63 protein-coding genes, 1 pseudogene and 2 other annotated features (2 of these 66 cut by a window edge) are annotated in these 56729 nt (G+C 36.5%); of the genes and pseudogenes, 51 read left to right on the forward strand and 13 right to left on the reverse strand.

Annotation, left to right across the window (positions count from 1 at the left end; translation table 11 throughout):
* The 7 genes from Q3V31_RS14560 to Q3V31_RS14590 form a co-directional block, all read left to right on the forward strand.
* On the forward strand, positions 1 to 398 hold the end of the coding sequence (locus Q3V31_RS14560; RefSeq protein ID WP_000748447.1) for a helical backbone metal receptor. It extends 550 nt beyond the left edge of the window; 398 of the gene's 948 nt are visible here — the last part of the coding sequence; the start codon falls outside the window, past its left edge; its stop codon occupies positions 396 to 398.
* A gap of 5 nt (positions 399 to 403) precedes the next feature.
* Complete coding sequence (locus Q3V31_RS14565; RefSeq protein WP_002094405.1) at positions 404 to 1432, forward strand: FecCD family ABC transporter permease; 1029 nt, start codon at positions 404 to 406, stop codon at positions 1430 to 1432.
* On the forward strand, positions 1419 to 2237 hold the full coding sequence (locus Q3V31_RS14570) for an ABC transporter ATP-binding protein (RefSeq protein ID WP_000626523.1): 819 nt from the start codon (positions 1419 to 1421) through the stop codon (positions 2235 to 2237). The genes Q3V31_RS14565 and Q3V31_RS14570 overlap by 14 nt, the downstream gene beginning before the upstream one ends.
* Entirely contained in the window at positions 2204 to 2599 is a 396-nt protein-coding gene (locus tag Q3V31_RS14575) for an ankyrin repeat domain-containing protein (protein WP_001192768.1), read from the forward strand. The genes Q3V31_RS14570 and Q3V31_RS14575 overlap by 34 nt, the downstream gene beginning before the upstream one ends.
* 260 nt (positions 2600 to 2859) lie before the next feature.
* Positions 2860 to 3408 carry a GNAT family N-acetyltransferase gene (locus Q3V31_RS14580; protein ID WP_002077284.1) on the forward strand — a complete coding sequence of 183 codons (549 nt, stop codon included), beginning with the start codon at positions 2860 to 2862 and terminating at the stop codon, positions 3406 to 3408.
* Positions 3409 to 3479: 71 nt separating this feature from the next.
* Positions 3480 to 3938 carry a GNAT family N-acetyltransferase gene (locus tag Q3V31_RS14585; protein ID WP_000276110.1) on the forward strand — a complete coding sequence of 153 codons (459 nt, stop codon included), beginning with the start codon at positions 3480 to 3482 and terminating at the stop codon, positions 3936 to 3938.
* A 111-nt stretch (positions 3939 to 4049) separates the two neighbouring features.
* Positions 4050 to 4427: a hotdog family protein gene (locus tag Q3V31_RS14590; RefSeq protein WP_000025016.1), complete on the forward strand. Its 378-nt coding sequence runs from the start codon at positions 4050 to 4052 to the stop codon at positions 4425 to 4427.
* 39 nt (positions 4428 to 4466) lie between these two features.
* On the opposite strand, the gene Q3V31_RS14595 is transcribed toward Q3V31_RS14590, so the two are convergent.
* Positions 4467 to 5012 (reverse strand): helix-turn-helix domain-containing protein, encoded by a 546-nt coding sequence (locus Q3V31_RS14595; protein ID WP_001020690.1) that lies wholly within the window; start codon positions 5010 to 5012, stop codon positions 4467 to 4469.
* A gap of 156 nt (positions 5013 to 5168) precedes the next feature.
* Between Q3V31_RS14595 and Q3V31_RS14600 the strand changes: the two genes are divergently transcribed.
* Together Q3V31_RS14600 and Q3V31_RS14605 are read left to right on the forward strand one after the other, a co-directional pair.
* Positions 5169 to 5573, forward strand: coding sequence for a DoxX family protein (locus Q3V31_RS14600; protein WP_001071557.1), 405 nt, complete (start codon positions 5169 to 5171; stop codon positions 5571 to 5573).
* A gap of 21 nt (positions 5574 to 5594) precedes the next feature.
* Positions 5595 to 6452: a VOC family protein gene (locus Q3V31_RS14605; RefSeq protein ID WP_097808910.1), complete on the forward strand. Its 858-nt coding sequence runs from the start codon at positions 5595 to 5597 to the stop codon at positions 6450 to 6452.
* A gap of 16 nt (positions 6453 to 6468) precedes the next feature.
* On the opposite strand, the gene Q3V31_RS14610 is transcribed toward Q3V31_RS14605, so the two are convergent.
* The 3 genes from Q3V31_RS14610 to Q3V31_RS14620 form a co-directional block, all read right to left on the reverse strand.
* On the reverse strand, positions 6469 to 6783 hold the full coding sequence (locus Q3V31_RS14610; RefSeq protein ID WP_000979550.1) for a 4a-hydroxytetrahydrobiopterin dehydratase: 315 nt from the start codon (positions 6781 to 6783) through the stop codon (positions 6469 to 6471).
* On the reverse strand, positions 6764 to 8518 hold the full coding sequence (locus tag Q3V31_RS14615; protein WP_329765555.1) for an aromatic amino acid hydroxylase: 1755 nt from the start codon (positions 8516 to 8518) through the stop codon (positions 6764 to 6766). The genes Q3V31_RS14610 and Q3V31_RS14615 overlap by 20 nt, the downstream gene beginning before the upstream one ends.
* A gap of 161 nt (positions 8519 to 8679) precedes the next feature.
* Positions 8680 to 8907, reverse strand: a binding site (T-box leader).
* Positions 8908 to 8958: 51 nt separating this feature from the next.
* Positions 8959 to 9188: a binding site (T-box leader), on the reverse strand.
* A 70-nt stretch (positions 9189 to 9258) separates the two neighbouring features.
* A complete protein-coding gene (locus Q3V31_RS14620; protein ID WP_329765556.1) occupies positions 9259 to 12006 on the reverse strand; it encodes a S8 family peptidase in 2748 nt (915 codons plus the stop codon).
* A gap of 230 nt (positions 12007 to 12236) precedes the next feature.
* On the opposite strand from Q3V31_RS14620, the gene Q3V31_RS14625 reads away from it, so the two are divergent.
* Positions 12237 to 13475: a TolB family protein gene (locus tag Q3V31_RS14625; protein WP_071734838.1), complete on the forward strand. Its 1239-nt coding sequence runs from the start codon at positions 12237 to 12239 to the stop codon at positions 13473 to 13475.
* Between the two features lie 42 nt (positions 13476 to 13517).
* Here Q3V31_RS14625 and Q3V31_RS14630 read toward each other — a convergent pair whose 3' ends face one another.
* Both Q3V31_RS14630 and Q3V31_RS14635 read right to left on the reverse strand, forming a co-directional pair.
* Entirely contained in the window at positions 13518 to 13640 is a 123-nt protein-coding gene (locus tag Q3V31_RS14630; RefSeq protein WP_000071861.1) for a DUF4023 domain-containing protein, read from the reverse strand.
* 72 nt (positions 13641 to 13712) lie between these two features.
* Entirely contained in the window at positions 13713 to 14051 is a 339-nt protein-coding gene (locus Q3V31_RS14635) for a hypothetical protein (protein ID WP_000871134.1), read from the reverse strand.
* 169 nt (positions 14052 to 14220) lie between these two features.
* Between Q3V31_RS14635 and Q3V31_RS14640 the strand changes: the two genes are divergently transcribed.
* From Q3V31_RS14640 to Q3V31_RS14650, 3 genes and pseudogenes are all read left to right on the forward strand, one after another.
* Positions 14221 to 14796 (forward strand): histidine phosphatase family protein, encoded by a 576-nt coding sequence (locus Q3V31_RS14640; RefSeq protein WP_000779730.1) that lies wholly within the window; start codon positions 14221 to 14223, stop codon positions 14794 to 14796.
* Positions 14797 to 15189, forward strand: a pseudogene (locus tag Q3V31_RS14645) (hypothetical protein); the annotation flags it as partial.
* 215 nt (positions 15190 to 15404) lie between these two features.
* On the forward strand, positions 15405 to 15905 hold the full coding sequence (locus Q3V31_RS14650; protein WP_000586624.1) for a DoxX family protein: 501 nt from the start codon (positions 15405 to 15407) through the stop codon (positions 15903 to 15905).
* A gap of 36 nt (positions 15906 to 15941) precedes the next feature.
* On the opposite strand, the gene Q3V31_RS14655 is transcribed toward Q3V31_RS14650, so the two are convergent.
* On the reverse strand, positions 15942 to 16826 hold the full coding sequence (locus Q3V31_RS14655; RefSeq protein ID WP_000819822.1) for an alpha/beta fold hydrolase: 885 nt from the start codon (positions 16824 to 16826) through the stop codon (positions 15942 to 15944).
* Between the two features lie 15 nt (positions 16827 to 16841).
* Positions 16842 to 17681, reverse strand: a complete 840-nt coding sequence (locus Q3V31_RS14660) for a GNAT family N-acetyltransferase (RefSeq protein ID WP_000859602.1) — start codon at positions 17679 to 17681, stop codon at positions 16842 to 16844.
* 269 nt (positions 17682 to 17950) lie between these two features.
* Between Q3V31_RS14660 and Q3V31_RS14665 the strand changes: the two genes are divergently transcribed.
* Together Q3V31_RS14665 and Q3V31_RS14670 are read left to right on the forward strand one after the other, a co-directional pair.
* The gene (locus Q3V31_RS14665; RefSeq protein WP_000714902.1) at positions 17951 to 19336 is read left to right on the forward strand and encodes an alkaline phosphatase; all 1386 of its coding nucleotides are present in this window, start codon (positions 17951 to 17953) and stop codon (positions 19334 to 19336) included.
* 54 nt (positions 19337 to 19390) lie between these two features.
* Positions 19391 to 19855 carry a hypothetical protein gene (locus Q3V31_RS14670; RefSeq protein ID WP_001217966.1) on the forward strand — a complete coding sequence of 155 codons (465 nt, stop codon included), beginning with the start codon at positions 19391 to 19393 and terminating at the stop codon, positions 19853 to 19855.
* Positions 19856 to 19951: 96 nt separating this feature from the next.
* On the opposite strand, the gene Q3V31_RS14675 is transcribed toward Q3V31_RS14670, so the two are convergent.
* Positions 19952 to 20602 carry a GTP pyrophosphokinase gene (locus Q3V31_RS14675; protein WP_000456231.1) on the reverse strand — a complete coding sequence of 217 codons (651 nt, stop codon included), beginning with the start codon at positions 20600 to 20602 and terminating at the stop codon, positions 19952 to 19954.
* Between the two features lie 425 nt (positions 20603 to 21027).
* On the opposite strand from Q3V31_RS14675, the gene sigK reads away from it, so the two are divergent.
* Together sigK and Q3V31_RS14685 are read left to right on the forward strand one after the other, a co-directional pair.
* A complete protein-coding gene (gene sigK, locus Q3V31_RS14680) occupies positions 21028 to 21741 on the forward strand; it encodes an RNA polymerase sporulation sigma factor SigK (RefSeq protein WP_000051382.1) in 714 nt (237 codons plus the stop codon).
* A 291-nt stretch (positions 21742 to 22032) separates the two neighbouring features.
* Positions 22033 to 22821, forward strand: coding sequence for a phosphatidylserine decarboxylase (locus Q3V31_RS14685; protein WP_001254985.1), 789 nt, complete (start codon positions 22033 to 22035; stop codon positions 22819 to 22821).
* A 152-nt stretch (positions 22822 to 22973) separates the two neighbouring features.
* Here the strand turns inward: Q3V31_RS14685 and sda are convergent, their stop codons facing one another.
* A complete protein-coding gene (sda, locus tag Q3V31_RS14690) occupies positions 22974 to 23129 on the reverse strand; it encodes a sporulation histidine kinase inhibitor Sda (protein ID WP_000850095.1) in 156 nt (51 codons plus the stop codon).
* Positions 23130 to 23375: 246 nt separating this feature from the next.
* Between sda and Q3V31_RS14695 the strand changes: the two genes are divergently transcribed.
* From Q3V31_RS14695 to Q3V31_RS14730, 8 genes are all read left to right on the forward strand, one after another.
* Positions 23376 to 23888: a YqeG family HAD IIIA-type phosphatase gene (locus Q3V31_RS14695; protein WP_000765303.1), complete on the forward strand. Its 513-nt coding sequence runs from the start codon at positions 23376 to 23378 to the stop codon at positions 23886 to 23888.
* Between the two features lie 3 nt (positions 23889 to 23891).
* On the forward strand, positions 23892 to 24998 hold the full coding sequence (yqeH, locus tag Q3V31_RS14700) for a ribosome biogenesis GTPase YqeH (protein WP_000140802.1): 1107 nt from the start codon (positions 23892 to 23894) through the stop codon (positions 24996 to 24998).
* Positions 24999 to 25013: 15 nt separating this feature from the next.
* The gene (gene aroE, locus Q3V31_RS14705) at positions 25014 to 25847 is read left to right on the forward strand and encodes a shikimate dehydrogenase (RefSeq protein WP_000812067.1); all 834 of its coding nucleotides are present in this window, start codon (positions 25014 to 25016) and stop codon (positions 25845 to 25847) included.
* Positions 25848 to 25851: 4 nt separating this feature from the next.
* Positions 25852 to 26145, forward strand: a complete 294-nt coding sequence (gene yhbY / locus Q3V31_RS14710) for a ribosome assembly RNA-binding protein YhbY (protein ID WP_000955223.1) — start codon at positions 25852 to 25854, stop codon at positions 26143 to 26145.
* Between the two features lie 135 nt (positions 26146 to 26280).
* The gene (locus Q3V31_RS14715) at positions 26281 to 26850 is read left to right on the forward strand and encodes a nicotinate-nucleotide adenylyltransferase (RefSeq protein ID WP_001226028.1); all 570 of its coding nucleotides are present in this window, start codon (positions 26281 to 26283) and stop codon (positions 26848 to 26850) included.
* Positions 26840 to 27409 carry a bis(5'-nucleosyl)-tetraphosphatase (symmetrical) YqeK gene (gene yqeK / locus Q3V31_RS14720; protein WP_001078256.1) on the forward strand — a complete coding sequence of 190 codons (570 nt, stop codon included), beginning with the start codon at positions 26840 to 26842 and terminating at the stop codon, positions 27407 to 27409. The genes Q3V31_RS14715 and yqeK overlap by 11 nt, the downstream gene beginning before the upstream one ends.
* The gene (gene rsfS, locus Q3V31_RS14725) at positions 27406 to 27762 is read left to right on the forward strand and encodes a ribosome silencing factor (protein WP_000653209.1); all 357 of its coding nucleotides are present in this window, start codon (positions 27406 to 27408) and stop codon (positions 27760 to 27762) included. Before yqeK ends, rsfS begins: the two co-directional genes overlap by 4 nt.
* The gene (locus Q3V31_RS14730) at positions 27759 to 28508 is read left to right on the forward strand and encodes a class I SAM-dependent methyltransferase (protein ID WP_016130264.1); all 750 of its coding nucleotides are present in this window, start codon (positions 27759 to 27761) and stop codon (positions 28506 to 28508) included. The genes rsfS and Q3V31_RS14730 overlap by 4 nt, the downstream gene beginning before the upstream one ends.
* 171 nt (positions 28509 to 28679) lie before the next feature.
* Here the strand turns inward: Q3V31_RS14730 and comER are convergent, their stop codons facing one another.
* Positions 28680 to 29507, reverse strand: a complete 828-nt coding sequence (gene comER / locus Q3V31_RS14735) for a late competence protein ComER (protein ID WP_001020557.1) — start codon at positions 29505 to 29507, stop codon at positions 28680 to 28682.
* Positions 29508 to 29584: 77 nt separating this feature from the next.
* Here comER and Q3V31_RS14740 point away from each other — a divergent pair, with 77 nt between their 5' ends.
* From Q3V31_RS14740 to Q3V31_RS14750, 3 genes are all read left to right on the forward strand, one after another.
* Entirely contained in the window at positions 29585 to 30184 is a 600-nt protein-coding gene (locus tag Q3V31_RS14740) for a helix-hairpin-helix domain-containing protein (protein ID WP_000989945.1), read from the forward strand.
* A gap of 62 nt (positions 30185 to 30246) precedes the next feature.
* Complete coding sequence (locus Q3V31_RS14745) at positions 30247 to 30804, forward strand: ComE operon protein 2 (RefSeq protein ID WP_000439790.1); 558 nt, start codon at positions 30247 to 30249, stop codon at positions 30802 to 30804.
* A gap of 14 nt (positions 30805 to 30818) precedes the next feature.
* A complete protein-coding gene (locus Q3V31_RS14750) occupies positions 30819 to 33140 on the forward strand; it encodes a DNA internalization-related competence protein ComEC/Rec2 (RefSeq protein ID WP_329765564.1) in 2322 nt (773 codons plus the stop codon).
* A 29-nt stretch (positions 33141 to 33169) separates the two neighbouring features.
* On the opposite strand, the gene Q3V31_RS14755 is transcribed toward Q3V31_RS14750, so the two are convergent.
* The gene (locus Q3V31_RS14755; protein ID WP_001058627.1) at positions 33170 to 33304 is read right to left on the reverse strand and encodes a YqzM family protein; all 135 of its coding nucleotides are present in this window, start codon (positions 33302 to 33304) and stop codon (positions 33170 to 33172) included.
* Between the two features lie 346 nt (positions 33305 to 33650).
* Between Q3V31_RS14755 and holA the strand changes: the two genes are divergently transcribed.
* Positions 33651 to 34661 (forward strand): DNA polymerase III subunit delta, encoded by a 1011-nt coding sequence (gene holA, locus Q3V31_RS14760; RefSeq protein ID WP_071734834.1) that lies wholly within the window; start codon positions 33651 to 33653, stop codon positions 34659 to 34661.
* A gap of 84 nt (positions 34662 to 34745) precedes the next feature.
* Here the strand turns inward: holA and rpsT are convergent, their stop codons facing one another.
* The gene (gene rpsT / locus Q3V31_RS14765; RefSeq protein ID WP_001274011.1) at positions 34746 to 35003 is read right to left on the reverse strand and encodes a 30S ribosomal protein S20; all 258 of its coding nucleotides are present in this window, start codon (positions 35001 to 35003) and stop codon (positions 34746 to 34748) included.
* A 180-nt stretch (positions 35004 to 35183) separates the two neighbouring features.
* Between rpsT and gpr the strand changes: the two genes are divergently transcribed.
* The 22 genes from gpr to era form a co-directional block, all read left to right on the forward strand.
* Entirely contained in the window at positions 35184 to 36287 is a 1104-nt protein-coding gene (gene gpr / locus Q3V31_RS14770) for a GPR endopeptidase (RefSeq protein ID WP_000662633.1), read from the forward strand.
* On the forward strand, positions 36287 to 36649 hold the full coding sequence (locus Q3V31_RS14775) for a YqxA family protein (RefSeq protein WP_000373336.1): 363 nt from the start codon (positions 36287 to 36289) through the stop codon (positions 36647 to 36649). The genes gpr and Q3V31_RS14775 overlap by 1 nt, the downstream gene beginning before the upstream one ends.
* Before the next feature lie 210 nt (positions 36650 to 36859).
* A complete protein-coding gene (lepA, locus tag Q3V31_RS14780) occupies positions 36860 to 38683 on the forward strand; it encodes an elongation factor 4 (protein WP_001030965.1) in 1824 nt (607 codons plus the stop codon).
* A 134-nt stretch (positions 38684 to 38817) separates the two neighbouring features.
* Entirely contained in the window at positions 38818 to 39192 is a 375-nt protein-coding gene (locus Q3V31_RS14785; protein WP_001293537.1) for a winged helix-turn-helix transcriptional regulator, read from the forward strand.
* Positions 39193 to 39243: 51 nt separating this feature from the next.
* A complete protein-coding gene (gene hemW / locus Q3V31_RS14790; protein WP_329765565.1) occupies positions 39244 to 40383 on the forward strand; it encodes a radical SAM family heme chaperone HemW in 1140 nt (379 codons plus the stop codon).
* A 133-nt stretch (positions 40384 to 40516) separates the two neighbouring features.
* Positions 40517 to 41533, forward strand: a complete 1017-nt coding sequence (gene hrcA, locus Q3V31_RS14795; protein WP_000954960.1) for a heat-inducible transcriptional repressor HrcA — start codon at positions 40517 to 40519, stop codon at positions 41531 to 41533.
* Positions 41534 to 41647: 114 nt separating this feature from the next.
* The gene (grpE, locus tag Q3V31_RS14800) at positions 41648 to 42214 is read left to right on the forward strand and encodes a nucleotide exchange factor GrpE (protein ID WP_000392708.1); all 567 of its coding nucleotides are present in this window, start codon (positions 41648 to 41650) and stop codon (positions 42212 to 42214) included.
* A 26-nt stretch (positions 42215 to 42240) separates the two neighbouring features.
* A complete protein-coding gene (gene dnaK, locus Q3V31_RS14805; RefSeq protein WP_000034705.1) occupies positions 42241 to 44076 on the forward strand; it encodes a chaperone protein DnaK in 1836 nt (611 codons plus the stop codon).
* Positions 44077 to 44269: 193 nt separating this feature from the next.
* Complete coding sequence (dnaJ, locus tag Q3V31_RS14810) at positions 44270 to 45373, forward strand: chaperone protein DnaJ (RefSeq protein ID WP_000043943.1); 1104 nt, start codon at positions 44270 to 44272, stop codon at positions 45371 to 45373.
* A 28-nt stretch (positions 45374 to 45401) separates the two neighbouring features.
* Positions 45402 to 46340, forward strand: coding sequence for a 50S ribosomal protein L11 methyltransferase (prmA, locus tag Q3V31_RS14815; protein WP_000872116.1), 939 nt, complete (start codon positions 45402 to 45404; stop codon positions 46338 to 46340).
* 144 nt (positions 46341 to 46484) lie between these two features.
* The gene (locus Q3V31_RS14820) at positions 46485 to 47234 is read left to right on the forward strand and encodes a 16S rRNA (uracil(1498)-N(3))-methyltransferase (protein WP_001190146.1); all 750 of its coding nucleotides are present in this window, start codon (positions 46485 to 46487) and stop codon (positions 47232 to 47234) included.
* Positions 47235 to 47240: 6 nt separating this feature from the next.
* The gene (gene mtaB / locus Q3V31_RS14825; protein ID WP_000246646.1) at positions 47241 to 48593 is read left to right on the forward strand and encodes a tRNA (N(6)-L-threonylcarbamoyladenosine(37)-C(2))-methylthiotransferase MtaB; all 1353 of its coding nucleotides are present in this window, start codon (positions 47241 to 47243) and stop codon (positions 48591 to 48593) included.
* 337 nt (positions 48594 to 48930) lie between these two features.
* Positions 48931 to 49104, forward strand: coding sequence for a 30S ribosomal protein S21 (gene rpsU, locus Q3V31_RS14830; RefSeq protein ID WP_000048061.1), 174 nt, complete (start codon positions 48931 to 48933; stop codon positions 49102 to 49104).
* Positions 49105 to 49119: 15 nt separating this feature from the next.
* Positions 49120 to 49563, forward strand: a complete 444-nt coding sequence (locus Q3V31_RS14835; RefSeq protein ID WP_000054578.1) for a GatB/YqeY domain-containing protein — start codon at positions 49120 to 49122, stop codon at positions 49561 to 49563.
* 107 nt (positions 49564 to 49670) lie between these two features.
* Positions 49671 to 49964: a sporulation protein YqfC gene (yqfC, locus tag Q3V31_RS14840; protein ID WP_329765569.1), complete on the forward strand. Its 294-nt coding sequence runs from the start codon at positions 49671 to 49673 to the stop codon at positions 49962 to 49964.
* Positions 49965 to 50242: 278 nt separating this feature from the next.
* Positions 50243 to 51442 (forward strand): sporulation protein YqfD, encoded by a 1200-nt coding sequence (gene yqfD / locus Q3V31_RS14845; protein WP_329765570.1) that lies wholly within the window; start codon positions 50243 to 50245, stop codon positions 51440 to 51442.
* A gap of 3 nt (positions 51443 to 51445) precedes the next feature.
* Positions 51446 to 52405 (forward strand): PhoH family protein, encoded by a 960-nt coding sequence (locus Q3V31_RS14850; protein ID WP_000840505.1) that lies wholly within the window; start codon positions 51446 to 51448, stop codon positions 52403 to 52405.
* A 197-nt stretch (positions 52406 to 52602) separates the two neighbouring features.
* A complete protein-coding gene (locus Q3V31_RS14855) occupies positions 52603 to 54747 on the forward strand; it encodes an HD family phosphohydrolase (protein ID WP_000091502.1) in 2145 nt (714 codons plus the stop codon).
* Positions 54744 to 55214: an rRNA maturation RNase YbeY gene (gene ybeY, locus Q3V31_RS14860; RefSeq protein WP_016130260.1), complete on the forward strand. Its 471-nt coding sequence runs from the start codon at positions 54744 to 54746 to the stop codon at positions 55212 to 55214. The genes Q3V31_RS14855 and ybeY overlap by 4 nt, the downstream gene beginning before the upstream one ends.
* On the forward strand, positions 55211 to 55564 hold the full coding sequence (locus Q3V31_RS14865) for a diacylglycerol kinase family protein (protein WP_000715486.1): 354 nt from the start codon (positions 55211 to 55213) through the stop codon (positions 55562 to 55564). The genes ybeY and Q3V31_RS14865 overlap by 4 nt, the downstream gene beginning before the upstream one ends.
* Positions 55565 to 55663: 99 nt before the next feature.
* Complete coding sequence (locus tag Q3V31_RS14870) at positions 55664 to 56062, forward strand: cytidine deaminase (protein WP_001086292.1); 399 nt, start codon at positions 55664 to 55666, stop codon at positions 56060 to 56062.
* Positions 56055 to 56729 carry the 5' portion of a GTPase Era gene (era, locus tag Q3V31_RS14875; RefSeq protein ID WP_001080239.1) on the forward strand. It continues 231 nt past the right edge of the window, so 675 of the gene's 906 nt are visible here — the first part of the coding sequence; the start codon lies at positions 56055 to 56057; its stop codon lies off the right edge, out of view. The genes Q3V31_RS14870 and era overlap by 8 nt, the downstream gene beginning before the upstream one ends.

Consider the following 56729-nt stretch of genomic DNA (forward strand, 5'->3'; position numbering starts at 1 on the left):
ACGTTAAAGCATTGCTGGTATATGGAGCACCAGGCACTTATTTAGCAGCGTTACCAACATCTCTGTCAGGTGATATTTTAGAAAAAACGGGCGGTAAAAATATTGCAGCTGGTTTTCCAGAAATGAAAGAATATCCGCAATATGCACAGCTAAGTGTAGAACGCATTATTGAGGCGAACCCAGATGTAATTTATTTAATTACACATGGAGATCCAAATAGTGTGAAAAAAGCATTTGAAGGCGAAATGATGAAAAATGAAGCGTGGAAAAATTTAGATGCAGTCAAACAAAATCGTGTTGTTATTTTGCCGCCAGATTTATTTGGATCAAATCCTGGAACAAAAGTAACAGAAGCAATGGACTTTATGTATAAAAGTATACAAGATGTAAGGAAATGATGAGTATGGAGAGTAGTGAAGCAGTAAGAGAAAAGGAACATCCTTTTGCGAAAAAAAGATGGGTAACAGCAGTTACTTTAGTTGTATTAACGATTCTAGGTCTTTTTTATGGTCTTTTCGCAGGAAGTTTATCCTTTTCTTTAGGAGACATTCTAACAGGGATACAAGATGAAGGTTCGACAGTTCATCGAATTGTATGGGATCTTCGTATACCCAGAGTGCTCGTTGGGTTTATTGTAGGAACATGTTTAGCAGCCTCGGGAGCATTACTGCAAGGGGTTATGAGAAACCCTCTTGCAGACCCTGGCATTATCGGGGTTTCATCCGGAGCAGGTCTTGTAGCAATTGTAATTATGATTCTATTTCCTCAGCATATGGCTTTTTTACCGCTAGGAGCATTTTTAGGTGCGTTCATAACAGCGATGGTTATTTATGCTTTATCATGGCAAAAAGGGGCACCACCTTCAAGAATCGTCTTAGTAGGTGTATCAATCAATGCATTAATTGGTGCAGCAACGTCAGCATTAATGTTATTACATAGTGATAAAGTACAATCTGTGTTACCGTGGTTAGCTGGTGGCATTGGTGGTGTAAGTTGGGCGCATTTAAACATGATTATTTATTATGCAATATTCGCTATTATATTGGCTCTCTTTGGCATTAAGCATATTCGAGTATTAATGCTAGGAGATGAAATGGCAAAATTATTAGGGCATAACGTGGAGAGAAGTCGGTTTTATTTAATAGTAGTAAGTACATTGTTAGCTGGAATTGCGGTTAGTGTTTCCGGACTTATTGGATTTGTCGGTCTTGTTGTACCACATATGTTACGTTTATTAGTTGGAAATGACTATAAATATTTACTGCCATTATCATGCCTTGGCGGAGGGATATTACTTGTTTTCGCGGATGCGATAGCTCGAAGTTGGTTCGATCCAATCGAATTGCCTGTTGGTATTTTATTGTCCTTCTTGGGTGGTCCGTTCTTCTTATATTTAATTCATAGAGGAGGAAAACAACGTGATTTCCGTTAACAAAGTGTTTTACGCACATTCTGAAAGATTTCAAATGCAAAATATGAATGTACATATTAAAGCTGGAGAAATCGTTAGTTTAATCGGTCCGAATGGATCGGGGAAATCTACTTTGCTTCGTTTAATAGCAAGGCTACTTAAACAAAGCGAAGGAGATATCATTTTAGATGGGGAAAATATTCATACGATGAAGAGTGTGGATGTAGCGAAGCAATTAGCGATGTTACCACAAATGCATGATCATCAATTAGATTTAACAGTGAAAGAGTTAATACAGTTCGGAAGAGGCCCCCATAAATCATGGAGTGGTCGCTTAAATGAAGAAGATGAAGAAATTGTTGATTGGGCATTGTCTGTTACAAATCTTGCAGGGTATGAATATCGCCTTTTGCAATCTTTATCAGGAGGAGAAAGACAACGTGCTTGGATTGCGATGACGCTAGCACAACGTACAAATGTCTTATTATTAGATGAACCAACAACCTTTTTGGATATCGTTCACCAGTTGGAAGTAATGGAACTTGTGAAACGATTAAACGAGGAGTTTGGTATGACAATTATAATGGTTTTACATGACATTAACCAAGCGGCTCAATATAGTGATCGTTTACTCGTATTAAAGCGAGGGAAGCTTCAGTATGACGGTATACCAGAAGAAGTGTTATGTCATGAAATGTTCCAACATGTATTTGGCATAGAAGTAGATATTTTTCAAGGAAGCGACAAGCCATTTTTTACACCGAAACGAATTTCTAAAAAAGGAGCAGAGCGATGCAAACAGAAGAACGTATTACCACTGAATTAGTAAGAGAATTTGTTATGGCAGCTCATGGAGATCTAGAAAGGGTACAGGAGCTTTTGTTCGAATCACCTAGCTTACTTCATGCTTCTTATAATTGGGGTGGTTCAGATTGGGAAAGTGCGTTAGGAGCAGCAGCACATGTAGGTCGTAAAGACATTGCTCTTTATTTACTAGAAAAGGGTGCTCGGATGGATATTTTCGCAGCGGCTATGCTTGGAGAGTTAGAAGTCGTACAAGCTATTTTAGTGGCACAACCAGAAGCATTACGTGCATCTGGCCCACATGGTATTTCCCTTCTTCAACATGCTCGAATGGGTGGAGAAAAAGCACAGCGTGTATTTGAGTACTTAACGGTGCTCTCTTAATAACCGTTAAAGTTCTTATGTGCGGTAAACTTTTCACTTTCATATAATTGGAAAGTTTACCGCCCGTTAGAACGGGATAAGTATCTAGTATATTTGAAAATCCTACACCCCCCTCAGTTGTAGTTTTCTTTTTGCTAGTTATGATATGGATGCAGTAGGCACTCTTTTGTCTACTGCTTTTTTTTGATATAATACACCTTTATAAGACTGAATTTTCTTTCTTTTATAAATTAGTTAACATTTATATAGTTTGAAATATATTGATATGTAATAAGGTTCAAAATGATGGGAGTGAGTTAAAAGTGTTCCATACAGATCGCTTACAATTTCGTAAATATACAAGGGATGATTTATCGTTTTATGCGTCTTTATGGGGGAATGAGAAGGTAATGCGCTATATTGGAAATGGGACGTTAAAAACATATATGCAATGTAAAAAAAGTTTGGAGGAGTGGGTGCTTCCGAATTATAAAAATGGTCTTGGTTTATTTGTAATGATTGAAAAGGAAACAGGGATACGAATTGGTCATGCAGGGCTTGTCAAGCAGAAGGTAGATGGAAAAGAGGAAATTGAGATTGGCTATTGGCTACTTCCTAAGTACTGGGGGAAAGGGTATGCGAAAGAGGCAGCGGCGGCATTTCGAGACTATGGTTTTCAAGCATTACAAATGAATAAATTAATTTCACTTATTAATCCGAACCACCCAGCTTCAATATTTGTAGCTAGAAAAACAGGACTTAGCTATGAAAAAACAACTGCATTTCATGGGATTGATGTCTTAGTTTATTCTATTAAGAGAGTTGGATGAAAAAGTTCAATTTTTTAAAGGTAAAATATACTTTTTGAAGAATGGTATATAAAAATAAAAGGAGGGATTACGTGTATATTTATCATAATGGACTAATTATTCGTGAAGGAACGAATGGAGTGCCAGCCTATGCAATTAAAACATTATTTGAAGATGCTGGTTGGAGTAATGATAATATCCCTTCTTGGCAAATTGAAAAATTTTCGATAGCATTTGAAAATTCAACATGGGCTTTCACAATTTGGGATGAAGAAGAGATGGTCGCGATGGTTAGAGTGATTTCTGATCAAATCATGGTTGCTAACATAGTAAATTTAGTTGTGAAGTATGAGTATAGAGGGAAAGGATTAGGTAAGAAACTGGTAGCTCTTTGTTTGCAAAAGCTTCCTCATGGTGATTGGTTTGCACATACAGCCGCTACCAATTTTGATTTTTATAGAAGTTGTGGTTTTGAAGTAAGAGAGTTATCAAGAAATGGGACATGTGCGTACTACGGGTATCAAGTAGCAAAAAAGGATGGACACCGATAAACTTATAAGGTAGTGAAGAAAAAGGATTGCTATTTTAATAATATAAACTGAATTGAGACTCATTTTATGATAAAATAAAAGAAAATTCAGTTTATTAAACGGGGGATAAAAATGAGTATAAAAGTTGGGGAAGTATTTAAATACGAAAGAAGATTTACTGAGGAAGAAGTTTTCGAATTTGCAAATATTACAGGTGATAAAGGGAGACATCATATGGAATATGATGAGAATGGACGATTAATGGTTCATGGTTTATTGACTGCTAGCATTGGAACGAAAGTAGGCGAAGAGTTACATTACATAGCAAGAGAATTAGTAAGTGAGTTTATTAGACCAGTTTTTACAGGGGATACGATTACTTGTGAATTAACTTTAACAAATATTGAGCAAATGGAAGGGTATAAAAAAGTTTCAATCGAGTCAGTTTATCGCAACCAACATGAAAAGACTGTGCTAGTTGGGACGAGTTATGGAATTATAAGGGAATGAAAAAAGAAGCCTGTTATGAGACAGGCTTCTTTTTATTTTTTAGTAAACACGTTTTCGATTTTCTGCATGGCTAGAGATAAGTAATAATGCAGTTTCTTCCCCTATATTACGAACAATATGTGGAACGCACGCATTCCAAGAGAAAGAATCACCTTCTTCTACAATTGCAATATCTTCACCATGTTGAACTTCTAGCTTTCCGCGTAATACAAGATGACACTCTTCACCTTCATGGGCGTTTGGTGAGTTTTCTTTCGGAAACCCGGCAGGAATTTCCACGAGATTTAGGCGAAGTCCACCTTGCTCCGCAACATGTTCAATTCTTTGCTCATCTTTGCCGTATACACTGTATTTCCGTTCGTCTTTTTTGACAATTTTCAATCGATCTTTTTGTTCTAACAATAAATAAGGAAGGGGAACGTTTAAAAAATTGGAGATTGTATCTAAAGTTGAGATAGACGGTGATGTTTTATTATTTTCAACCTGACTCATAAAGCCTTTAGAAAGCCCTGTTCCTTCACAAATTTGTGCAATTGTTATGCCTCTACGTTGACGAATTTCACGTATTGCAGAACCAATATTCATAAAATCAAGCTCCTTTTTGTAAACAACTATTTGTATCATAGCAAAAAAAATATATTTTTTCTCATGAAAAATGAATTGACGAATAAAAATAATTAGTGTATGTTTTGTAATGTGAATAAAAGTTTTGTATAAGAAAACTATAAAGGAGAGAAAGAAATGAATCAACATATTGGTAACTTAATTATTCGTATCGTGTTAGGGGTAACGTTCTTTATGCACGGTTTAACAAAATTCCAATCAGGAATTGACAATATTGCAGGGTGGTTTACAAGCATTGGTTTACCAGGAGGACTTGCGTACGGTGTAGCAACAGTTGAATTAGTTGGAGGTCTATTGTTAATTCTAGGTTTAGGTGTAAGATATATTGGATTATTATTTGCACTTGTTATGGTTGGAGCGATTGTAAAAGTGAAATGGTCAGCTGGTTTATTAGGAGATGGAAAAAATCCTGGCTTCGAATTAGAACTTGCATTGTTAGCAATGGGTGCGTACTTATTTGTTGCGAAAGCTGATGGTTTTGTAGATAATTTCTTAAAAGAGAAAATGTCAAAGAAGAACTAATTTAAATGGGGGTATAACAAGATGAGCTTTCAACTTCATCCCGAAACAACACTTGGGGTTGTTCATTTATATGTATCAAATTTAAAGAAATCGCTAGAGTTTTATACAGAAGTATTGCGTATGAAGGTATTGGAAGAAAAAAGTACAATCGTTACGTTTGGTAATGAGGAAAATGAGCCACTTCTCATAATAGAAGAAAAGGAAGACGCTCTTCCGAAGCAAAGAGGTCGAACTGGTTTATATCACTATGCAATTTTATTACCAAACAGACAAGACTTAGCCAATATTCTTCGCCATTTTGTTGAGAGAGTGCACCCATTACATGGTGGGGCTGACCATTACTTTAGTGAAGCTCTTTATTTAGCTGATCCAGATGGAAACGGGATTGAAATTTATCATGATCGCCAAAAAGAAGTTTGGCGTGATGAGAATGGAGAGCTACCATTTGTTAGTAACCCGTTAGACGGCGAAGGATTATTGCAGCAAGGAAGTGCATGGAATGGGTTCCCGGCTGGTACTGTGATGGGGCATATTCATTTACATGTAGCTGACTTAGAAGAAGCGAAACGTTTCTACGTTGATGGTCTTGGCTTTGAAGTAACAATCCCAGCTCGCAATGGAGCGTTGTTCGTATCCGCAGGTGGTTATCATCATCATATCGGTTTAAATACGTGGCAAGGCGAAGGAATACCACCACAAATGCCAAATTCCGTTGGCTTGAAATATTTCACAATTGTACTAGCGGATGAAAAACAAAAAGAGCAAGTATGTGAAAGCTTAAAAAATATTGGCAAAATTGCTACGTACAAAGATGGAATATTACAGGCCAAGGATCCATTTGGACATTGTATATATTTCAAAATAAAAGGAGAAGCCTAAAAAAGGCTTCTCTTTTTTACTTTCTTATAATTGCTTTTTCGTTTTGTAAAAATAGTTGGTCAAATTGCTTTGCAAGGTCAAAATCTAGTTTCGTTAAACCTTTTGCATTCCAAGATGACAAAGTAATAATGACTGCTTTATACTGGATAAGGATAAATGGATGGTGATTATGTTCTTCTGATAGTTTGGCGGCTTCAGAGACAAATTCGACTCCTTTTAAGTAGTCGGAAAACATATATTTTCGTTCAATCCATTTTTCATCTTTTACCATCCATTTATCTACCTTTAATAATTCCCCTTGAACTTCTTCTTCAGTTAATCGTAGCATCATTTTTCACATCCTTTACCTGCAGTAGCGCAAGACCATTGTTAATAAGGCGTGTTACAGCTTCGTCAGTTGTGAAAGTAGAAAGTTGTTGTAATAATGCTGCTGATGTTTCGTGCCCTTTGTTATGCTCTAAAAGTAATTCTAATATTTCAAGGCGAAGCAGCCATTCTTTCGGATAAAATTTATTTAATACCTCTTGAATTGCTGCTAATTGATCAGTGTGAGCATCGTGTAAAATATTTTCATTACGAATATCCCGAACTGTTTGATACATACGTTCAAGCTCAGTCAGTACAAGAGGATCAGGAGTTTCTTGAACTTCTTCATCCATCGGGAAGAATGCGGCTGCATCTGCTGCTCCTGGGAATACCGAAGTGATCTGTGAGCCAACAGCCATATCAAATGCTCCCCACGAAGCATCAAATAATATGCGATCTTTATGAGTAACTGTGCAATCCATAAAGGAGATAAGAGCAATCTTTTTATCATTCTTTATAATGTCTGTTACTGTTCCTTTTACATGTATGCCACTTGCAAAAGTAAGTTCTACATTATTTCCAATTGTAATACCTAAAGATTGTAACTGTTCTTCTGCACAATTTTCTAATGCAATATCTCCATCTAGTAATCCGATCGGTGTCCCGAATCCATCACTATGTACAGATGTAGAATGATTTGCCAACTGTTTATTATGCATTGCTAATGCAGTTGGAGAGCTTGTTCTCATGTAAATGACTTCACCAGCATCATTTTTAATTGTTTCTGTAAAGGTACCTGTAATTTGTAATCCGCTACTTAGCTCAGTTGTAGCATGATTTTCGGAGCGGATTGCTTTTTCTAATCCTTCTGAGCCACCTGTTTTAAACGCCATCGTTGTAGAGAACTGCTCAAGTGCCTCAGTCAACTCTTCAAATGATTCACAAACAAATAGCTGTGGCTGCATTTTTGTTACATCATAAGTTGTCCCTGTACATGCTTCGATGGAAAAAGGAACTTTTTCTACAGCATCTGTTAAGCAATGTTTGCTTTCACCGACAGAAGAAAGAAGGCCAGCACCGTAAATTTTTGGATCTTCAATATTTCCAATTAATCCGTACTCCACTGTCCACCAGAAAAGACGTGAAATTTGTTCAGCTTCTGATAAACCAGAAACTAAGTTTTGTTTTTCAATTACAGCATTTTCAGCAGCTTTAACTTCATCAGGAGTAGAAGTAGGGCTTTCTTTGACAATCGTTAATGTACGAACAGCTTCAAATGCATCATGTTCTTCTTTTGTTGAGAAAGCTTTCGCACCAATTTGGCCAAAACGTTTCACATATTTTGCATATGTAGAATCAAGTAAAATCGGTGCGTGTCCTGCCGCTTCGTGTACAATATCTGGAGCTGGTGTGTACTCGATATTTTCTACTTTACGAATATCTGTTGCAATTGGTAGTAATCCGTGCCCCTGAAAATCGAAGAATGCGACGCCAGGAATAAGTCCGTCAATCGTTACGGCTCCCCATCCGCTTGGTGCTAAACAGTCGTTCATTTCTTCTACCTTTGGAATTGCATCTATATTAATACCAGATGATTGTAGTCCATTCACATAGGCTGGATGGGCAACGTCTTTTAAGAAGCTATGATTTTGTCTCATAATGTAACGCCACACAGCGTGATTCACCGGTGTGTATTGATCATAATGTTGTGTGGATACGAATGGTTTTAAATGCGATGGGATTTCTGTTTTCTTTGTCATTTAGACATCCTCCTTGTTTTCTATAAAATTGAATATGAGTTTTGTATAGTTTATATCACCTCCCTTAAAATTGTAAGCGCTTATAAAATTTTATCATAAGATTCGGAATTATTTAACATTTGTTTCTTTGAGAAATAGAAAAAGCCCCTATCGGAACATCCGATAGGGGCGAAAAAATCGCGGTACCACCCTATTTGTAAGTGAAAATACACTTACATCTCAATTCATGATAACGGAAAAACTCCGTCTTTTCCTTCATGCATAAAAGCACTACGAAAAAGAAGCTCCAGAATTGTAATTCATACTTATATATGTGCTAATTTCCACCGACCACTAGCTCTCTGTAACAGGGATATAATATACTACTGCGATTCTTTCAATGCGTATATATGAAGTTGTATAAAAGGGAAGGACGCAAAAAAGTCCCTATCGGAAAATCCGATAGGGACGATAAAAATCGCGGTACCACCCTAATTGTAAACATAAAAATTGTTTACCACTCACTTTAAGATAACGGAAAGATCCGTCTTCCTCTTCATGCATTATGTGCACTACGGGAAAGAAGCTCCAGAATTGTAATTCACGCTTGTATATGTACTGATTTGCACCAACCATCAGTTCTCTGAGACAGGGATATAAGTCGCTACTAGTATTCCTTCAAAGCCGATATATAATTTGTTCAACTAAACTATGTTTTGTATTATAAAACTATATTTGAAAGCTTGTCAACAAAAAAAATATTATTTTACTTCTAAATCAACATTTAAATTAGATGTATTTCCAGCTGCATCGGTTGCTACAATATGAATGGTATTCTTTCCTTGTTGTAATTGGTTACGATCGAAATAAATGTCGTAACTTTTTTCCCAAGGGTTCAGGAACGCACTTTCCCACACACCATTTCCGTTAATTTCATATTGTATCGTTACTGGATGTCCTGGAGCAACCCATCCGGATTCTGTCATCCAATCTAAAAGTATATCATCTACTTTCCCTCTAATTACGAGGTTTTCTTGATCTACTTCAGACGATAACTTCGGTGCAGTGCGATCGACAAATACAGCTCCTGTTTGCTTTGTTTCTCCACCAGAGTTAGAAGCAACAGCTTCGATTTGGTATAAGCCATCAGGTAGAGGAGATCCGTCAGTTTTCGTACCATTCCATTTGAAAGATTTATAACCAGGTGTTTCATTTTTCCCTTGATGTATCATGCCTTGATATGCTACACGGTCTTTCGTAATTAAATTAGCGTGAAATGTTACATCCTCAACTGGTGTAACTAAATAGTAATTGATCAGGTTGTCATCTAGTATTTTGTCATTATTTGGACTGAAAGTAGAATTAACGATTTCAAGGCCATCAATACGCTTGTATTCTTTCGGATCGATGCTAAATGTAAATGGAATACGCATTTCTTCAGTCTTCCCTTGCTCTTTTACATATAGATTTCCTGTATATATACCTTGTGGTAAGGAGCTATCAACAGTAATTGTAAAAGGCTTTTCGATGTTACTATTAGGTTTCATACTAATCGAAGAAGGGAAAGAAGTCTGGACTTTTGTTTTTGTATCTAGTAATTCAATACGAGTTGAAAAGTTTTTCTTTTTGTTAGAAAGATTTTGTAACGTAATATTTTGTGTTAACTTCACTTTACCGCTATTTGGTTTAATAAGACCGAAACTTACGTTGTTCGGTTTCACTAATGCATCTGTTTGGGCAGCTTTTGGAATGTTAATTAAACCAGATCCTTGTGCCATGACAGGATATGTATTTTCATTGACATCCTTTAATGTTTTTGCAGTGTTGGCAAGAGCAGATTTCAATTGTTCTGTCGTCCAATCAGGATGCATTTGACGTAGCAGGGCAACAGCTCCTGCTACTTGCGGCGCAGCCATACTTGTTCCGTTGTGAGATTCATAGCCACCTCTTGGTACAGTACTAGTAATTTGTACTCCAGGTGCAACAACATCAGGTTTTATGAGCCAACTTCCTTGTGACGGTCCTCTTGAACTAAAGTCACCAATAAGTTCTGTTTGCTTTGGTTGCCCAATTTTTATATTTTTCTTTCGTTTTGTAATTAAATTTTTCAACTCTTCGCCATTTGTATTGGATAGTTGCATAACTGGGAGAGCTATATCTGCACGTCCAAAATATTCGGGCATAAGATCAATTTCTTTTTCGTTAGAAATGAGTAGCACGCCGAGAGCGCCAGCTTGTTTCGCTTGTTCTGCTTTTACTAATGCGCTCGAAGTTCCTTGTAAAACAAGGGCAAACTTCCCTTTCACATCTTGTTTAGCGTAATCGCTTGAATTACCGTAGCCAACATAGACAAGCTGAGCATCGTTTCCTACTTGGAAGTCTGCTTTTGATAACGGTAATCCTTGGTAAGATTTATTGGAACCAGCTACTTGGAATGTTGGAAATGGAATAGAAACAGTGGATGCTCCAACAGAGATGACACTACTTGCGTTACCAGGAGCGTCAACAGACCAAGGTTTTGGTCCATCATTTCCATTTGAGACGACCGCAGTAACACCAAGTTTTGCTGCGCGCTCTAACGTCATTGTTACAGGTTGATCAGGTACATTCAAATCTTGACCGAGAGATAGATTTAAAACATCGGCACCATCTTGAATAGCGCGCTCAATACCTTGAATAATATCTTCGGTCGTACCAGTACCACCATCATTCATGACGCGGTAAGCGAGTATAGAAGCATTAGGAGCAACTCCCTTTATTTTTCCGTTACCAGCAATAATTCCAGCAACATGGGTACCGTGGACGTTTCCATCCATCGGATCATTATCTTCATCAACTGTATCGTAGCCACCAATATAATTTGCTTGTAAATCAGGATGGGTATAGTCTACACCTGAATCGATAATAGCAACTTTCATTCCTTTTCCATCAAGGGGTTTGCCAGTTGGATCTTTTAAATTCCATGCTTCAGGTGCACCAATTGTCGGTCCGCCGATATTTGGTGCTTCTTCGTTAGTAGCGCTTTTTGATGTCTCATGTAATTTATATGTTAGGTTCGGATAAATTGCTTTTACTTCAGGTAAAGAAGCTAAAGCAGCAATTTGATCTCCTGGGATAGAAATAGAAAACCCAGAAAATAATGTACTATATGTTTCTTTTATCGTTGCCTTCGGTGCTTTTTCTTTAATTTTTTTTGTTGTATCCTCTTGTGCCTTTTTTAGTTGTGCATGGTATGATTGCACATTGCTATTTTTTAGGTCCGGAGCATGCTGAATGTTACTTTGTGAAGCGAGTGGAGCATGTTGCAATTCTACAATGACTGAAATTTCTTTTGATGTTTTTGTTTCAACATTTTGCGCGATTTTATTTTCGCCCCATTGTTCAATATTCGCTTTTAACTGTGGACTAAATTGCTTCTCTTGTTGCAGTGACTCAGCATGGGCGCTTAAAGCTCCAAAACTTGAAAAGACGAGCGCCATACTTAATAGTGTAGATGTAGTTTTTCTCATTGAAACTCCCCCTAATAAAAAGTGCCAATATTCCGAAAAGTCATCTTACATTTTTATCATTAAATACAAAGACGAATGTTGGCTAAACTGTATTTTCGACATAATTCATACCAATCCTCTTTGAATTGAAAATTTCTTGGGAAATTTTTTGGGATTATGTCGAATGGGTAAAATTTGTATATAGTAAGCGGAATATGAGGAATGCTAAAGATGGAAAATGGGGGTGCTATATGAAAAGGTTTATAGTAAGTGTAATCATGATCTTGTGCCTTTTTTTCTGTTCCAGTTCGATTAAAGGCGCAGAAAATAATGAAGTGAAAGTTGCCTTTATTCGTAATCATAATCTATGGATTAAAGTCGGTGAGAAAGAAAAACAAATTACAAAAGGAGAGTACATAACAGGGCCGAAATGGTCACATAATGGAGAATGGCTTGCATATGCAAAAGGAAAGAAGCGAAATCATTTTGAACTGTATCGGCTGAAAGATGGAAAGAAAGTTACACCATCTCAATCAGAAGCATCGAATTATCAATGGTCACCAACAGAGAATATAATTGCATTTATATTTACAGGTACATTAAATACATTTGATGCAGAAAAAAAGATTGCCGATTTTGAAAATGTAGCCAATGGTGTAGGGGATTATGCTTGGTACCCAGACGGACAGAGGTTTTTTGTTTCCTCTGAAGCGTACTTGCTTCCAACAGGATGGACAGGTGCTCAGTTATATGAAATACAAAAGGATGCAAATATGAATCCGCACAAAATGAAACATATATATGCATTACCAAATGAGCACGATGATTTTTTAGCGTTAGTCGCAAGTGGATTTAAGTGGTCACCAGACCAAAAATGGATCTCATTTTTAGCGGTGCCAACAGCTTCGTGGTCAGCTGATAGTAATACACTGTGTTTAATACGAGCAGATGGCAGTCGTTTTGAAAATATAGATCAAATGTTGTTAAACACACAATGGTTCAAATGGGCGCCATCAAAAAATATATTAGCCTATATTGAAGGAAGCGGGAGAGTTGCATTAGAGAATAAACATTTAAAAGTAAAAGAACTGCCGGCATTACAGCAGAACACATTTACTCCAAAAGGATATGTTGATTGGGATTTCACATGGAAGAACGATAATGTAATTATCATTTCAAGGGTAAAGGAAGCAGATTTATCTTTACCTCTAGAAAAAAGACCACTGCCATCTTTATATGAGATAAATAGTATAAATGATGAACAACATCAAATTACAAAGCCACCTAATAGCCAAGGTGATTATAATCCTATTTTTATTAAGAAGAGTAACCAATTAATGTGGATCCGTTCGAATCGTAAGAAAGCTGATGCATGGCTTGCTCATAGCAATGGGAAATATGAAAAGAAGTGGATTGAAAATATAGATGTGCCAGAGTGGTATTATGAGAAATGGAATTGGGAAGATGTCCTTTCGGTTAAAGATGAGTAAAAAACCTGCCTAAAATATAATTTTTAGGCAGGTTTTTGAATGTTATTTATGTGTTTTATTTGGCTTTTTTTTCGCAGGGTTTCCGTTCCCTTGGCGCTTTCTATTTTGTTCATCTTTTGCTTGTTTTTCATGTAATGTATCTAAAAAGTCATTTGAGTTACTCATTTTTATATCTCTCCTTTTTTCATTGCGTCCTAATTACTATAACCATTTAGGAGGATAATCATGAGATAAAAGTTAAGCGCTTAGTTTTCTTCGGTAGTATAAGTAAAATAGTCCATACGTAATGAATAACATGAGTAAAATTTGTAACTCTACATTTTCTTTAAAAATAGTTGCGACAGGATCTGGTAAATAAGGTGATGTATCGCTCGTTCCTAAACCTAACCATTTGTTTAAGAGGTTCATGATACAAAATATGAAAACACCGGACCAGCTTGCGATAATTGCTTTTTGCTTAATTTTCGTTTTACGTTCATCATCTGTAATCCAAGGATTAGCAGTCTTATCACTAATAAAAAAGCCATTTATGTATCCCCATATGATTATTCCGATAAAGATGATAATCCATTTCATATTTGTATTCCTCCCCTTGTTGTAAAAAGTTTTTTACATATATAATTGTAATGTTTTCCAAATGTTGATGTCAAATACTTTTTACATTCTGCTTTTTAAAATAACAGGAGTAAAGAAAAAAATAGGGAAGAGATATGTGAGACCATTTTCTAGTGAGAGGAAGAGGAGAATGAAACTTGTCTTTGTTCGGCATGGTGAAGGCGAGCATACGAAAGATTTACCATTAAGTTTACAAGCGGTGAATCCGTCATTGACGGGTGTGGGAAAGAAGCAGGCAAAATTGCTTCAGTGCGATGTACCATTACAAGAAAAGGATATATTAATCGTTAGTCCTACACTTCGAACTTTACAAACTGCGACAATATGGAGTGCGGAAGTTGCTTGTCAAAAAATTGTTCATCCATATATATCCCCGCGTATTTTTCCTTATCGGGAATCCGCCAAAACATTGCCATGCGATCAATTGTTAGATCGAAAGATAATAAAAAATTTATTTCCGCATTTTTTGTTAGAAAAAAGTACAAATGAATTGTTATGGAATGAGGGGGTCAATATCATCTCGGAGAAGGAATTTCAGCAAATAGTAGATGAATTTCTGCACTGGTGCTATCAGTTAAAAGCAGAAAAAATTTGTATCGTTTCACATGATGGAACAATTACAGCGTATAGGCAATATTTACAGAAAGTCGCTTTAACTAGAGCTGATTTTTTACAAGAAACGGGTATATATGAAATGGACTTATAGGAGGGGGGATTTGTAATGGAAGAGTTAGGGAGAAATGTGTACGACTTAAATGAGCAGAGGGTATACTTTGGCGTAGCGAAAATTAGGTAATATGCAGAATTGCATATTATACATATTGTAAACGATTGGTGTAAGTTTGGGGAGCTGAAGCTAGTAGAATCGATTTTGCATAATGATGCAAAATCGTATGTTAGATCGATAGATTATGTAGGTGGAAATTTAGCACTTATGTTTACAATACGCTTATTTTACAGGCTTATTAACCATAACAAAACGTTATGAGAAGCTGTTCGAGAAGCGAGATTAATCGATGAGGAGACATGTACATTTCGAGTATATAAGCAACATGAAACGCATTTGTTCTATATTCGAATGAATGCGTTTCACATTTAACTCACATTTTTTTTACATTTTCTTCAATGAAAATGATTATCACTTGTGGTATGATATGTTCAAGTTTTTGCGGGTAATAAAAGTTACTATATAAACGTTAGTATTTAATGTTTTTATGTATGTCACAAAATATTCATAATTAACATTTCAAAAGTAAGTAACTAATGTTATTATATTATCTGTAACTGACTTAATTACAACTTTAGGAGGAAGATATGATTATTCAATTTTTAAGAGAAAACAAAGCAGTTTCTTTTGTATTAGCGATAGTTCGAGTGTATCTTGGTTACACATGGGTAATGGCTGGAATCGGTAAACTACAAGGAAAAGGATTCGATGCAACTGGTTATTTACAAGGTGCAATTGAAAAATCTAAAGGAGCACAACCAGCTGTTCAATCTTGGTGGGCATCATTTTTACAAGATTTTGCAATTCCAAACGTTGATTTATTTAATACACTTGTGACGTGGGGAGAAATTTTAGTCGGAATTGGTTTAATTGTAGGCTGTTTAACAAAAACAGCGGTCTTTTTCGGCCTTCTAATGAACTTTTCCTATATGTTTAGTGGGTCAATTGGTGTGAACCCTGAAATGGTTATTTTATCGATGTTCGTTCTTGTTTCTGGTATGAATGCTGGGAAAATTGGAGTTGATGGCTTCATTATTCCAAAAGTACTAGGATCAAAAACTCAAAAACGCCAAAAGCAAGCTGCTTAATATATGAAAACGGGTATCTCAACATGAGATACCCGTTTATTTTTCAGCACTTATAGGATTTTTCTCGAAGAAATCTTTTACATACCCTACAAATTCTTGTGGCTCTTGACGAAATGGTGCGTGATAACCTTTTTCGATAATATGGAAAGTACTATTTTTTAAGAATTGATGATAAGTTTCTCCCTCTTTCCAAGAAACGCTACTATCATTTCTTCCCCATATAATTAAAGTTGGTTGTTTAATTTCATTTGCATTGATTTGAAGACGTCTAGGCCATAATTTCATTTTATTATAGTGCTCTTCATCATTACGCTTGAATTTAACTTTGCTCTCATCATAATCTGCAATAGAAGAAACGGTACTTAAATCAGTCGACAACTTTGGTTTTGGTGAACCTTGTTTATTAACGAGCGTATGAGGGCCGCCTGTAGCATCAGTTAAAATAAGGTGGGTAACCGCTTCAGGGTATAAATATGTTAAATTAAGAGAAATTTCTCCCCCCATCGAATGTCCCAGTATTGCGAATGATTCATATCCTAGTTTTTTCATTAGCTTATAATACAAATTTGCATGAGTTGGGAAAGAATAATAAAAATCCATCGGCTTAGAGGAACGTCCGAATCCTAAAGCATCAACAGAAATAATCGTATGATCTTTTGCTAAATCGGAGTAAATTTTTTGAAAACCATCGGATGATCCTCCAAATCCATGGATCATAAGTAAAGGTGGTTTTTTATCACCAATCTTTTTAAAGTAAATCGTTTGACCATCTATCTCTACCATTTTTTCCTCGGTAGCTAGTTTCGCTGTAAGTGTATTTTTAACTTGTTTTACTTGTTCTACTGGCTTTTCTGCTGCACTACATCCTACTAATAGTGTAAGAGTAAGACAACCTACCATAAAATAGCTAAATCGCTTCAATTAGGTGTCCCCTTTCTAACATAACGCTGCATCTATCATAGCAAATAGCATATTACGATTTCCAGGAAGTTGATCCCCATTTTTTATCATAAGAGGTGAAAGAAGTGTTTCATGGAAATTTGCTGTTTGAAGAAATTGGCGAAAAATAAATTGTGAATGGGGAACATCAATGCGTATCGTCCCATTCCAGGATTTACAAATCATTTCTAATAATTGAATAGCGTCTTTTTCTTTTTTTGAAATAAGTGGAGTGATACATAGTACATCTCCTTTTTGTATGCATAAAGCAAAAGCATCTATTTGATTATCCCGCTCTATTTTAAAGGAGTAAGTTGCTCTCGATAGTAGTGATAAATAAAGCTTAGAACGATCTGCACCAGTCGCAGTTTGATCAAGAGAAATTAGAGATTGAGCATCAGTCTGCTGAATTTGTTTTATGGGAACAAAATTTGTATTTTTGTAAGTCGCTTGTTTTTCGAAACGATGAATGGTTGTTATTGATTGAAATCCATAAGATTCATATAAGGGTTCGCCAGCTTTTGTTGCAATGAGCGTAATAGGGAGCGATGGGTGAATTACTTTTAAGCTATTGTTTAACAAAATACGGCCAATTCCTTTTCTTTGAAAATCAGGATGCACGATTAACATACCGATAGAAGAAAATCCAGGGGCAAATGAAAAGACCCCGCCCGCTGCAATAAGTTTATTCTCATGCACATAGCCAAAAACTGTGCCAATGGAAAGGTACATATGGAATTGCTCTTTCATAAAACTCGCATGCTGTAACCACCCAACTGATTCGCAAAGAGAGAGTAAGGATGGAATGAAAGATTCGTCTAGTTTTACTGTTTTCATAAAGTTCACCATATTTCTATTTAAATTAGAAAAAATAAGAATAATATTACGAAATGTAAAATAATAGGTTCGTATTAAAAGAAATCCAACATGTTTATATTTATCTTTGTAAAGGGGAGTATGCTTGATATGAAAAGACAAACTTATACAAATTATAACTGAAATTTACATAAGTTAACAAAAAATTTACATATAACTCATTTTCTCTTAACAGTCTTCTATTAAATTTAATAGTGGGAAATGAATAACCTAATTAGGGGGACAAGACAGTGAAAAAGTTTGTAAAAAAAGCATGGCCATTTGCAGTTGTGGCGTCGTTAGCAGTTACTTCGGTAGCAACATGGAATTTTACGCGTTCTAGTGAGGTTAATGCAGATGAGAACGGAAACAATGCAAAAATTAAAAATGTCATTGTATTAATTGGGGACGGTATGGGGCCTTCATATATGACAGCTCATCGTTATATGAAAGATAATCCAAAAACATTTGAGATGGAATCTACAGAATTCGATAAGCATCTTGTAGGAACACAAAAAACATATCCAGAAGATGAACATGAAAATATTACAGACTCTGCATCGGCAGCTACTGCGATGTCAGCAGGTATAAAAACATATAATGCAGCTATTGCAGTAGATAATGATAAAGCTGAAGTGAAAACAGTGCTTGAGCAAGCGAAAGAAAAAGGGAAGTCAACGGGACTCGTTGCAACTTCTGAAATTACGCATGCAACACCAGCTGCATTCGGTGCACATGATATTAGTCGTAAAAATATGGACGCAATTGCAAATGATTACTTTGATGAGAAAATTAAAGGTAAGCATAAAATAGATGTGATGCTTGGCGGTGGCGTAAATAACTTTGTTAGAAAAGACCGCAATCTTACAGAAGAATTTAAGAAGTCTGGTTATAGTTATGTAACAGATCGTAATCAATTATTAAATGATAAAAGTGATCAAGTTCTTGGTTTATTTGCACCAGGTGGTTTAGACAAAATGATTGACCGTACTGATAAAACACCTTCATTAGAAGAGATGACAAATACAGCAATTGAACGCTTGAACAAAAATAAAAATGGTTTCTTCTTAATGGTCGAAGGTAGTCAAATTGATTGGGCTGGACATGATAATGATATTGTCGGTGCAATGAGTGAAATGGAAGACTTCGAAAAAGCGTTTAAAGCAGCAATTGAGTTTGCAAAAAAAGATAAGAACACATTAGTTGTTGCAACTGCAGACCATGCTACTGGCGGATTATCTTTAGGTGCGAATGGTGAGTATAACTTTAAAGTAGATCCGATTAAAGCTGCGAAACGTACGCCAGACTTTATGGCAAATGAGATTGTAAAAGGTGCAAATGTAGAAGAAACATTGAAAAAGTATATTGATCTACAATTAACACCAGAAGAAATTAAAGCTGTAAATGATATCGCTCCATCAAAAGATGTAACAAAGATTGATAATGCAATTGAAGATATCTTCAATAAGCGTTCAGTTACAGGTTGGACAACAGGTGGACATACAGGTGAAGATGTGAACGTATATGCATTCGGACCAGGTAAATACTTATTCTCTGGCGTTCAAGAGAATACAAATATAGCGAAACGTGTCTTTGACATTGTTGGCGGCGGCGATCCAAATAAAGGAAGACGCTAATTATAAACTAAAGTGAGGCGAAATGCCTCACTTTTCTTTTTAGGAGATGGAAAGATGAGAATTTTTTTAGGGAAATTAAGATTCCTTCTAGTATTCGTATTATTGCTAGTTGGATGTCAATCTCAAGGGAATAATATAGAACAAAAATCTGCTAAAAAAACTGAGGAAAAGGTACATATAACGAAAGAAGAAGAGAAATCCATTCAAGATGTTATTGAGGCATTTGTACGGACGACGAATGAAAAAAATCTTGCTGAACATATGGAGTTGTTTTCAAAGAAGATGCCTAGTGCTGAAGACTTAAGAACACAAAAAGAAGCAGCTTTTCAAAAAGGGAGTAAGAAAATTGAATTGGAACATATGAATATGAAAGTTCTTAAGGAGGGGCTTGTTATTGTTGAAACGGAGGAAAAAGAAGTAGATGGAGGAGTTACTCTTCAGAAAAGAGTACAGTACGCACTTGGAAAAGAAGAAGAAGGGTGGAAGATTGAAGAGGTTCGTACGATAGAGAAGAAATAAAGTGAAACTTTAATCAGTGGGGGAATTGTCCATACCCCACTGATTATTAGCCTTCACCAATCGGGATAAAAAAGATTCTCATAAAAGAGAACCTTTTTATAGTGGTAATAAAATTTGATTTGAACATGCTTCAATGTCATCAATATCTTGACGGATTGTTGCCATCTTATTATCAAGATCTTCAGCTTTCATAGCAGCATCGTGTAGTTCATCCCTCAAATAGTCAGGTATGTTTCCTTCATATTTGTAGTAAAGTTTATGTTCTAAACTTGCCCAAAAGTCCATGGCAAGAGTACGTAATTGAATTTCTGCAAAGACATCTTTCGTACCAGAATTTAGTGACAATGGATATTTTATTATCATGTGTAAACTTTTATAGCCATTTCCTTTTGGATTAGCAATATAATCTTTTACTTCTACAATTTCCATATCTCCACGATTTTCAATAACTTCTTTTAAATGGTAAATATCTTCTACAAAGCAACATGTAATACGGATGCCAATAATATCTTGTAATTGTGTTTGAGCATTTTCAACTGTTGGTGATAAGTTTTTACGCTCAAGCTTCCTAATGATACTTTCGGGTTGTTTAAGTCTTGTTTTTATATGTTCAAACGGGTTGTAGTCTTCTAAAAATTGAGCTTCCCGGTTCATAATTTCAAATTTAGTTTTTAACTCTTCTAAAGCGAATGTATAAGGTAATACAAAAGCTTTCCAGTAGTTAACTGTTGATTGGTTATATTCCATTTCTATACACACCTTTTCTTATTTACAAGTGAAGTTGTTATTATACTAAACACCAAATCATGTAGGCGCAAGCAGCAAATGATGAGATCATAAAGCGATATTTAGTTTTCATCTTTTCAACTCCTTTCAAATGAAATTTTATATATTAATAAACGCAGTTGTTAGTAAGTTCACTATGTACAATTCCTATAGTAATAGATTCATGTGAAATTCGTATGAACTAATTGTTTCAGTTTTTTGTCTTTTTTTTGTAAATAAAAATTATTGCTACAATTTGTAATGCATTGGAAAAGTCATTCAAGGTATGAAAGATTTATTTCGTTCGACAAAAAGCTAAGGATTCCATATTTATATCGTACAGACACAAACAACCTCACGCCCACATACACATAATAAAGACCACTATTTTGGCGGAGGTGAAAGGTTTGAGTCTATTCGCCGCAATTGGATATATGGTTCGAGAAGTGTTTGTCTTTGTTTCTTATGTGAAGAACAATGCGTTTCCGCAGCCGTTATCATCAGACGATGAGAGAAAGTACTTAGAGTTAATGGAGCAAGGTGATGCTCAAGCGAGAAATCTTTTAATTGAACATAATTTACGGCTTGTAGCTCATATCGTTAAGAAATTTGAAAACACCGGTGAAGATGCAGAAGATTTAATTTCAATTGGTACAATTGGGCTCATTAAAGCGATCGAGAGTTATTCTGCAGGGAAAGGAACTAAGCTTGCGACGTATGCAGCACGCTGTATCGAAAATGAAATTTTGATGCATTTACGTGTGCTGAAGAAGACGAAAAAAGATGTTTCACTTCATGATCCAATCGGGCAAGATAAAGAGGGCAATGAAATATCGCTTATTGATATATTAAAGTCAGAATCTGAAGATGTAATTGATATGATTCAGCTTAGTATGGAGTTAGAAAAGATTAAAGAGTATATCGATATTTTAGACGAACGAGAGAAAGAAGTAATTGTGAAGCGTTTTGGACTAGGGCTTGATAAAGAGAAAACACAGAGGGAGATTGCGAAGGCACTCGGTATTTCAAGAAGCTACGTATCGCGAATTGAAAAGCGTGCTTTAATGAAAATGTTCCATGAATTTGTGCGGGCTGAGAAAGAGAAGAAAGCGAAAGAATAGAGTATAGGAAAGGCAACCGTATTTCAAAAGCGGCTGTCTTTTCTTCTGTAAAAAGGAAAGAAAACGAGCTGCTCTAAGAAGAAATACATGTTCACTGTTGAAAATGGCGGGTTCTATCTGTAATATTAGAAGGTGCTAAACAATTTAAGAATAAAAATTATACTTAGTTTTTCTTCATGTATAACGAGACGGCTCCATGCTATATATGGGAATAAGAACCAATTCTACATATGATATAGAGAGAAAAGAAGGAGAAACTTAAGTTATAGACTGGTTAGGAGGTTTCGTAATTTGCGACGTACATTATATCGACTTATGATTGAACTTACAAATGGTCGTTTTACTTCTTATATATTACGTAAATTTGCACAATCTCGTTTGAGCTCTATCATTATTCCATCGTATGCGAAAGTTTTTCAAATTAATCAAGATGAGATGGAAAAGGGTTTAAAGGAATATCAAACATTGCATGATTTATTTACGCGTAGGTTAAAAGAAGGAAAGCGTAGTATTGATGCAGATGCATCGAGTATCGTTAGTCCTGTTGATGGTGTTTTTGCTGATCAAGGTCCTATTGAGGATACAAAAACATTTGATATAAAAGGAAAGCGTTATTCAATTGTGGATATGCTAGGTAATGAAGAGCGTGCAAAGCGATATGCAGGCGGTACATACATGGTAATTTATTTGAGTCCAAGTCATTATCATCGTATTCATAGTCCGCTCTCTGGCTCTGTCACTGAAAGATTTGTACTTGGCAGAAAATCATATCCGGTAAATGCAGCGGGTATGGAGTATGGGAAAGAACCATTGTCAAAAAATTATCGCTCTGTTACAGAAGTAAATAGTGAAGGTGAACATATGGCGCTTGTAAAAGTAGGTGCCATGTTTGTTAATAGTATTGAGCTCCTTCATGAAAGAAGTACTGTTCAAAAAGGTGAAGAGATGGCATACTTTACATTTGGTTCAACAGTTGTTTTATTATTTGAAAAAGATATGATTGAAGTAGTGCAGGAATTGACAAGTGGACAAGAGTTGCGTCTGGGCGAAAAAATTGCAACACGATTATCTCATAAGTAAAGAAAAGATTTTATAATATACTTATGAAGCTCTAATTAAGAAATATGGACAAAGATGCTTAATGAAGAAATCCCCTAGATGGGAGTACTTGTTTATTCGAGAGCCATCGCAGGATGGCTCTTTTTACAGGTCAATCAGCAATCTATATGTACTCAAGAAGATCTGACGAGCTTGTCCTCTAACGAGCGCCGAATAATTTCTTGTTTTATAAGTAAAATGAAGTCGGGATTTAATTTTAGTTCTTTTGCTTTATAATAAGACTCAGTGAGTAACTCAGTAGATAACTGTTCCATATGTTTTGTTTTCAAGGTGAGTCACCTCCTAATAATATAAGGATTGATTCGTTGTTGCATTTAATGTACCAAAAAAATATGACAGTCACAAACAAGAGGTTATCCACATACCTCAGTGGATAAAATGTGTATAGATTGTTAGTAAATTCCAAATTAACTGAAAAATTAATGTGGAAAGTGTGTACAAGTTTATCCACAGGTTATCTATCGAAAAATGTTGTCGAAAAATTTTATGAAAAATCCTCAAAGAGGTGAAAGAAATTGAAGTTATTTTTACCAAATGAATATGTGAAAAATGTATATCATGTTCAACCAGAAGATTTGAAAAAGCGTGGAATTAAAGGAGTTATCACTGATTTAGATAACACTTTAATTGAATGGGATCGTCCAAACGCAACACCACAGCTTGAAGAGTGGTTTTTGAAAATGAAAGAAAATGATATTCAAGTAACGGTCGTTTCAAATAATAACGAGCAACGCGTTAAAGACTTCGCTGACCCATTAGGTATTCCGTTTATTCATAGTGCACGTAAACCGTTTGTTCGTGCCTTTAAGCGCGCAATAAACGAGATGCACTTACAACCAGATGAAGTTGTAGTAATTGGAGATCAGTTACTAACGGATGTGCTCGGTGGGAATCGTGTGGGACTTCATACAATTTTAGTTGTACCAGTAGCGCAAACAGACGGATTGGTAACACGCTTTAATCGAAAAATTGAACGAAGAATTATGAGAAACATGAAGAAAAAAGGCTTAATTAATTGGGAGGAATAAAGTTTGACTGAAACAATTAAATGTATTGGTTGCGGTGTAGAAATTCAAACAGAAAATAAAAATGAAGTAGGATACGCTCCTGCATCATCTTTAGAAAAAGAACAAGTAATTTGCCAACGCTGTTTTCGTTTGAAACATTATAACGAAATTCAAGATGTATCTTTAACAGATGATGATTTCCTTCGTATTTTGAACGGAATTGGACAATCGGACGCACTAGTGGTCAAGATCGTAGATATTTTCGATTTCAATGGTAGCTGGTTACCGGGCTTACATCGTTTTGTAGGGAATAATAAAGTATTACTTGTTGGGAATAAGGCTGACTTAATTCCAAAGTCAGTTAAACATGATAAAGTAAAACATTGGATGCGCTATAGTGCAAAGCAACTTGGTTTAAAACCAGAAGATGTCTTTTTGATCAGTGCAGCTAAAGGGCAAGGAATCACTGAACTTGCGGATGCAATTGAGTATTACCGCGAAGGTAAAGATGTTTATGTTGTTGGATGTACGAATGTTGGTAAATCAACATTTATTAATCGTATGATTAAAGAGTTTAGTGATGAGACTGAGAATGTAATTACAACATCACATTTCCCAGGAACAACACTTGATTTAATTGATATTCCATTAGACGAAGAATCTTCTTTATTTGATACGCCAGGTATTATTAATCATCATCAAATGGCACATTATGTTGGGAAACAAAGCTTAAAGCTTATTACACCGACTACAGAAATTAAGCCAATGGTATTCCAATTAAATGAAGAGCAAACATTATTCTTTGGTGGATTAGCACGATTTGATTATGTAAGTGGGGGCCGTCGTGCATTCACTTGTCATTTCTCAAACCGTTTAACAATCCATCGTACAAAGCTTGAAAAGGCTGATGAATTGTACGAAAGACACGCTGGAGAATTATTGAATCCACCGACACCAGAAGAATTAGAAAATATGCCTGAGTTTGTGAAATATGAATTTAATATTCGTGAGCCGAAAACGGACGTTGTATTCTCTGGGTTGGGCTGGGTTACTGTAAATGAATCAGGAGCGAAAATTGTTGCTCATGTACCAAAAGGAGTAAGTGTTTCATTGCGTAAATCTTTAATTTAATATGGAGAGGGATTTATGAAACAATTATATGGTGTAATCGGAAATCCAATTGGACATTCATTATCACCTGTTATGCATAACGATGCATTTGAACACTTGAATATGGATGCCCACTATCACGCGTTTCTTGTAGAAGAAGCAGCGTTAGGGGAAGCAGTAAAAGGTTTAAAAGCATTAGGAATTTCAGGGTTTAATGTAACAACTCCGCACAAAGTTGCAATTATGGAGTATCTAGATGAAGTTGCCCCGCTAGCAGAGCAAATCGGTGCAGTAAATACGGTCGTTCATCGAGATGGAAAATTGATTGGGTATAATACGGATGGAATTGGTTTTGTTCGTGCCTTACAGTCAATTAGTAAAGAGCCGCTTCAAGAGAAACGTATTTTATTGCTCGGTGCAGGCGGTGCTAGTCGAGCTATTTATTTCTCACTTGCAGATGTAGGTGTGAAAGCAATTGATATTGCTAATCGTACGAGAGATAAGGCGGAGAATCTTGTCGCTGGATGTTTGGCAAATGTTAATTCACATGCTCTATCGCTAGAACACGCAGCAAAAGCTCAAGGGGAATATGATATTATCATTCAAACAACAACGATAGGTATGCATCCACATGTTGAGCATACGCCGCTCGAAATTCGTTCATTGAAAAAAGGAGCGATTGTTTCTGATATTATTTATAATCCATTTGAGACGAAAATTTTAGGCGATGCGAAAGAGCAAGGGGCAATAATTCAAAATGGAATCGATATGTTCGTTTATCAAGGAGCACTTGCGTTTGAAATGTGGACAGGGTGTGTGCCGAATATTGATAGAATGAAACAATTAGTAATGAGAGAGCTTGGAGGCTAATTATATGTTAACAGGAAAACAAAAAAGATTTTTACGTGCAAAGGCACATCATTTAACACCGATTTTTCAAGTTGGAAAAGGCGGCGTAAATGAAAATATGGTGAAACAAATTGGAGAAGCATTAGAAGTTCGTGAACTATTTAAAGTGAGCGTATTACAAAACTGTGAATTTGATCGTCGTGAAGTTGCAGAAGAGCTTGCACAAGGTGCGCGAGCTGAAATCGTTCAAGTAATCGGAAGCACAATTGTTTTATATAAAGAATCTAGAGAAAATAAGCAAATTAAGCTTCCACGATAAAAGGTATACGTGAGTTATTTCGTAGTGGACGCTTGATATGTAGAAAGTGAAACCAATTGAACTTTTATTAACAGTAGACTCTCTTCGAAAATTTATGGGGAGAGTTGCTGTATGTAAAAGGAAGGAGCGTTTCTTTTGAGAAAAATTGGCATTATTGGTGGCACGTTTGATCCACCTCATAATGGGCATTTGTTAATTGCAAATGAAGTGTATCATGCTTTAGGGTTGGAAGAGGTATGGTTTTTACCGAATCAAATTCCACCGCACAAGCAAGGACGTAACATTACGAGTGTGAAAAGTCGATTAAACATGCTGCAAATAGCGACTGAGGAAGAAGCATACTTTTCAATTTGTTTAGAAGAGCTAGACAGAGAAGGCCCATCTTATACGTACGACACTATGGTACAATTAACGGAAAAGTATCCGGATGTGCAGTTTCACTTTATTATTGGCGGAGACATGGTTGAGTATTTGCCGAAGTGGTATAACATTGAAAAGTTACTTAAGCTTGTGACTTTCGTTGGAGTTGCAAGACCAGGTTATACATTACATACGCCTTATGATATCGTGAAAGTGGAAATTCCGGAGTTTGCAGTTTCTTCTTCTTTGTTACGTGAGAGATATATGACGAAGAAAACGTGCAAATATTTACTCCCCGAAAAAGTACAGGTATATATCGAGAGGAATGGGTTGTATGAATCGTGAGGAAGCACTTAGCATTGTCAAACAACAAATGCATGAAAAACGTTATATACACACGGTTGGTGTAATGGAAACAGCGATTGAACTTGCTAGGTTATATGATGTAGATGAAAAAAAGGCAGAGATGGCTGCTATATTTCACGATTATGCAAAATGTAGAGCGATTCCAGAAATGGAAGAGATTATCAAGAGAGAAGATTTGCCGAAGAATCTACTGCACTATAACAAAGAGTTATGGCATGCACCTGTTGGGGCATACTTAGTAGAAAAAGAAGTAGGCATTACTGATCCTGAAATTCTACAAGCTATTACATATCATACAAGTGGTCATGAAAAAATGACAATGTTAGATAAAGTTATTTATGTAGCAGATTACATTGAACCAGGACGTAAGTTTCCTGGTGTGGAAGAAGCGAGGAAACTCGCATATAAAGATATAAATCAAGCTTTACTGTTTGCTTTAAAGCGGACAATTCAATTTTTAATGGAAAAAGATCAAACGATTTATCCATTAACATTCCAAACATACAATGCAGTTATCAAGGAGGAAATTAATAAATGAAAGATAAAGAGTTATTAGTATTAGCGGCAAAAGCAGCTGATGATAAGAGAGCAGAAGATATGGTTGTACTAAATATGCAAGGTATTTCACCGATTGCAGACTATTTTATTATTTGTCACGGAAATTCAGACAAGCAAGTGCAAGCAATTGCACGTGAAATTAAAGCGAAGGCACATGAGTTCGAAATTAACGTACAACGTATGGAAGGCTTTGATGAAGCGCGTTGGGTTTTAGTAGACCTTGGTGATGTGGTTGCTCATGTATTCCATAAAGACGAGCGTAATCACTATAATTTAGAGCGTCTATGGGGCGATGTGCCGCGTGAAGATATTGCAGATGAGCTAGATCAATGAAATACGAACAATTTGCTTTGCTGTATGACGAACTGATGAATGATGTCCCTTATGATAAATGGGTGGAATTCACAGAGGAAAGTTTGCAACAGGCATCTATGAAAGAGGCAAAAATTCTTGACGTAGCATGTGGAACTGGTAACGTAACACTTCCGCTTGTGCGAAAAGGTTATGATTTGATTGGTGTAGATCTTTCGGAAGAAATGTTAACTGTCGCACAGCAAAAATTGGGGGGAGAAGGTTACTTTATTCCTTTTTACCAACAAGACATGAGAGAACTTGATGTTCCTGGTGAATTCGATTGTGTGACAATCTTTTGTGACTCATTAAATTATGTATTGCAAGAAGATGGAGTACAAGAAACATTTAGAAGAGTTTTCCACCATTTACGTCAAGATGGCTTGTTTTTATTCGATGTACATTCTTTATATAAAATACATCATGTATTTCAAAATGAAACGTACACAGTGAATGGCGAAGAAATATCACTTATTTGGAACTGCTTCCCTGGAGAAGAATCAGATAGTGTGGAACATGATTTAACATTCTTTGTTCAAGATCCAGAAGAAGAAGTGTATCATCGTTTTGACGAATGTCACGTGCAACGTGCATATCAGGTTGAAGAGCTAACGAAATGGCTTGAAGAAGCTGGTTTTACAGTGCTTCGCGTGACTGGTGACTTTGAGCGACTTGAAGTTACAGAACAAACAGAGCGCATCTTTTTTATGGCGAAGAAGAATGGATAAAACAAAAGCAACCGCTAAGGTTGCTTTTGTTTTATAGAAAAGATGTAGTTTTAGTTCTAGAAAAATAAAAAGAAGATATGTGTAAAGTGTAAAAATGCTAGTTTTAGTGAAAATGTAGCATGAAAAAGATAACTATTAATTAAAGGATTTGGAATTACGATGGCGTATTTATTATGTGTGTTTATTGAATTGCTGCTCAACGCACTTTAAATCTTCATCAAATTTCTCATGTGTCCGTTCGATTAATTTATGAAACATATCCCCAACGTGCTCTTCTAAAATGCGAATACCTTCTCCTGTAACACCGCCTTTAACGCATACCTTTTCTTGTAAAGTAGGTAATGTAAAAATTTCTTTTTCAAGTAATTTCCCCATTCCAATGACCATTTCACTTACTAAAGTAGTGGCTTCTTCATGTGTAATATTCGTTTTATCTACAGCAGCGTTAATAAAACATTGTAATAAATAACTAAAAAAAGCAGGGCCACAGCTTGCTATATCAGATGAAACGCGCGTTATATCTTCGTCTATAACAAGGGGAGTAGAAATTTTTTTGAATAGATGATGTAGTTTTTGTTTCCATTCTTCAGAGCAGTTATTTCCAAATGTAAATAGTGATGCGCCAGATAAAGCACGGTTTGTAATACTTGGAATAATTCGTGCGATATGGCAAGGTATAAGCGTTTCTAATTGTGATGGAGATATTGGGCTTGTAATAGAAACTAAGCACTTTTCATCTGAAAAATGTTCAGCGTATTTTTGTAGGATAGGGTATATGTCTATCGGTTTTACGCAAATGAAAATAAGCTGGGAGTGTTCGATTACTTCTTGGATTGTTTTGGCTATATGAACAGAAGGGTATTTTTCCTTTATATGATATGCTTTGGCAGGCGTCCGATTAATAATAGTAAGGCACGAAGGTTTGACAGCACGGGTTTCTAAAAATGCATCGATTAGTATATTCCCCATGTTCCCTGTCCCTATAATTCCTATGTTCAATGTTTCATCCCTCCTTCGTAACGGCTTTCTCCTAAACAATATGAATGATGTTATGAATTTATGATTAGAGGTGTAAAATGATGTGGGATTTTCCGAAAAAATGGTTGGGATTAGTGGTTATTATTGGAACTGTAATTTTTCTTTTTTTCTGGAAAACGAACCAGCATGCAGAGCAAACAATTATGACAACAGATGTTCAAATGAAAGATGTGGAGAAGAAAAGGAAACCGAAAGAATTGGGCACAAAGGAGCAGAAAAGAACAATTGTAATTGATGTAAAAGGAGCTGTTTTTAAAGAGGGTGTGTATGAAATGAAGGAAGGGGAGCGGGTGAAGGATGCGGTTGAAAAAGCAGGTGGTTTTTTACCGGATGCAGAGATAAAGAAAGTGAATTTGGCACAAGTTGTACAAGATCAAATGCTTCTTTATATTCCTAACAAAAATGAACCAGTGCAAGAGGGGGCTGCTTCTTCAAAAAAAGAGGGGAAAGTACAAATAAATACAGCTTCTAAAGAACAACTTGAAAAAATAACAGGTATTGGTTCCCGGAAAGCGGAAAGTATTTTGAAATATCGAGAAGAACACGGACCGTTTCAGAAAATAGAAGATTTATTGGAGATTGACGGGATTGGAACGAAGTCACTTGAGAAAATAAAAGATCAAATAATTATTCCGTAAAAGATTGACGAAGTTTTTCTTTTTTCGCTACACTACAAGTAGACAAAAAAGTAGGTGAAGATATGGAACGAATTTCATGGGATCAATATTTTATGACGCAAAGCCATTTATTATCTTTGCGTAGTACATGCACAAGGCTTGCGGTAGGAGCGACAATCGTTCGTGATAAACGAATTATTGCTGGCGGATATAACGGTTCAATTAAAGGTGGTGTGCATTGTATAGACGATGGTTGCTATGTCATTGACAATCATTGTGTTCGTACAATTCATGCTGAAATGAATGCTTTATTGCAATGTGCGAAGTTTGGTGTGAAAACAGAGGAATCGGAAATATACGTTACGCATTTCCCTTGTTTGCAATGTTGCAAGGCGATTATTCAAAGTGGTATTACAGCAGTTTATTATGCACAGGATTATAAAAACCATCCGTATGCCATAGAGTTGTTTGAACAAGCAAATGTGACAGTGAAACACGTTCCGCTAGAATACGATATTGCCTCGCTAGAGGAGCAAGAGCGTCATTTGCAGTTAAAAGAACTATTCTCATCTTTCGAAAAAGATAGTTTGTCAATGGAAGAATTACAGCATGTATTCACGAAAGCAAAAATGATGCTATAAGGAGTGGATATGAGTTGCAGGGACAATGGGGCTATGTTGCAATCTCGTTTATAATGGGGATTGCAATTGCCTTTTCCTCGTCGTATTTGTTGACTGCTTGTTGTTTCGTTAGTTATGTTTTATTTTATTTGTATCGTACCTCTCATATAACCTTCATCATTTGTATGTTAGCGTGTTTTAGTGGCGCTATGTATACCACGTATGTTCAAAGTCAAAATAAGCCTCTAGGAGAGTCCTACGAAGTTACACGAGGTGTTATACAAAATACACCTTTTATTAATGGGGATCGCCTTTCTTTTCAAATTAAAGATCAAAATGAGAATATAGTACAGTTGAACTATAAAATTCAATCTGCATCAGAAAAGGAGCAATTGCGCCAATTATTTGCAGGAATAGCATGTACATTTAAAGGGGAGAAGCAAGAAGCGCAAACTGCCAGGAATTTTCATGCCTTTGATTATCGTGATTATTTATACCAGCAAAAAATACATTTTACATTCAATGTGAGCGATATTTCTGAATGCCATAGAACATCGTTGTCTCTCGTGCAGTGGATTTTCTTTTTTAGGCAGCAAGCAATCTCGAAAGTTACAGAAATATTTCCGGAACAGTCAGGTGCGTTTATGAACGCATTATTATTTGGAGATCGACAACAAATGTCGTTTGAAGTAGAAGAACAATATCAACAATTTGGTCTTATACATTTGTTGGCAATTTCAGGTTCGCATATCGTATTGCTGATAGTTATAATGTATTTTGTTTTACTAAGAAGTGGTGTAACGAAGGAGAGAGCAACGGTATGTCTTATAGTTTGTATTCCTCTGTATATGATCATAGCAGGTGCATCACCGTCTGTCGTAAGGGCTTCTATAACAGGGGTATTGTTGCTAGTAGCTTTCATATGTTCTGTTCGCTTATCTAGCTTAGATGCATTAAGTATAACGGCTATATGTATGCTTATATACGATCCGTATTTTATTTTCAATATTGGATTCCAGTTTTCATTTGTAGGTAGCTTTGCCTTACTGTTATCTGCTCCGATATTACTAGCGCGTAGTAACGGAGCAATCCGAAATACGATTTATATTTCTGTTGTTTCACAGCTCGTTAGCACCCCGATTTTGCTATATCATTTTGGTTGTTTTTCTCCTTATAGTATTTTCCTCAATCTTTTGTATGTTCCGTTTCTATCTATTCTTGTATTACCCTGTAGCATTGTTATCCTTCTATGTATGCCGATCATTCCATTTCTTGCGAAAGGAATTGCATATGTATTATCGATATGTTTAACAGTTTCTAATAATTTTTTAAGCTACTGTGAAAATTTCCCGTTTATCCGCCTTACTTTCGGTCAAACACCCTTAATTCTTGTGATTATATATTGTTTTAGCATTATTAGCATATTGGTGTTTTGGGAAAAGAGAATATCCCAAAGGATTTTTTTCATGGTTGTAGGCGTATTTCTTTTTATTTGTACGTGTCATTATGTATCACCATATTTTCGCGAAAGTGGGAGTATTACATTTCTTGATGTTGGACAGGGAGATGCGATATTAATTCGTCTCCCGTACGATAAAGGGGTTTATCTTATTGATACAGGTGGAGCGCTTCATATCAAGAAGGAGGCATGGCAAGAAAAAAAGCATGAATTTTCTGTTGGGCATGATATTCTTATTCCTTTTTTACAAAAGGAAGGTATTAAAACAATTGATAAATTAATTGTAACGCATGGAGATGCGGATCATATAGGTGCTGCACAGGATTTATTATCATCTATTACTATAAAAGAAGTTGTATTTGGGAGAAAGGACCAAGATGCTGTATTAGAAAAAGCGTTAAAGAAACAAGCGTTAGCAAAGAGAGTGAAGGTAAGTGTAGTAGGAGAGGGTGAGAGCTGGAGAGTAAATGAAGCAGAATTTTTTGTATTAGCTCCAAAAGGAAAAGAAAAAGGAGAAAATGATTCTTCGGTTGTAATATGGGCGAAATTAGGAGGGTTAACATGGTTATTCACGGGTGACTTAGAAGAAGAAGGTGAACGGCTTGTAGTATCAACATATCCGGAGTTGCGGGCTGACATTTTGAAGGTTGCGCATCATGGGAGTAAAACGTCATCTACCGAACCTTTTTTGAGCCTTGTACAGCCGGGTGTAGCGATTATTTCAGTTGGAGAGCGCAATAGGTATGGGCACCCGCATAAGGAAGTTATAGAAGGTTTTAAGAAGGATGGTATTGAAATATGGCGCACGGATAAGCAAGGTGCTATTTCTTATGTTTTTAAAGGGGAAAAAGGAACCTTTCGCAGTAAAATCACATATGATGAAACACATAATAGATAAAAAAGAAGACTGCCATTAAGCGGCAGCCTTTAAGAACCGATAAATTTAATAACAGTTGCAATGATGAAAAGTGTTGCGAAAAAACCAAATGAGACGATAAATCCTACCCCTGAATCAATAGCGTCATTGCGTTTACTTTGAACGTTTTGTTCAAAATTATTCATTTAGAATCCCTCCCCAACATTCCACTTTAGTATAAAATATTGTCAGAAAAAAATCTACAATTTATATATGAAGAGAAATCGAGTATTTTTCCTACTTTGAGCTCGTTAAGTAACGTGATTTTTTCGTTTCCAATCATGTTAACAGTTGGCACTTATACTTGGATTTTTATTGTGAATAATAAAGGGAAGGTGATTACCGCACACCAATAAGAAACCCGGGACTTATTGCGTGGCGTTTTATATAAATAAAGGGACGGGTTATAAAGCCTGTTCCTTTGTACTTGTAAAACAAAAGCTAGGGCATTAGTATAAATATATATTGCCAAGTTAGGGAGTAGGAAAAAGTATGAGTGATATACATAAGAAAATTAAAAAGAAACAGTTTGCTCCGTTGTATTTACTGTATGGAACGGAAGCGTATTTTATAAATGAAACGATAAAACTGATTACAACGGAAGCACTTGAAGAGGAAGATCGAGAGTTTAATGTTGTGACATATGATTTAGAAGAAGCGTATTTAGAAGACGTGGTTGAGGATGCACGTACCCTTCCATTCTTTGGAGATCGTAAAGTTATATTAATAAAATCACCATTATTTTTAACGGCACAAAAAGAAAAATTAGAACAAAATATAAAAATTTTAGAAGAATATATCGGAGAACCTTCTCCTTTTTCTATTCTTGTTTTCGTTGCGCCTTATGAAAAATTAGATGAACGAAAAAAAATTACGAAACTATTAAAGAAAACAGCGGATGTAGTAGAAGCGAATGCGATGCAAGTGCAAGATGTCCAGAAGTGGGTTGTTTCTCGTGCGGAAGAGGCACATGTATATATTGATAACCCGGCTGTTAGTTTGTTATTAGAGCTTGTGGGAAGTAATGTCACAATGTTAGCGAAGGAAATGGACAAGCTAACGTTATACGTCGGTATGGGCGGGGAAATTACATCGAAACTTGTGACGGAACTTGTACCAAAATCCGTTGAGCAAAATGTGTTTGCTTTGACAGAAAAAGTGGTAAAAAAAGATATCGCAGGTGCGATGCAAATTTTGGATGGATTATTCACACAGCAGGAAGAACCAATTAAGTTACTCGCATTATTAGTAAGTCAATTCCGTTTGCTGAATCAAGTAAAGGAGTTACAACAACGCGGTTATGGACAAAATCAAATTGCTTCCCATATTGGTGTACATCCGTATCGTGTAAAGTTGGCGATGAATCAAACGAAATTTTTCTCTTTTGAAGAATTAAAAAGAGTTATTTTAGAATTAGCGGAAGCTGATTACAGTATGAAGACTGGAAAAATGGATAAGAAACTTGTGCTCGAGTTTTTCTTAATGCGGTTAAATCATCTGTAATGATACGAAAAAGTTCATGTACTTGTTACGTGAGCTTTTTTTGTATATAAAAAAACGATCCGAATGGATCGTTTTTTAAACGCCTTACGCGTTTACTTGTTTCGCTAAGCGAGATTTTTGACGAGCTGCAGCGTTTTGGTGGATAAGACCTTTACGAGCTGCTTTGTCAAGTTTTTTAGAAGCAGTTTTGAAAGCTTCTTTAGCATTTTCAAGATCGTTATTAGTAACTAAAGCTTCTACAGTTTTAACAGCAGAACGCATGTCAGACTTGATAGAAGCGTTATGTGCACGACGCTCTTCGCTAAGTTTAGCGCGTTTGATAGCAGATTTGATGTTTGCCATACTTTTCACCTCCCTGGTGCAATCGAATGACTCGATTCTTACATAGAACAAGTGATATTCTATCAAACGGTGAAGAGAATTGCAATAGTATATCAATGAAATTTCACGTAAAGGAAAGAATGACCTAATATAACTTGGGGAAATCTAACGATATTTACTATGAATTACGGAGGAGATACGATGAAAGAACCATTAGATTTAAGTAAATATAGTGTTAGAACTGACCTGGCTGTGGAGGCGCATCAAATGCTGCAAGAGCGCCAAGAAGAACAAAAAGGGATACAAGGAGTTATTGTAAAAGAGAGGGAAGAAGAGGGAGTTACAATTACAAAAGTAACTATTGATGAAATTGCATCTGAATCGATGGGGAAAAAACCTGGAAATTATTTAACTCTTGAAGTGCAAGGTATACGTCAACAAGATACGGAACTTCAACAAAAAGTAGAGCGTATTTTTGCGAAGGAATTTTCTTATTTCCTCGAGGATGTTGGAGTTTCAAAAGAAGCAAGTTGTTTAATTGTTGGTCTTGGGAATTGGAATGTAACGCCAGATGCGCTCGGACCGATCGTTGTAGAAAACGTACTGGTAACGAGACATTTATTTCAATTACAGCCTGAAAGTGTAGAAGAAGGATTTAGACCTGTTAGTGCAATCCGGCCAGGAGTAATGGGAATTACAGGAATTGAAACGAGCGATGTGATTTATGGAATCATTGAGAAAACAAAGCCAGACTTTGTAATTGCAATTGATGCATTAGCCGCCCGTTCTATTGAACGAGTAAATAGCACGATACAAATTTCTGATACAGGAATTCATCCTGGATCAGGTGTTGGGAATAAACGTAAGGAACTAAGTAAAGAAACATTAGGGATTCCTGTTATTGCGATTGGTGTTCCAACTGTAGTAGACGCAGTTTCTATTACGAGTGATACAATCGATTTTATTTTGAAGCACTTTGGAAGAGAGATGAAAGAGGGACATAAGCCGTCACGGTCTTTATTACCAGCGGGATTTTCATTTGGAGAAAAGAAAAAGTTAACAGAAGAAGATATGCCGGATGAAAAGAGCCGAAATATGTTTTTAGGTGCTGTCGGTACGTTGGAGGATGAAGAGAAGAGGAAATTAATTTATGAAGTGTTATCTCCTCTCGGTCATAATTTAATGGTGACCCCAAAAGAAGTAGATGCTTTTATAGAGGATATGGCAAATGTAATAGCAAGTGGTTTAAATGCAGCGTTGCATCATCAAATTGATCAGGATAATACAGGGGCATATACACATTGATGGATAGAGATGACAATAGTTGGAGTCGATTTGCGCTCTTGTGTATGTGCGGTACAGTCGTATGTTTACTTATGATGATAGCAGGAGTAGGACTTGCTAATCATGGTTTGAAAAGTATGAAGGGATACCGTCAGTTGTCATATGAACAAATTGCTCATATGACAGGAACAGAAGGTGCAGGAGTTGAATCGGAAATTTTGGGCGAGGCATTTTCAGCTGTTGAAAAACAAAAACAGTTAGAAAACTTAAGGAGTTTCAATGTCGTAGAAGGTATTGGTATGGCGATAGCAAGTGTTACTTACGATATAACTAAGTTCGGAACGGATATAGTTGTTGGGAAGCTAAAAGGGATTTTTAGTTAAGGAGAGTGGGAAGGACGGTTGTCTGTTAGATTTGAAAGACAACCGTTTTTAAATTTGAAAAAAGTTTGTCTCTTATGGTTTGTTCGCATAAGATATAGATAGAATGATTTGTCTTGTAAGCAGCACGAGTTTTCATTGAATCTTTGCTGCTCTATTGATATAATCAGTGCTAGTGTATATTGGCGAGACTATTAGGAGTTGAGAACATAGATGAATAAAGAAGAAAGAGCAAAAAGACAGTCCAAAATTCGTAACTTCTCCATCATTGCTCACATTGACCACGGGAAATCAACGTTGGCAGACCGTATTTTGGAGAAAACAAACGCGTTAACACAGCGTGAAATGAAGGCGCAATTACTTGACTCTATGGAGTTAGAGCGTGAGCGCGGTATTACAATTAAATTAAATGCAGTACAATTAACGTATAAAGCGAAAGACGGTGAAGAGTATATTCTTCACTTGATCGATACACCAGGACACGTCGACTTTACGTACGAAGTATCTCGTAGTTTAGCGGCTTGTGAAGGTGCAATTCTTGTTGTGGATGCAGCGCAAGGTATTGAAGCGCAAACGTTAGCAAACGTATATTTAGCGCTTGATAACAATTTAGAAATTTTACCAGTTATTAATAAAATCGACTTACCAAGTGCGGACCCAGAACGTGTACGTCAAGAGGTAGAAGATGTAATTGGTTTAGATGCATCAGAAGCAGTACTTGCTTCAGCAAAAGCTGGAATTGGTATTGAAGAAATTTTAGAACAAATCGTTGAAAAAGTACCAGCTCCAACAGGTGATTCAGAAGGGCCGTTACAATGTATGATTTTCGACTCTTTATATGATCCGTATCGTGGTGTAATTGCTTATATCCGTGTTGTAAATGGAACGGTAAAAGTTGGCGATAAAGTACGTATGATGGCAACTGGAAAAGAATTTGAAGTAACAGAAGTAGGTGTGTTTACACCGAAAACAACGCAACGTGACGAGTTAACAGTAGGTGATGTAGGTTTCTTAGCAGCATCTATTAAAAACGTTGGTGATACACGCGTTGGTGATACGATTACACATGCGAAACGTCCAGCTGCAGAGGCGTTAGCGGGATATCGTAAGCTAAACCCAATGGTATTCTGTGGTTTATATCCGATTGATTCTGCTCGTTATAACGACCTACGTGATGCATTAGAAAAACTAGAATTGAATGATTCTGCTCTTGAGTTTGAACCAGAAACATCTCAAGCGCTAGGATTTGGTTTCCGTTGTGGTTTCTTAGGACTTCTTCACATGGAAATTATTCAAGAACGTATTGAACGTGAATTTAAGATTGACTTAATTACAACAGCGCCAAGCGTTATTTATAAAGTTTATTTAACAAACGGTGAAGATGTTATTGTTGATAATCCATCTAATATGCCAGATCCACAGTCTATCGATCGTGTAGAAGAGCCATTTGTGAAGGCTGCAATTATGGTTCCTAATGACTATGTTGGAGCTGTAATGGAAATTTGCCAAGGTAAACGTGGAACGTTTATTGATATGCAATATTTAGATGAAACACGTGTTACATTGACATATGATATCCCGTTATCAGAAATCGTATATGATTTCTTCGATCAATTGAAATCAAATACGAAAGGATATGCATCATTTGACTACGAGTTAATTGGTTATAAACCATCTAAACTTGTGAAAATGGATATTCTTTTAAATAATGAACAAGTGGATGCTTTATCATTCATCGTGCACCGTGATTCAGCGTATGACCGTGGTAAAGTAATTGTAGAGAAATTAAAAGAATTAATTCCAAGACAACAGTTTGAAGTGCCAATTCAGGCGACTATCGGAAACAAAGTTGTAGCGCGTTCTACAATTAAGGCGATGCGTAAAAACGTACTTGCAAAATGTTACGGTGGTGACATTTCTCGTAAGCGTAAACTTCTTGATAAGCAAAAAGAAGGTAAAAAACGTATGAAGTCTGTTGGTTCTGTAGAAGTACCACAAGAGGCATTCATGGCTGTACTGAAAATGGATGACAACTAATAATTAAAATAAAAAAGGAGTCGTTTATGCGGCTTCTTTTTTTCTGTATAATTACTTTTTAGACATCTTAGCTTCTCTCATTTACAATGATGAGAGAGCTTTTTAGTGATTGATCTAGAGTTAGGAGACTATTAATGTCCGAAAATATTCGAAAAGATATTCAAGATAAAATAGAAAAAGGGAATTTTAATTGTGAAAAGGAATTGACACTTTCTATTATTAGTGGGAAGTGGAAAGTTGTGATATTGTGGCACTTAGGTGTGGAAGGTCCGCATCGTTTTAGTGAATTGCAACGACTGTTCCCGAGTATTTCTCATAAAGTGTTGTCGAATCAATTAAAAGAATTAATGGAGGACGGGATTGTTGATCGAACAGTATATCCGGAAATTCCTCCGCGTGTTGAGTACTATATGACAGAACTAGGTATGTCACTTTTACCAATCGTTGAAATGATGTATGATTGGGGAAAAATGCGAATGGAACAAATTCGTAATACATTAGAGAAGTAGAGAATCCTCCGGAGCGCGGAGGTTTTCTTTTTAGAAAGGTAGGAGTTATATTTGGTACAAGCTGCATATATTCATATTCCATTTTGTCAGCATATTTGTCACTATTGTGATTTTAATAAAGTGTTTATTGAACGCCAGCCGGTCGATCAATACTTAGAGTATCTAGAGAAAGAAATAATAAACACGGTTCAAAAAGTACCGTTTGATAGTATGAAAACGATTTTTGTTGGTGGAGGAACGCCGACAGCATTAAATATGGAACAGACAAAAAAACTACTCGATATCATTAACCGTCGTTTGCGTCCATTTGCGCCGAATTGTGAATTAACGTTTGAAGCGAATCCAGGCGACTTACCGAAAGAGAAGTTAAACTTATTGTTAGAAGGTGGAGTAAACCGAATTAGTTTTGGTGTGCAAACGTTTCGTGATGAGCTACTTGAGAAGATTGGGCGTAAGCATACGAGGGAAGATGCATTTTTAGCAATTAGAGAAGCGCAGGAAGTGGGCTTTAAAAATATAAATGTAGATATTATTTATGCTTTGCCAGGACAGACGATAGAAGATGTAAAAGAAACATTAGACATTGCCTTTACGCTTGGTGTACAACATTTTTCAGCATATTCATTAATTGTGGAACCGAAGACTGTATTTTATAACTTAATGAATAAAGGGAAGTTGAGACTTCCAGGTGAAGACCATGAAGCGAAAATGTATGAAATGGTAATGGATGAAATGGAGAAACATGGCTATAAACAGTATGAAATTAGTAATTTCTCAAAAGGTGATAATGAAAGTAGACATAATCTCACATACTGGAATAATGAAGAGTATTATGGATTTGGAGCTGGCGCGCATAGTTATGTAAATGGAGAACGTATCCAAAATGTAGGGCCGCTCAAGCAATATTTCAATAAAATTGATGAAACCGGATTTCCATATTTAGACGTTCAAGTAGTGACGGAGAAAGAAAAAATGGAAGAAGAGTTGTTCTTAGGGCTTCGAAAAACAAAAGGTGTTTCCAAGATAGAGTTCCAAAAGAAATTCAATATGGAGATGGATCAAGTTTTCGCGAAGCAGTTACAAAGCAATCAAGAACAAGGATTGCTTGAAGAGAGAGATGGATATGTGCGTTTAACACGAAAAGGAAAATTATTGGGGAATGAAGTGTTCCAGTCATTTTTGATTGACTAATTAAATGTTCCATAAACATGAAAAAGTTTCATTATTTCGTGACGTTTCCGTTGACAATTGAATGTCAATTTTGGTAAGTTATTAATAGATTTAGCACTCAAAGACAAAGAGTGCTAACAGAGGTGATGATGAGATGCTTACGGAACGTCAGCTCTTAATTTTACAAACAATTATTGATGACTTTATTGGATCAGCGCAGCCCGTTGGGTCTAGAACGTTGGCTAAAAAAGAGGAAATTACATTTAGTTCAGCTACTATTCGAAATGAAATGGCTGATTTAGAAGAATTAGGTTTTATTGAAAAAACGCATAGTTCTTCTGGACGTGTTCCTTCTGAGAAAGGATACCGATTTTATGTAGACCATCTTTTAGCACCACAAAACTTACCGAACGATGAGATTGTACAAATTAAAGATTTGTTTGCTGAAAGAATTTTTGAAGCAGAAAAAGTTGCACAGCAATCTGCTCAAATTTTATCAGAGCTTACGAACTATACGGCTATTGTTCTTGGGCCTAAGTTAAGCACAAATAAACTTAAAAACGTGCAAATTGTACCGCTTGATCGTCAAACAGCAGTCGCTATTATTGTAACGGATACAGGGCATGTACAAAGTAAAACGATTACCGTTCCGGAATCTGTTGATTTATCAGATTTAGAAAAAATGGTTAATATTTTAAATGAAAAGCTATCGGGTGTACCTATGTTGGAACTTCATAATAAGATCTTTAAAGAGATTGTTACAGTATTGCGTGGGTATGTTCATAATTACGATAGTGCAATAAAAATGTTAGATGGTACATTTCAAGTTCCTTTATCGGAAAAGATATACTTTGGAGGAAAAGCAAATATGCTTTCGCAACCAGAGTTCCATGACATTCAAAAAGTAAGGTCCTTGCTGACGATGATTGATAACGAAGCTGAGTTTTATGATATTTTGCGTCATAAACAAGTTGGTATTCAAGTGAAAATTGGTAGGGAAAATTCTTCAATAGCTATGGAAGATTGTAGTTTAATTTCTGCAACATATTCGATTGGAGAAGAGCAACTAGGAACAATTGCGATTTTAGGTCCGACGAGAATGCAATACTCTCGTGTAATTAGTTTGTTGCAGTTATTTACAAGACAATTTACAGACGGACTTAAAAAGTAAATGAGAGTAATACATTCGCTCAAGTGATGAAATTTTCATTGCTGTGTGTAATATATAATGCTTAGGTAATCATGTTATACATGATACCTAATACCTTTTAAGGAGGTGAAAATTGTGGAAGAGCGTAACGAACAAGTGGTAGAAGAAGTAAAAGAAGCGCAAGTTGAAGAAGCTGTCACGCCAGAAAACAGTGAAGAAACTGTAGAAGAAAAAAGTGAGGCTGCTCTTTTACAAGAAAAAGTAGACGAGTTACAAGCGAAACTAACGGAAACGGAAGGTCGCACATTACGTCTACAAGCTGATTTTGAAAATCATAAGCGCCGTGTCCAAATGGATAAACAGGCTGCTGAAAAATATAGAGCTCAAAGTTTAGTTTCAGATATTTTGCCAGCTCTTGATAATTTTGAAAGAGCGATGCAAGTGGAAACAACTGATGAGCAAACGAAATCCTTGTTACAAGGTATGGAAATGGTGCATCGTCAATTACTAGAAGCGTTGACTAAAGAAGGTGTTGAAGTGATTGAATCTGTTGGTAAACAGTTTGATCCTAATGAGCACCAAGCTATTATGCAAGTGGAAGACAGTGAATTTGAATCAAACGCGGTTGTGGAGGAATTCCAAAAAGGTTATAAACTAAAAGACCGTGTGATTCGCCCATCAATGGTAAAAGTAAATCAATAATTTACATAAAAGTAGGAGGAATCGCCATGAGTAAAATTATCGGTATTGACTTAGGTACAACGAACTCTTGTGTAGCTGTTATGGAAGGTGGAGAACCAAAGGTTATCCCAAATCCAGAAGGAAACCGTACAACACCTTCTGTTGTAGCTTTCAAAAATGAAGAGCGTCAAGTTGGGGAAGTTGCGAAACGTCAAGCAATTACAAACCCAAATACAATCATGTCTGTTAAACGTCATATGGGTACAGACTACAAAGTAGAAGTTGAAGGTAAAGATTATACACCTCAAGAAATTTCTGCAATCATTTTACAAAACTTAAAAGCTTCTGCTGAAGCGTACTTAGGTGAAACAGTAACGAAAGCTGTTATTACAGTACCTGCGTACTTCAACGATGCAGAACGCCAAGCAACAAAAGATGCTGGTCGTATCGCTGGTTTAGAAGTTGAGCGTATTATTAACGAACCAACAGCAGCAGCACTTGCTTACGGTTTAGAAAAACAAGATGAAGAACAAAAAATTCTAGTATATGACTTAGGTGGCGGTACATTTGATGTATCTATCCTTGAGTTAGCAGACGGAACATTCGAAGTTATTTCAACTGCTGGTGACAACCGTCTTGGTGGAGACGACTTTGACCAAGTTGTTATCGATCATTTAGTAGCTGAATTCAAAAAAGAAAATAACATTGATTTAAGCCAAGATAAAATGGCACTTCAACGTCTGAAAGATGCAGCTGAAAAAGCTAAGAAAGACCTTTCAGGTGTAACACAAACACAAATTTCATTACCATTCATTAGTGCTGGAGCTGCTGGTCCATTACATTTAGAATTAACATTAACAAGAGCGAAATTCGAAGAGCTTTCAGCAGGTCTTGTTGAAAGAACGTTAGAGCCAACTCGTCGTGCATTAAAAGACGCTGGTTTTGCTCCAAGCGAATTAGATAAAGTTATCCTTGTTGGTGGTTCTACACGTATCCCAGCTGTACAAGAAGCAATTAAACGTGAAACTGGTAAAGAGCCATATAAAGGTGTAAACCCAGATGAAGTTGTAGCATTAGGTGCTGCAGTTCAAGGTGGCGTATTAACTGGTGATGTAGAAGGCGTTCTATTATTAGACGTAACTCCACTTTCTTTAGGTATCGAAACTATGGGTGGTGTGTTCACGAAACTAATCGAGCGTAACACTACAATTCCAACAAGTAAGTCACAAGTATTCTCAACAGCTGCTGACAACCAACCAGCAGTAGACATTCACGTACTACAAGGTGAGCGTCCAATGTCAGCTGACAACAAAACATTAGGTCGTTTCCAATTAACAGACCTTCCGCCAGCACCACGTGGTATTCCACAAATCGAAGTAACATTCGATATTGATGCGAACGGTATCGTTAACGTACGTGCAAAAGACTTAGGAACAAGCAAAGAGCAAACTATTACAATCCAATCTTCTTCAGGTCTTTCTGATGACGAAGTAGATCGTATGGTACAAGAAGCAGAAGCAAATGCTGACGCTGACCAAAAACGTAAGGAAGAAGTGGAACTTCGCAACGAAGCTGACCAACTTGTATTCCAAACGGATAAAGTTGTAAAAGATTTAGAAGGTAAAGTGGATGCGGCTGAAGTTGCAAAAGCAACAGAAGCGAAGGAAGCATTACAAGCTGCGATCGAGAAGAACGAGCTTGAGGAAATCCGTGCGAAAAAAGACGCTTTACAAGAAATCGTACAACAATTAACTGTTAAATTATACGAGCAAGCTCAAGCAGCTGCAGGGCAAGCAGAAGGTGCACAAGGAGCACAAGACGCTGGCGCGAAGAAAGACAATGTAGTAGACGCTGAGTTTGAAGAAGTAAAAGAAGATAAGTAATATAAATAAGTAAGATGACAAAAAGTCAAAGTCAAGCGTGCCTTGGCTTTGGCTTTTTTCATGAATGAGAAGAAAAGTGTGAGGTTCTTAAGTTTTTTACTTTGCATACTGTAAGTGAGGAAACTTTGTTGCAAAGCACTTTCTTTCGGTGTTAAAATTACGTTTATGTGAAAGATTCGGGGGTTGCAAATTTATGAGTAAACGAGACTATTACGAGGTCCTTGGACTTAGCAAGGGCGCTTCTAAAGATGAAATAAAAAAAGCCTATCGTCGTTTGGCTAAAAAGTACCATCCAGACGTAAGTAAAGAAGAAAATGCAATTGAAAAGTTTAAAGAAGTACAAGAAGCATACGAAGTATTAAGTGACGATCAAAAACGCGCACAGTATGATCAATTTGGTCACGCTGGTCCGAATCAAGGTTTCGGTGGAGGAGACTTCGGCGGTGGCTTCGGTTTCGAAGATATCTTTAGTTCATTCTTTGGCGGTGGTGGCGGCAGACGTCGTGATCCAAATGCTCCGCGTCAGGGTGCTGATTTACAATATCAAGTTACTTTAGAGTTTGAAGAAGCTATTTTTGGTAAAGAATTAAACGTTGAGATTCCAGTGGAAGACCCATGTGATACTTGTAAAGGTAGCGGGGCAAAGCCAGGAACTTCAAAAGAAACATGCAAACACTGTTCAGGATCAGGTCAAGTAAGTGTAGAACAAAATACACCGTTTGGTCGTATTGTTAACCGTCAAGCTTGTGGTCATTGTTCAGGAACTGGTCAAATGATTAAAGAGAAATGTACGACGTGTCACGGTTCTGGTAAAGTTCGTAAACGTAAAAAAATTAATGTTAAAATTCCAGCGGGTATCGATAATGGTCAACAAATTCGTGTATCTGGAAAAGGTGAAGCAGGCGTAAATGGTGGGCCGGCAGGAGATTTATATGTTGTTGTTCATGTAAGAAACCATGAATTCTTTGAGCGTGAAGGAGATCACATTATTTGCGAAATGCCATTAACATTTGCGCAAATGGCACTTGGTGCGGAAGTAGAAGTTCCTACTGTTCATGGCAAAGTGAAGCTGAAAATTCCAGCAGGAACACAAACAGGAACAGAATTCCGCTTAAAAGGAAAAGGTGCTCCGAACGTACGTGGATATGGTCAAGGAGATCAATATGTAGTCGTTCGTGTTGTTGTGCCGACGAAATTAACTTCACACCAAAAAGATTTATTGCGTGAATTTGCAGGGCAAGAAGAGCAAGATGATAGTTTGTTTGGAAAGCTTAAACGTGCTTTCAAAGGGGAATAATGGAAATAAAAAATGGAGTTGGTAAATTGTGAAATGGTCAGAAATTAGTATTCATACAACAGTAGAAGCAGTAGAAGCTGTCTCTCATATTTTACATGAAGCTGGTGCTAGTGGAGTTGCGATTGAGGATCCAGCGGAATTGACGAAAGAGCGCGAGCAACAATATGGTGAAATTTATGCATTGAATCCAGATGAATACCCGGCAGAGGGTGTATTAATAAAAGCATATTTCCCGCAAACGGATTCTTTACAGGAAACAATTGCAGGTGTAAAATCATCTATTGATGTGCTTCCATCTTACGACATCGAAATTGGTACTGGAGATATTACCATTAACGAAGTCAATGAAGAAGATTGGGCTACTGCTTGGAAAAAATATTACCATCCAGTACAAATTTCTGATACATTCACAATCGTACCGACGTGGGAAGAATATACACCATCTTCTCCAGAAGAAAAAATTATTGAATTAGATCCAGGTATGGCGTTTGGAACAGGAACTCATCCAACAACAACGATGTGTATTCGTGCTTTAGAAAAAACAGTTCAACCAGGTGATACTGTCATTGATGTTGGAACAGGTTCTGGTGTACTTAGTATTGCAGCGGCAAAATTAGGTGCATCTTCTGTTCAAGCATATGATTTAGATCCAGTTGCAGTGGAAAGCGCAGAAATGAATGTGCGTTTAAATAAAACAGATGACGTTGTGTCTGTTGGACAAAATAGTCTATTAGAAGGTATTGAAGGTCCTGTTGATTTAATCGTAGCGAATTTATTAGCAGAAATTATTCTTCTATTCCCTGAAGATGCAGCAAGAGTTGTGAAGTCAGGCGGATTATTTATTACATCTGGTATTATTGCAGCGAAGGAAAAAGTGATTTCTGAGGCGCTAGAAAAAGCTGGATTTACAATTGAAGAAGTGTTACGAATGGAAGATTGGGTAGCAATTATTGCACGAAATGCGTAATATAGATTTTAGTTTATAATGAAAAGGGGAGTCTCTCACTATAAGGTGAGGGACTTGCCGTTTGTTATATGAAAAATGATAACGTTTCGTTCTTTTCGTAAGTGTTGACTTACGAAAGGAACGAAACTCTACTAAGGTGATTATATGCAACGTTATTTTGTAGAAGAAAAACATGTAAGTGAAACAAAGATTCGTATCGTAGGTGATGATGTACATCATATCGGAAGAGTGATGCGTATGTCAGCTGGTGACCACATTTATTGTTGTGTAAATGGTAAAACAGCAGAATGTTCGATTGCTGAAATTACCAGTGAATTTGTAGATACCGCTATTGTAGAATGGGTAGAGGCGTCGAGTGAACTTCCTGTGTTCGTGACGATTGCGAGTGGACTGCCGAAAGGAGACAAGCTTGAGTTAATTTTTCAAAAGGGAACTGAGCTTGGGGCAGCTGCATTTTTACCATTTCAAGCATCTCGATCTATTGTAAAATGGGATGCGAAAAAAGCTGATAAAAAAGTTGAGCGTTTAAAAAAAATTGTGAAAGAAGCTGCGGAACAATCGCATAGAAGCGAAATTCCAGAAGTACATGCTCCCGCATCGTTTAAGCAATTGCTTGCAATGAGTAACGAGTATGATGTATGTCTTGTTGCGTATGAAGAGGAAGCAAAGCAAGGTGAGAAATCTAATTTTGCAAAAGCTTTGGCGACGATTAAACCAGGTCAGAAGCTACTGATTGTATTTGGGCCAGAAGGCGGTTTAGCGGAGGAAGAGATTACTGCGCTTCGTGAACATAAATTTGTACCATGTAGTTTAGGACCGAGAATTTTAAGAACAGAAACGGCTCCGCTTTATGCGTTAAGTGCCGCTTCTTATCATTTTGAATTGATGGGGTGATAATCAATGGCAACTGTTGCGTTCCACACGTTAGGTTGTAAAGTGAACCACTATGAAACAGAAGCGATTTGGCAATTGTTTAAACAAGGTGGTTATGAAAGAACTGAATATGAAAAGAAATCTGATGTATATGTTATTAACACATGTACAGTAACAAATACTGGAGATAAGAAAAGCCGTCAAGTCATTAGACGTGCTGTACGTCAAAATCCAGATGCAGTAATATGTGTAACTGGATGTTATGCACAAACATCTCCAGCAGAAATCATGGCAATTCCAGGTGTAGATATTGTTGTTGGTACGCAGGATCGTGAGAAGATGTTAGGATACATCGAAGAATTCCGTAAAGAGCGCCAACCGATTAATGCTGTCCGCAACATTATGAAAACACGTGTATACGAAGAACTTGATGTGCCGTATTTCACGGATCGTACACGTGCATCTTTAAAAATACAAGAGGGTTGCAATAACTTCTGTACATTCTGTATAATTCCTTGGGCGCGTGGTTTAATGCGTTCTCGTGATGGGAAAGAAGTTATTAAACAAGCGCAGCAATTAGTAGATGCAGGTTATAAAGAAATCGTATTAACAGGTATTCATACAGGTGGATACGGTGAAGATATTAAAGATTATAACTTAGCTGGATTACTTCGTGATATGGAGGCGGAAGTAGGCGGATTAAAACGTCTTCGTATTTCTTCTATTGAAGCGAGTCAAATTTCGGATGAAGTAATTGAAGTATTAGATAAGTCAGAAGTAGTTGTACGCCACTTGCACATTCCGTTGCAATCAGGATCTAATACTGTGTTAAAACGTATGCGCCGTAAGTATACGATGGAATTCTTCCAAGAGCGTTTAGATCGTTTGAAAGAGGCGTTACCAGGCCTTGCGATTACATCAGACGTAATTGTTGGATTCCCAGGTGAAACAGAAGAAGAATTCATGGAAACATACAATTTCATTAAAGAGAATCGCTTCTCTGAGTTACACGTGTTCCCTTATTCAAAACGTACAGGAACACCTGCAGCGCGTATGGAAGATCAAGTTCCTGAAGATGTGAAGAACGATCGTGTTCACCGTCTAATTGAACTATCTAACCAATTAGCGAAAGAGTATGCGTCTCAGTTTGAAGGCGAAGTACTTGAAATCATTCCAGAAGAGCAATTTAAAGAGGGCGACCGTGAAGGGTTATATGTAGGTTATACAGATAACTACTTAAAAATTGTATTTGAAGGATCAGAAGACTTAATTGGTAAGCTGGTGAAAGTGAAAATTACGAAAGCTGGTTATCCATATAACGAAGCGCAGTTTGTTCGTGTTCTTGAAGATGATGTAAAAAAAGAATCGGCAAGCGCATAATAAAAAGCATGCAACCGAAAATGGTTTGCATGCTTTTTTCTTTCGTGGAGAAGTTAAGTATTGAAATGGAGTACCCGTTAAATAAGTGGTTATTTAGCAAATTTTGTATGGGGAAGTTTTCGTGATAAAAATATATATTTTTTTAGTTGGGAGCGATAACGGCTGTTTACATAGATTTTTGGAAAAGGAAGAGCATCTATTCTTCTTTTATTCTGCCAAATAGTTGACCTGAAGTGATAAAATGTATTATAATCGTAAAAGACATGCTGAAGAAGTGTTTCTTTTTGCATGCTGAAGTTAGTATGTAAGTGTGATGTTTCGGAGGGAGGGAAAGAGAATGTCAAAAACAGTCGTTCGTAAAAACGAGTCTTTGGAGGATGCACTTCGCCGTTTTAAAAGATCGGTTTCTAAAACTGGTACACTTGCTGAAGCAAGAAAGCGCGAGTTTTATGAAAAGCCAAGTGTAAAACGTAAGAAGAAATCTGAAGCGGCAAGAAAGCGTAAGTTCTAAGAGAGGGTGTAAGTGATGAGTCTTCTCGGTCGTTTAAACGATGATATGAAACAAGCGATGAAGAATAAACAAAAAGAAAAATTAACCGTTATTCGTATGGTTAAGGCTGCTTTACAAAATGAAGGTATTAAACTGCAACATACTCTTACTGAAGAAGAGGAATTAACAGTTTTAGCTCGTGAAGTAAAACAGTATAAGGACTCCCTCCTTGAATTTAAAAAAGCTGGTCGTGAAGACCTTGTTGATAAACTGCAAAGTGAAATTCAGATTTTAAGCGCATATTTGCCGGAGCAATTAACAGAAGAAGAACTAGCGGATATAATTAAGCAAGTTATTTCTGAAGTTGGTGCTACATCTAAAGCAGATATGGGTAAGGTGATGACTGCTGTTATGCCGAAAGTAAAAGGTAAAACAGACGGATCACTTGTGAATAAGCTGGTTATCCAGCTATTAGCATAAAAAAGCGTCTCATTTCGTATGAGACGTTTTTTTATGCTTTTTTCAGTTTGGACGTGATATTACAAGCTCTTTTTTCATACATATGGGATGAGAGGGGGTCTTTTGAGATGAAAAAAATAGAACAAATGAAGAATTGGTTGACGAAGCAAATAGACCTGCCAGTGGATGTGCTAATGGATCTACCTCGGATTACGCTTGTTGGGCAAGTGCATATCTATATAGAAAATCATCGAGGCTTATTAGTATTTTCAGATAAAGAAGTAAGGTTGTTATTAAAACAAGGTCAACTATTAATTAAGGGGCAATCCTTTGTTATTAAAACAATCCTCCCGGAAGAACTTTTGCTTGAAGGGATTATCGAACAAGTGATGTTTTTAGAAAATGAAAAGAAAGAGGAGTGAGGGAAACTTCCGTTTGTGAAGTTTTTCTTCTTTATTTTAGTGATCTGACCTTAGTATTCACTTTATCCCGCATTCACTGCGCGTGAAAGCTCGATGGGTGTGCGTTAATAATCAGTGGGTATGGACAAAACCTCCACTTATTAAACTTTCATCTTATGCATATGCCCGATTAGTGAGGAGAAAAACCTCACCGATTAAAGCTTCGATTAGTACGAGCTATTTGATGCTTAAAGTGAAAAGTGTTGTATCTACTTTTAGAAAGGTAGTGAAGGTAGTCGATGAAAAATAAATGGTTTATAAAATGGCTTGGGTATGTAAAAGTGCGAATTGAAGGTAGAGGAGCGGAACGCTTCGTTAACGAATGTGTACGTAGGAAATTATTAGTTTGGGATGTAAAGAAGATAGCGGATGAAACGTTAGTTTTTTGCATGTTATTACGAGATGTGAAAAAGATAAAACCAATTTATAGAAAGAATGAATGTAAATTATATTTTATTGGACGTTACGGTTTTCCATTTTGGAATAAGCGTTTAATTAAGAATAGTGGATTTTTAATTGGGTTTTTAATATTTTTTTTCGGAATGATTGCATTATCAAATATGGTTTGGAAAATTGAAATTACAGGAGCAAAACCTGAAACGGAATATATATTGATGAAAGAATTGGACAAAATGGGTATTAAAAAAGGGAAATTACAGTTTCGAATGCCTAGTGTAGAAGATGTTCAGCGGCATTTAACGGACAATATTAATGCGATTACTTGGGCGGGGTTAGAAATAAGAGGGACAACATATCATTTTAAGATTGTTGAAAAAAATGAACCGAAAAAAGAAAGTGAACAACAGCCACAAAACTTAGTAGCAAAAAAAGAAGGGATTATTACAAAAACATTTGTGGAAGTTGGGAAGCCTGTTGTTATGAAAAATGACCATGTAGAAAAGGGGCAACTTCTCGTCTCGGGGATGTATGGTAATGAGGAGGATCCGACAATTGTTTCGGCTAAAGGGATTGTATATGGAGAAACGTGGTACAAATCTGAGGTGGATGTTCCGTTAAAGACGCAATTTCAAGTGTATACTGGTAATTCATACAATGAATATTTTCTTAAATTTGGGAGTGCTAAAATAAAAATATGGGGATTTCAACAGGATGAGTATAAACGCTCTCGTACTGAAAGTGTAAAACATGATGTGAAATTATTTGGATTCACATTACCAGTTGCATATGAAAAAGATATTGTACGAGAAGAGGAAGAAGCGAACCGAGAATATACCGAAAAACAAGCAATGAAAGTAGCGAAAGAGATGGCAGAAAAAGAACTGAAGAAAAAATTGGATGAACATGCTATGATTGTAAGTGATAAGATTTTGAGTAAAGAGATTGAGGCGGATCACTTAAAGGTCACGTTACATTACACAGTGATTGAAAATATTGCAGAGCCGCAACCAATATCTGAATCCGATATTCAAGGAGACTGAGTGATGGCAGAACAATTAGTAGAAATGAACCAACAATTGGAAAATCCCAACGAGGCAATCGCTCTATTTGGGGTAAATGATGCTCATTTAAAAGTAATTGAACGAGAACTTAGTGTATCGATTATAACTAGAGGAGAGTCTGTTCGTGTATCTGGGGCAGATGAAGCTGTAGTGCTCGTAGAAAAAATCTTACAACAGCTACTTGTTGTTATCCGTAAAGGTGTATCAATTTCGGAAAGAGATGTTGCGTATGCCATTCAGCTTGGGAAACAAGGGAAAATTGCTCAATTCGAAGAGTTATATGAAGAGGAAATTTTTAAAACAGCAAAAGGTAAATCCATTCGTGTGAAAACGATGGGACAAAGAAGATATATTCATGCAATGAAAAAGAATGATGTTGTATTTGGGATAGGACCTGCTGGGACAGGGAAGACATATTTAGCTGTAGTAATGGCTGTGAGAGCTTTAAAGCAAGGGTATGTGAAGAAAATTATTTTAACAAGACCTGCTGTAGAGGCTGGAGAGAGTTTAGGCTTTTTACCAGGTGATTTGAAAGAAAAAGTAGATCCGTATTTACGTCCGTTGTATGATGCGTTGCACGATATTCTTGGGCAAGAATACACACAGCGTATGATGGAACGTGGTGTAATTGAAATTGCACCTCTTGCTTATATGAGAGGACGTACTCTTGATGATTCATTTGTTATATTAGATGAGGCACAGAATACAACTGGTGCTCAAATAAAAATGTTTTTAACACGATTAGGTTTTAGTTCTAAAATGGTTATTACGGGAGATCCCTCACAGGTAGATTTGCCAAAAGGGGTAAAATCAGGTCTTTCTATTGCTGCTAATATTTTATCTGGTGTATCAGGTCTTTCGTTCATAACACTGGAACAAACAGACGTTGTGAGACACCCATTAGTGCAACGTATTATTGAGGCATATGATAAAATGGAATGATCCTATTTGTCAGGGTCATTTCTTTTTGTATGATAAGGTTGGCGAATGACATATTTTTTACTATCATTAAAGACGAGGGAAATAAACTATAGGTGACGGTCTATAAAAATATGGTCTTAAAAAGTATCGTTGCCTAGAAGAAATGAAAGCTATAAATAGTTTCACTTTATTTCTGGAGAGGAGAAGGTATTGAAATCATGTCAAGATCTCAAGAAATTTTTAAGTGGTTTCGTAATATACAACATTCGAAAAAACTAAGTTGGGTTTCTTACGTATTATTAGGAGCAGTACTGTTTTTTGCACTTATGAATAATGTAAAGCCAGAGCAATTAGATGTTAAAGAGCTCGAAATTGCTAAAAAAACAATTCACTCTCCTATTAAAATTGAAGATAAAGCCGCAACGGCGAAAAAGAAAAACGAAGCCGCTCAAAAGGTTGAGGATAAATATACATATAAAAGCGAATATAAGCAAAATAAAGTGGATATTGTAACTTCCGTCTTTGATGCGGTAAGTGAAGTAGAGGCAGAGGCTAAATCGACTGGCCCAGACGAGTATAGAAAAATTTCTGATGTGGACAAATTGGACAAGTTAAAGAAGAAATTACCAACAGATTTAGCGAAAAGCTTAACAGATTCGATTTTGTTGAAATTTATTAATGCTGATTCAAGTCAATTGTCATTGGCAAAGGATGCGGCTGTAACAGCAGTTAATAAAATTATGAGGGAACACATCAAGATGGATCAAGAAGAAGCTGCAAGAGAACAATTCGTTACTGAAATGAGTAGCGTAAGTATAAGCAGTGATTTAAAAGATGCGGTGAATACACTAGGGAAGTATGCGGTTACAGCGAACTATTTTTATGATTCAGCTGCGACGAAAGATAGTAAAAAAATAGCGGAAGATTCAGTTGCATCAGTTTTTATCCTTCAAGGGCAAGTTCTTGTGAAAGAAGGCGATACGATTTCACGAGAAGCATATGAGCAGTTGAAATTAGCAGGATTGTTAGAGAAGGGCAATACCTTCCAACCTTATGTTGGTCTAGCGGTACTCATTTGTGTGTTATTGTACTTTATGCATAAGCAGTTTGAAGTGTTTTTACAGCGGAAAAGAGAAGATAGGCCGTATGTCTTAGCTTATATTACAATTTTGTCTATCACGATTGTTTTAATGAAAATCATTAGTTTGTTTCAAAAGCTTGAATATGCAGGAATCGCGTATGTTGTTCCAGTTGCGATGGGAACAATACTTGTAAAATTAATGATTGGTGATCGATTTGTATTTTTAACGAGTATGATCTTTTCTGTATGCGGAAGTATTATGTTTAATGAAGGTGTAACGAGTACACTGAATTATAGTGTGGGGATTTATGTTTTATTAAGTTCATTATCAGTTAGTATTTTCTTGAGAGAAAAAAATCGTCGTACGATGATTTTACAAGCTGGTATACTCGTTTCTGTATTAAATGTAGTCGTATTAGCGGCTTTGCTATTATTACGTAACGGGAATTTTTCACCTCTTGAAATTGGGGTGCAATTATTAATGGCTGCTGTTTCGGGTATTATCTCTTCTGTTCTAGCTATGGGGATTTTACCGTATTTAGAAAGTGGTCTTGGGATTGTATCAAGTATGAAATTGATGGAACTTTCAAGTCCGAATCACCCGCTTTTACGCAAAATTTTATTAGAAGCACCAGGTACCTATCACCATAGTGTAATGGTAGCTAATCTCTCAGAAGCTGCTTGTGAAGCAGTTGGAGCAAATGGAGTATTAGCGCGTGTAGGGGCGTATTATCATGATGTAGGGAAAACTGTACAACCACAGTTTTTTATTGAAAACCAAATGGGTATTGAAAACCCGCATGATAGATTAGACCCTGTAACGAGCAAAGATATTATAATTGCTCATGTAACCGATGGGGTGAGAATGTTAGAAGAACACCATATACCTCAAGAAATTATCGATATTGCTGGACAGCATCATGGTACAACGCTACTTAAATATTTTTATTATAATGCGATTAAAGAAGATAAAGAGAAATATACGGAGGAAATGTTCCGCTATCCAGGATCAAAAGCAACTTCTAAAGAGTCGGCGATCGTTGGTATTGCTGATAGTGTGGAAGCGGCGGTACGTTCGATGAACCATCCAACACCAGATCAGATTAATAATTTAGTGCAAAGTATTATTAAAGATCGCCTGCAAGATGGTCAATTTAGTGAATGTGATTTGACATTTAAGGAACTACAAATCGTTGGAAAAACGTTATGTGAAACGTTAAATGGTATTTTCCATTCCCGTATTACATATCCGGAACCGCCGGAAGAAAAGGAGAAAGAATGAGTTTATTAATTGATTTTATTGATGAAACAGAAGAAGTGAAAGACGAATATATAAGTTTGATTCGAGGTTTAGTAGAGAAAGCAGCCCAAATGGAGGACATAGAAGAAGGCGCAGAATTATCGGTTACATTTGTAGATAATGAACGTATTCGTGAAATAAACCGTGATTACCGAGATAAGGATCAGCCTACGGATGTTATTTCTTTTGCTATGGAAGAAATGGGAGAAGGAGAAATGGAAATTATCGGTGCGGAGATGCCACGTATGTTAGGGGATCTTATTATTTCTATTCCAAGAGCGAAAGAGCAAGCTGAGGAATATGGACACTCTTTTGATCGTGAACTTGGGTTTTTAGCGTTACATGGCTTTTTACATTTGCTTGGTTATGATCACATGACAGAAGAAGATGAAAAAGAAATGTTTGGAAGACAAAAAGAAATTTTAGAGGCATTTGGATTAGGGCGATGAAAAAAGGAAAACTTATAAATAGTTTTGGATATGCTATAGCTGGTATATACTTTTGTCTTCGTCATGAACGAAATATGAAAATTCATTATTTAGCCGCAGTCATTGTCATATGCTGCGGCTTTTATTTCCATATTACAAAAATAGAATGGATTGTATTACTTATTGTGATTGGAATTGTAATGAGTTTGGAGATGGTGAATACGGCTATTGAAAAAACAGTAGATTTAGCAACCACCGATATTCATCCGTTTGCGAAAAACGCAAAGGATGTTGCAGCGGGATCAGTTTTATTATTTACGATTATAGCTGTTGTAATTGGTGCTATTATCTTCTTACCGTATATGGTATAGTTGCATTCCAAAGCTTTTATTAAGCTTTGGGAGCGCCGTGAGGGCCTTTAATAGAAGAATGTATCTATTCACAGCTGTGAACGGAAAGGATGCGGGAATATGAATAGCAAACAATTAATTCAAGAAGCAATCGAAGCGCGTAAACAAGCGTACGTACCATATTCTAAATTTCAAGTAGGTGCAGCTTTACTAACTCAGGATGGAAAAATATATCGTGGATGTAATGTTGAAAATGCATCATATGGTTTATGTAACTGTGCAGAAAGAACAGCTTTATTTAAGGCGATTTCTGAAGGTGATAAAGGGTTTGTAGCTATTGCAGTTGTAGCGGATACAAAGCGTCCGGTACCTCCTTGTGGAGCATGCCGACAAGTTATGATAGAATTATGTAAACAGGATACGAAAGTATACCTATCAAATTTACATGGTGACGTTCAAGAGACTACAGTTGGAGAATTGTTACCAGGAGCATTTTTAGCGGAGGATTTACATGAATAGAAAAGGTTATAAATCAGGTTTTGTCTCTATTATTGGCAGACCGAATGTTGGAAAATCTACATTTTTAAATCGTATTATCGGCCAAAAAATTGCCATTATGAGTGACAAGCCACAAACAACTCGTAATAAAATTCAAGGCGTATATACAGAAAATGATTCACAAGTAATTTTCATTGATACACCAGGAATACATAAACCTAAACATAAACTAGGCGATTTCATGGTGAAGATGGCTCAAACGACATTAAAAGAAGTTGATATTGTTCTGTTTATGGTCAATGCAGTTGAAGGATTTGGTCGTGGTGAGGAATTCATTATTGAGAAATTAAAAGAAACGAAACAACCAGTATTTTTGGTAATTAATAAAATTGACCAACTTCATCCAGAGCAATTATTAGAGTTAATTGATCAATACCGTAAACTATATGAGTTTGCAGAGATTGTACCAATTTCTGCATTAGACGGTAATAATGTGGACGCTTTAATTGGAACAATTAAAAAGTATTTACCAGAAGGACCGCAATACTACCCAGATAATCAAGTAACGGATCATCCAGAGCGATTTATTATTTCAGAACTTATTCGTGAAAAAGTATTACATTTAACACGTGAAGAAGTGCCGCACTCTGTAGCGGTTGTTATTGATGCGATTCAAAAACGTGAGGGT

Origin of the sequence: Bacillus nitratireducens (assembly GCF_036320425.1) — a bacterium.
Taxonomy (GTDB): Bacteria; Bacillota; Bacilli; order Bacillales; family Bacillaceae_G; genus Bacillus_A; species Bacillus_A nitratireducens.

Excerpts from the sequence above, each read along its gene's own strand:
- Q3V31_RS14775 (WP_000373336.1), top strand. The coding sequence starts at position 36,287 with ATGGATAGAGATGACAATAGTTGGAGTCGATTTGCGCTCTTGTGTATG.
- Q3V31_RS14820 (WP_001190146.1), top strand. The coding sequence starts at position 46,485 with ATGCAACGTTATTTTGTAGAAGAAAAACATGTAAGTGAAACAAAGATT.
- Q3V31_RS14835 (WP_000054578.1), top strand. The coding sequence starts at position 49,120 with ATGAGTCTTCTCGGTCGTTTAAACGATGATATGAAACAAGCGATGAAG.
- dnaK (WP_000034705.1), top strand. The coding sequence starts at position 42,241 with ATGAGTAAAATTATCGGTATTGACTTAGGTACAACGAACTCTTGTGTA.
- Q3V31_RS14675 (WP_000456231.1), bottom strand. The coding sequence starts at position 20,602 with ATGGAATATAACCAATCAACAGTTAACTACTGGAAAGCTTTTGTATTA.
- yqeK (WP_001078256.1), top strand. The coding sequence starts at position 26,840 with ATGAATCGTGAGGAAGCACTTAGCATTGTCAAACAACAAATGCATGAA.
- Q3V31_RS14865 (WP_000715486.1), top strand. The coding sequence starts at position 55,211 with ATGAAAAAAGGAAAACTTATAAATAGTTTTGGATATGCTATAGCTGGT.
- Q3V31_RS14605 (WP_097808910.1), top strand. The coding sequence starts at position 5,595 with ATGAGCTTTCAACTTCATCCCGAAACAACACTTGGGGTTGTTCATTTA.
- aroE (WP_000812067.1), top strand. The coding sequence starts at position 25,014 with ATGAAACAATTATATGGTGTAATCGGAAATCCAATTGGACATTCATTA.
- Q3V31_RS14565 (WP_002094405.1), top strand. The coding sequence starts at position 404 with ATGGAGAGTAGTGAAGCAGTAAGAGAAAAGGAACATCCTTTTGCGAAA.
- mtaB (WP_000246646.1), top strand. The coding sequence starts at position 47,241 with ATGGCAACTGTTGCGTTCCACACGTTAGGTTGTAAAGTGAACCACTAT.
- Q3V31_RS14620 (WP_329765556.1), bottom strand. The coding sequence starts at position 12,006 with ATGAGAAAAACTACATCTACACTATTAAGTATGGCGCTCGTCTTTTCA.
- Q3V31_RS14730 (WP_016130264.1), top strand. The coding sequence starts at position 27,759 with ATGAAATACGAACAATTTGCTTTGCTGTATGACGAACTGATGAATGAT.
- ybeY (WP_016130260.1), top strand. The coding sequence starts at position 54,744 with ATGAGTTTATTAATTGATTTTATTGATGAAACAGAAGAAGTGAAAGAC.
- Q3V31_RS14785 (WP_001293537.1), top strand. The coding sequence starts at position 38,818 with ATGTCCGAAAATATTCGAAAAGATATTCAAGATAAAATAGAAAAAGGG.
- Q3V31_RS14745 (WP_000439790.1), top strand. The coding sequence starts at position 30,247 with ATGGAACGAATTTCATGGGATCAATATTTTATGACGCAAAGCCATTTA.
- Q3V31_RS14595 (WP_001020690.1), bottom strand. The coding sequence starts at position 5,012 with ATGAATATTGGTTCTGCAATACGTGAAATTCGTCAACGTAGAGGCATA.
- Q3V31_RS14625 (WP_071734838.1), top strand. The coding sequence starts at position 12,237 with ATGAAAAGGTTTATAGTAAGTGTAATCATGATCTTGTGCCTTTTTTTC.
- holA (WP_071734834.1), top strand. The coding sequence starts at position 33,651 with ATGAGTGATATACATAAGAAAATTAAAAAGAAACAGTTTGCTCCGTTG.
- yqfD (WP_329765570.1), top strand. The coding sequence starts at position 50,243 with ATGAAAAATAAATGGTTTATAAAATGGCTTGGGTATGTAAAAGTGCGA.
- yqfC (WP_329765569.1), top strand. The coding sequence starts at position 49,671 with ATGAAAAAAATAGAACAAATGAAGAATTGGTTGACGAAGCAAATAGAC.
- Q3V31_RS14600 (WP_001071557.1), top strand. The coding sequence starts at position 5,169 with ATGAATCAACATATTGGTAACTTAATTATTCGTATCGTGTTAGGGGTA.
- Q3V31_RS14635 (WP_000871134.1), bottom strand. The coding sequence starts at position 14,051 with ATGAAATGGATTATCATCTTTATCGGAATAATCATATGGGGATACATA.
- gpr (WP_000662633.1), top strand. The coding sequence starts at position 35,184 with ATGAAAGAACCATTAGATTTAAGTAAATATAGTGTTAGAACTGACCTG.
- Q3V31_RS14575 (WP_001192768.1), top strand. The coding sequence starts at position 2,204 with ATGCAAACAGAAGAACGTATTACCACTGAATTAGTAAGAGAATTTGTT.
- hrcA (WP_000954960.1), top strand. The coding sequence starts at position 40,517 with ATGCTTACGGAACGTCAGCTCTTAATTTTACAAACAATTATTGATGAC.
- Q3V31_RS14870 (WP_001086292.1), top strand. The coding sequence starts at position 55,664 with ATGAATAGCAAACAATTAATTCAAGAAGCAATCGAAGCGCGTAAACAA.
- Q3V31_RS14660 (WP_000859602.1), bottom strand. The coding sequence starts at position 17,681 with ATGAAAACAGTAAAACTAGACGAATCTTTCATTCCATCCTTACTCTCT.
- Q3V31_RS14850 (WP_000840505.1), top strand. The coding sequence starts at position 51,446 with ATGGCAGAACAATTAGTAGAAATGAACCAACAATTGGAAAATCCCAAC.
- Q3V31_RS14740 (WP_000989945.1), top strand. The coding sequence starts at position 29,585 with ATGATGTGGGATTTTCCGAAAAAATGGTTGGGATTAGTGGTTATTATT.
- rpsU (WP_000048061.1), top strand. The coding sequence starts at position 48,931 with ATGTCAAAAACAGTCGTTCGTAAAAACGAGTCTTTGGAGGATGCACTT.
- lepA (WP_001030965.1), top strand. The coding sequence starts at position 36,860 with ATGAATAAAGAAGAAAGAGCAAAAAGACAGTCCAAAATTCGTAACTTC.
- Q3V31_RS14615 (WP_329765555.1), bottom strand. The coding sequence starts at position 8,518 with ATGACAAAGAAAACAGAAATCCCATCGCATTTAAAACCATTCGTATCC.
- Q3V31_RS14670 (WP_001217966.1), top strand. The coding sequence starts at position 19,391 with ATGAGAATTTTTTTAGGGAAATTAAGATTCCTTCTAGTATTCGTATTA.
- dnaJ (WP_000043943.1), top strand. The coding sequence starts at position 44,270 with ATGAGTAAACGAGACTATTACGAGGTCCTTGGACTTAGCAAGGGCGCT.
- yhbY (WP_000955223.1), top strand. The coding sequence starts at position 25,852 with ATGTTAACAGGAAAACAAAAAAGATTTTTACGTGCAAAGGCACATCAT.
- Q3V31_RS14755 (WP_001058627.1), bottom strand. The coding sequence starts at position 33,304 with ATGAATAATTTTGAACAAAACGTTCAAAGTAAACGCAATGACGCTATT.
- Q3V31_RS14590 (WP_000025016.1), top strand. The coding sequence starts at position 4,050 with ATGAGTATAAAAGTTGGGGAAGTATTTAAATACGAAAGAAGATTTACT.
- Q3V31_RS14610 (WP_000979550.1), bottom strand. The coding sequence starts at position 6,783 with ATGATGCTACGATTAACTGAAGAAGAAGTTCAAGGGGAATTATTAAAG.
- Q3V31_RS14640 (WP_000779730.1), top strand. The coding sequence starts at position 14,221 with ATGAAACTTGTCTTTGTTCGGCATGGTGAAGGCGAGCATACGAAAGAT.
- rsfS (WP_000653209.1), top strand. The coding sequence starts at position 27,406 with ATGAAAGATAAAGAGTTATTAGTATTAGCGGCAAAAGCAGCTGATGAT.
- Q3V31_RS14630 (WP_000071861.1), bottom strand. The coding sequence starts at position 13,640 with ATGAGTAACTCAAATGACTTTTTAGATACATTACATGAAAAACAAGCA.
- rpsT (WP_001274011.1), bottom strand. The coding sequence starts at position 35,003 with ATGGCAAACATCAAATCTGCTATCAAACGCGCTAAACTTAGCGAAGAG.
- Q3V31_RS14855 (WP_000091502.1), top strand. The coding sequence starts at position 52,603 with ATGTCAAGATCTCAAGAAATTTTTAAGTGGTTTCGTAATATACAACAT.
- Q3V31_RS14650 (WP_000586624.1), top strand. The coding sequence starts at position 15,405 with ATGATTATTCAATTTTTAAGAGAAAACAAAGCAGTTTCTTTTGTATTA.